This is a genomic window from Hallella colorans (genome assembly GCF_003096815.1).
GTDB classification, from domain to species: Bacteria; Bacteroidota; Bacteroidia; order Bacteroidales; family Bacteroidaceae; genus Prevotella; species Prevotella colorans.
The window spans coordinates 5,647-63,317 of record NZ_QENY01000014.1 but is presented as its reverse complement, the minus strand read 5'-3'; the positions used below and the strand labels follow the sequence as shown (position 1 = coordinate 63,317).

Sequence of the window (57,671 nt, the reverse complement as noted above, 5' to 3'; positions counted from 1 at the left end):
GATCATTCGCAGTTGCAAATATGTCGATGCGGCAGTCCCACAATACGATATGGACAAATTTGAAGCTTGCAAAAAATTAGGAGCGTCTATGCTCTTTGTTGGCGACGACTGGTATGCCACGCCTAAATGGCAGGAATATGAGAAGCAATTTGATGAGGCCGGTATTCGTATCATTTATTTTCCATATACTCAAGGCACTTCCTCCACACAGATTCGCAAAGCTCTCGATGCTATCAGAGGAGATAATTTAGAAGATTTAAAATAAAAAATTACTGTCTTTTACAAATTCCGAAAAATCGTAAGGTTCAAAGTATCAAAACCATTAGTATGAGGACAAGTGCTCTTGTCAAAGTTGCCCAAAGAGGCTTAGAAACAAAATATTAATGATTTTCGCCACATAAATTTACCCCACTTTAAGAGTGTTTATACAATACTTAATATAAAAAATATGATAAATAAAGACTTTTGTTTGAGTTCATACATAGCTTATAGATACATTTTCAAAGAAGGAATAAACTTCTATCAAGGTATGGAACACAAGCATTTCAAACCAATAAGCGACGACCAAAAAATTGGAGTAAAAACACCCGAGGATATAGACAGGGAGATACAAAAGCAATTCGACAACTTGTACTCTCGCCATTCCAATATCGGCATTCTGCTTTCCGGCGGCATGGACAGCGCAATTCTTGCTTCATACCTTCGTCCAGGAAGCCATGCCTATACATTTACAGCACATGGAACAGATGTGTTCAACCAAGATGCCGCGCGCTCGGACCATTATTGCGAGAAGTATGGACTAATTCATCATTACATAGACATTTCCCTTGAAGACTATCAACAGATAGTTCCTATCGTGATGAAACGTAAGTGCGCACCCGTACATTCCATCGAACCACAAATATATAAAGCCGCATTGGCAGCCAAATCCGATGGTGTGACGATGATGATTGTAGGCGAGAGCGCTGACCTCATCTTTGGCGGCATGGACCAATTGATATCACGCGATTGGACTTTTGACGCCTTTGCCAAGCGCTATACATTTCTCGAACCAGCGTCAGTGCTGACAAATCCTGACGAGAGCGTAAAAGATTTGTACGAAAGTTATCGCTTGCCTGATAACAAAATAGATTATCTCAAATTCATGGATGAGGTGTTCTCTATAGAGAGTTCCGGCTCTTACCTGAATGCATTTGGCGCAGCAGACTTGGATTATTACGACCCATACGCACGCCTTGTAATGACAGACCAATTAGACTTAAAACGTGTTAGGAACGGAGAACCCAAATATCTTATTCGTAATCTTTACGCTTTGAAATACCTCGAGACTCCTATTCCCAATAAAATTCCAATGCCAAGACCCGTAGATATGATTTTTAAAGATTGGAAAGGCCCAAAACGAAAAGAGTTCAAAAATAATATAGACATGAACGCTTTAACAGGTAATCAGAAGTGGCAACTGTGGTGCGCAGAGACCTTCCTAAACATTTACGAGTCTGAAAAAGACTGAAAAAGGCAAAGCATCACCAAGGCAAAGGCGACAAAACAAATACATAAATCCTCAAAAATGAATCGGATAGAAGTAAAAGGCGAATTGAGAGAGCAATGGTGCAAATGTATCACAGACATATTAAAATACTATATACAACTGTGTGAAAAATATCATCTACGCTATTTTATAGCCTACGGTTCTGCCATTGGAGCAGCTCGCCATCACGGTATAATACCATGGGACGACGATATTGACGTTGTAATGCCCCGTCCTGATTTTGAAAAGCTGCTCGAAATATGCAAGCATGAAGACATGGGGAAATATGAGATTGTGTCGCCTTTCAACACCCCCAATTATTACCTTCCGTTTTATAAAATGTGCAACAAGGAAACCACCTTGTTGGAAAACGAAGATTTTAAGTGTGTCATGGGTATGTATATAGATATCTTTGTCTATGACGGGATGGTCTCTGACAAAAGTATCTCTGACCATTTACGTCACAAATATGTCAAATATTGGAACCGCTTTACAGTAGCTTCTTCTTTTTATTCATGGGAGAGAATAATGGAAAAACTGAAGCGTGGACAAATCAAGGACCTCGTTCATTATTTTCTTTTGAGCCTCAATCGTAACGGATACCGCAAAAAGTTCCTAAAAAAGCTATACGATATAACTCACGCATACAATTATGATGACATGGAACTTATCGTGAAATATCCTCCGGGATATGGAGCAAGTGAGGTTATCCCCAAAGAGTGGATCGAGGAAAGCACGCTCCTACCCTATGAAGACTTGCAGGTTGCCATCCCCAAAGACTACACCCGCTGGCTCAACAACTATTTTAAAGACTACACGCAGTTGCCTCCCGAAAACGAGAGACACCCTCATCATAATATCGCATACGTAAACTTAAAGAAACGGGAGAGCTTGGAGGAAGTGTTGAAAAAAATCAAAAAGAGAAAGTAATCCTACCACGGCCAGCGTTCCCAATGCCCTCATTTACAATTGCGCATACTGTTTTAGAGTTTTACATGGCATTGACAATCCACTCGTCAAATCGCTCGTAAACACCGTTATTTAAAATCGCCAATATACCCCATACTTACGCCCACATACCGGTATCGTAAGACACGGTTCATTTTTATACGCGCGTCAATTTAATCATATTGATGGCAATATACCATATTACATAACATTTTAATACCTATTGTTTCGTTATTTTGAGCAGAATAGCTTAAATTTGCAATTGATTTAATATTAAGTGCAAGTTAATGTCAAATTTAAGATTAGCAGCCGTTACTGCGGCTTTTCATAAGCGACCCTTAGAAACGGTCGCGCCATTAGAGCGTCCTTCCGAATATTTTGCGCAAAAAGTGTTCAACCGACGCAAAATGTACAAGTACCTTCCTTCGGATGTTTACCACAAACTTGTCAATGTCATCGACAATCATGAGCGATTAGACAGGGGCATAGCCGACGCTGTGGCCAAAGGCATGAAACAATGGGCAGAGGAGAATGGCGTGACACATTACACCCATTGGTTCCAACCATTGACAGAGGGAACGGCCGAAAAACACGACGCTTTTGTGGAGCATGACGGTGAGGGGGGCATGATAGAAGAGTTTTCTGGCAAACTGCTCATGCAGCAAGAGCCAGACGCCTCGAGCTTTCCGTCAGGCGGTATTCGCAATACTTTCGAGGCGCGTGGCTATTCGGCATGGGACCCCACGTCGCCAGTCTTCATCATGGATGACACCCTTTGCATTCCCACTATTTTCATCTCATACACCGGCGAGGCCCTCGATTACAAAGCGCCGCTGCTACGTTCGTTGCGCGCCGTGAACAAGGCGGCCGCCAATGTGGCCCAACTGTTCTATCCGGAGGTAAAAGAAGTGCAAACCAATCTTGGTTGGGAACAAGAATATTTTTTAGTAGACGAAGACCTTTATCTCGCCCGCCCCGACCTCATGCTTACCGGACGCACACTCATGGGGCACGACTCGGCCAAAAACCAACAGATGGATGACCACTATTTCGGAGCCATACCCGAACGCGTGCAGGCCTTTATGAAAGACCTTGAGGTACAGGCTTTGGAATTGGGCATACCTTGCAAGACGCGCCACAACGAGGTAGCTCCCAACCAGTTTGAGCTGGCACCTATATTCGAGGAGTGCAACTTGGCCGTGGACCACAACATGGCACTCATGGGATTGATGAAAAAAGTAGCTCACAAGCACAGCTTCAGGGTGCTCCTCCATGAGAAACCTTTCAAAGGAATCAATGGCAGCGGCAAGCACAACAACTGGAGTTTGTCCACCGACAACGGTATACAGTTATACGCTCCGGGTAAAAATTCGGTGGACAACCTGCGCTTCGTAGTGTTCATTGTCGAGACGCTCATGGCTGTATACAAACACAACGGACTGCTCAAAGCGTCCATCATGTCGGCCACAAACTCCCATCGTCTGGGTGCCAATGAGGCTCCACCAGCCATCATTTCCTCGTTTCTCGGCAAGCAACTATCCGACCTTCTTGACCACATTGAGAAAGCGGACAAGGAGGATTTGTTCACCTTCTCGAGCAAAAAAGGCATGGTACTCGACATACCAGAGATACCAGAACTATTCATTGACAATACAGACCGCAATCGCACGTCGCCCTTTGCCTTTACGGGCAACCGTTTTGAGTTTCGTGCAGTGGGTTCGGAGGCCAACTGCGCATGTGCCCTCATCGTACTAAACACCACCGTAGCCGAAGCTCTAACCGACTTCAAAGCTCGAGTGGACGCCCTCATGGCCCAAGGAGAAGACTGCTCCAACGCCGTCATTGACGTAATACGCGAAGATATAAGAACGTGCAAACCCATCCACTTTGAGGGCAATGGCTACAGCGAGGAATGGATAGAAGAGGCAAAAAAACGTGGTCTCGACACCGAAAACTCATGCCCACTTACCTACGACCGTTATTTAGACCGAGCGTCTATCGCCATGTTTGAAAACATGAACGTGATGCAAGAGAACGAGTTGTACGCTCGAAACGAGGTGAAATGGGAAACTTATATCAAGAAAATACAAATTGAGGCACGTGTCATGGGCGACCTAAGCATGAACCACATCATACCTGTCGCCACGCATTACCAGAGCCAGTTGGCCGAGAACGTGCAGCACATGTTCGCCATTTTCGACCAAAACGAGGCCACGTCGCTCACCGCTCGCAACAAAGAATTGATACGCGAGATAGCCGAACGCACACAAAAAATAGAAACAGGAGTTGTCAATTTGATCAACGCCCGCAAAGTAGCCAACAAAATAGAAAATATGCGCGAGCGTGCCATCGCTTACCATGACACCGTGGAAACGAAAATGACGGAGATACGCTATCAGATTGACAAGTTGGAATTGATAGTCTCTGACGAGCTTTGGACACTACCCAAATATCGCGAACTACTTTTCATACGCTAAATGTCACAAACTATTTAACGGGAGAAGCCTTCTTTCTACGAAATGGCATCTCCCGTTATTTTTGTGTCGAATATACGCCAATGAGCGAACGTCAGGGTTGAGCCAGTTTAAAACTTAACCACCACAAACGCCTTGACAAGTATGTTAACGATGGCCCTACAACCTTGAGTTTCCATGGCTTGGTCATTGTTATTAACAATATTCACAATATAGCTCTTCCCATTTTTGTCGTACACAGCACTGCGTTTCCACACACGCCTTGATGACTATTGGGCGCTTAGCGGAGTGATGCGGAACTTGAACGTCATGTCTTTGTAGCCCAAACGGTGCTGTGGCAACGGCCATGCCCCCCAGCTATTCTCACCACCGAGACCAAATTGCGCAAGGTCAAAGCACAACTCTGTGTACTTGCTTTTACGCAACTCGGGCGCATGACGCTGCCCTTTGTCATCTCCCTCGTCCAACTCGGCTATGCCATAGTGCAACGCGCTGGCACTGAACAGGCCGTCGGCGGTAACGCAAAATCCCTTGCCCGAAGCCGCGCGCTGTTTCCACCAGCGTATGTCGCTCTTGGTTCCCGTTTCTTGCGGCCGTATGTAAGGATAAAATTGCTCGTCGGCTGTCTGCTCATAGATACCCACCATTTGGCTTTCCTTGCGGTCAACATAGTTTTCTATCGGTCCACGACCATAAAACTCCGACTTGTCCATTTCATAGGGCAGCTCCATCAACATGCCGTATCTCAATGGGGCCCCAACTTCCGCTCCCTTGGTGGTGACAAGCGATTGAACTACATCTATCACGCCATTGGCATGAACGGTATAGTCTATTTTTAACGTGGATTGCACCGATGGCATATCAAAGACGGTGCTCACGCGCACAACGTTATTACTCATTTTTTTAGAGGAGATGGCCTTAAGGCTCATATCCGGATTTCGCCAAGCCTTAAACTTACGATGCAACTGCGCACCCATGTCATTGTCGGTCACCGCTCTCCAGAAGTTAGGACGCATCTGTCCACCCTCGCCTAACAAGTCGACTCCTCCCACACGATACTTGCCCATCAAGCCCGTGGTCTTGCCAAACACCACTTCCAGGCCATCGTTGTCGGTTACTGTCAACGTGTTTTGCTTTCTGTCGGTTTTCACTTTCAAATTGCCCTCCATGGATTGGATGGGCTGCATCGTCGGTTTAACCTCCCTGACAGCCATCTGTCTATAGGCTACCGTTTGTCCCTTGGCCATCAGCGGCTCGGCCGTCTTGAGCTTAAACGCCACGTCAAGCATCAGCTCTCCCGTTGCCGGCACATGGTAAGGCAGTGTGAGCGCGCCCCTTTTTTGTGGTGCAACGTCAAGCTCCTTTACCTCGCCTTTCTGCACGGGCTTGCCATCATTCAGCAGTGTCCATTCCATGGTGTAATTGGAAAGGTCGCGGAAAAAATACTCATTGTAAACCGTTATCTTACCCTCATTCAGGTCGATTGGCTCAGCCCAAACATTCTGATACACGTACGCGAGGTCATAAGCATGCGGGTTCAATTGCCTGTCAGGGCCGATTAAGCCATTGCAATTGAAGTTGTTGTCAGAGCCATCTGTCTTGTTATAGTCGCCTCCGTATGTATAAAGCGGAGACATATTGCCCGTGCCAGCCTCGTATTTGGCGGCGATAGCCTCATAGTCGGCCACCGTTCGGCTGTACCTGAAGTCTGGATTTCGGTGCAAAGCTTGGTCCACAAAGTCCCAGTCGTAACCTCCTTGAAACTTCGGATACTTGCGCACCAAGTCCCAATACTCGAGCAATCCTCCTCCCGAGTTTCCCATGGTGTGGTTATATTCGCACTGAATGAGAGGCTTAGTGTATTTGGTGTCTTTGGCGTATCGCTCACAATCGGCGTGGCTGTAATACATAGGGCAGAATATATCAGTGTTCTTTCCGTCTATCCCCGCGCGCTCCCAGTGTATAGATCTGCTTTGGTCCACCGACTTAATCCATTCGTAGGCAGCCGTGAAGTTCGGCCCATCCACCGTCTCGTTGCCCAAGCTCCACACCACCACAGAAGGATGGTTGTAGTACATTTCCACGTTGTGCTGGTTGCGCTCAAGTATTTGTTTGGCAAAAACAGGTTTCTTGGTTTCCGAATCGTCCTCATAACCGAAGGCGTGTCCCTCTTGGTTTGCCTCGGCGGTGACATACAGTCCATACTCGTCGCAAAGATCATACCACACAGGGTCGTCTGGATAATGGCACGTGCGCACGGCATTGATGTTGAGCCGTTTCATCACCTTGATATCTTGTATCATGCGCTCACGGGTCACTACATAGCCTCCGTCAGGGTCCATCTCATGGCGATTGGCGCCCTTGATGAGCACCGGTTGGCCGTTGACGAGAAATTGTCCGTCCTTTATCTCCACCTTTCTGAAGCCCACTCGCTGCGGTATCACCTCTGTCACGTTGCCTCTGGCGTCTTTCACCACGGCCAATAGTGTGTACAAATAAGGTGTCTCCGCCGTCCACTTCTTCACGTTTCTCACAACAAATCGTGCCGTGCCGTTAGACATTTTACGGAAATTGCCCACCGTTTTACCCACGACAAGGTCATTGTGATTGAGCAGTTTGAACTCTATGACCGGATCGCCCGTCACATCCACATTGATTAACAGTTCGCCGTCCTCGTAGTTATTGCCAAGGTCGGGAGTAATACGGATGTTGCTTACCTGCACCTTGGGGTTGCGCGCATAGAGATAACTATCGCGCGCCACGCCCGATAGCCGCCAGAAATCTTGGTCTTCACTCATCGAGCCGTCACACCATCTGAAGGTCTGAAAGGCTATCAAGTTCTTGCCGGGCCTCACGTATCTCGTGATGTCAAACTCAGCGGCGACCTTGGAATCTTCCGTGTAGCCCACAAATTGACCATTGACGTATAGATACATGTTTGACGTTACCGAGCCAAAATGGGCTATAACCTGCTTGCCATTCCAGTTTTGCGGTATCTCCACCATCCGTCTGTAACTACCCACGTGGTTGTCTTTAATGGGCACGTCGAGCGGTTTTTCCCAATTCATCTGGTAACTCCATGCCAACCCGATGTTTTTATACAGTGGATCGCCAAAGCCATTTAGCTCCCACATGCCAGGTATCTGCATGGTCGTCCAGCCCGCCTCGTCCATATCAGTCTTATAGAAGTCCGTGGGCCGTTCATTGGCATGACGCACCCATTTAAATTTCCATGTACCATGTAACGACAAGAAATTTTTTGAGTTGGCTTTCTCGTCTTTCATGGCCAAAGCCTCGTTTTCGTAGGCAAAAAACTGTGTATGCAGTTTAAATCTGTTCACCGCGTTGACCTGTAAATCGTGCCACTCGTTCCATGTGGGACACGAGCCATCTGCCGGCGTCGTCTCATTTGTCTTTGTGGCAGCGTTCACATTCAGCAACAGGGCCATCAAGGCCATTGACATCAATATTTTTTTCATTGTTTTAGAGTATAATTATTTTTAATTTTTGTAGGTTTCTATCATATTCACAAGCATGTAAGAGAAGGTGATCTTGCGGCATGTCTAAACCCTAAACTCATCGCGTGGCGCGTCGACCTACGCTCGTCCATGCCCACGCCAAGCCAAATAGTCGGCACTCTGTGGGGCTACGACATTTTTATAGGCCTCCTACGCTCAACCGCGCAGTTGTTGTCGCAGCTTACCCTCTGGCGCATTGTCATAGGGCGGCGACAGACACGGAGCCATGCCAGCCATTGGTCGGCCGAAACATTCCTTACAGGCCACTTTCTTGTTGCGCCCGTCCCACGATGGGCTAACCTCTGTTTGCATGTTCTTTTGCAACTCCACCTTAGACATGTTTTCCTACACTGGGCGAGCCATCTCGCAAGCATGCCGGCACCAATAGGCACGGTCGGTTATGGCACATGCCTTTTAGTCGTTATGGCACATGCCGGGAGCGCACGCGCAAAAGCCACTGTCAAAACTTTGATTGACAATTTATTCATGATGTTTAGGTTTTGTGAAGTCTCTGTACGACAAGGGTGGATAGTCGGCTGAAATATCCATCCTTAACTACAAAGATACAACAATTTTGACTACTGGCTATGGATTAAACAATTTTTAAGGTGTAAAAAGTGACATTATAAACGGCAATGGCACTCCCCTTTGTTTGCGATATCCCCAAAAAACTGTCGCGAAAGGCATAAGAGAAACCAGAATATGTCAAAAAAATGGATGCAAAACAAACTGCGCAAAATCTTGGTTTTTAGAAGATGAAAAGATAAAATCAGGATGTTTTTTGGCCATCGCCTCGCCCCCAAACCAACTATCGGCGTGCCATTAGCACCTATTGGCACGGTGAATAAGGCCTCGACGCACGTCGAATGGGGTCTATTCGCCTTGTGCTTAAGCCTTAAAGGCAAACCGAATAAGCACTAAAGGCAGAGCCTCCGGAAAACTTTGTCAAGCCACATAGGTGCAAAAAGAGCGCAAACACGTGTCTATCAAACCATTGTGGAAAACTTGAAATAAGGCCGTATTTTCAGCCAATGGATTTTATTTTTCAAAAAAACGAAGCATGCGAGGGGTCTTGTCAAATGTTTTCAAGTACCAAACGCAAATAGTCAAGGTTAACACCCGCGAAAAGAACCCAATATTATCGCAGTTATAAAAAGCCGTTTTGCGTATAAATGTGTATCTTTGCAATAACAACAAAACACAGTTATTCATGGACAATCCATATATCAAACAATATCCAGACTTGATGGACGGCAAGACCATCATGTACAACCACGGCTTCGGCTCGTCGGCCGCGTCGGGCACCGTGGGCCGCATTCAGCAAACTTTTCCCAACGCTCGAGTGGTGGCTTTCGACATTCCGTTGCACCCCACCGAGGCCATGACATTCCTGAAAGAGAAAGTGGCGCAAGAAAAACCCGACCTCATCATCGGCACGTCGATGGGCGGCATGTACACGGAGATGCTCTACGGGTATGACCGTATATTGGTAAACCCGGCCTTTGAGATGGGTCAAACCATGAAAGAACATGGCATGACAGGCAAACAGACATGGCAAAACCCACGGCAAGATGGCGAGCGAACATTTCTCGTGACCAAGGCTCTGGAGAAAGAATACAAAGAAATGACCGAGCGATGCTTCGTTGAATTGGAGAGTATGCCAGCCAAGGGCAAAGCCGAAGAGCAGGCTCGTGTGTGGGGACTGTTCGGCGACGAGGACCCAATCGTGCACACGTTCGACCTATATCGCGACCATTACCCGCAAGCGGCCCGCTTTCATGGCGAGCACCGCATGGACGACAGGTCGTTCATGAACGGCGTGGTGCCGGTGATAAGATGGATTGACGACCGGCAAGAAAAGCGCGAGCGACCCGTCGCGCTCATAGACAGCAGCACACTGCGTGACGCTTACGGCAAACCCAAATCGAGCCTGAACAAAGCTTTCGACATGCTCATAGAGCGTTACGCAGTGTACATCGTGGCACCGGCGCCCACCAACGATCGCGAGGATTTAGCCGACATGGGCGCATGGGTAGAGCGACACCTGTCCACCCCCGCCCACGACAGAGTGATATATTGCAACCAAAAACAACAACTCTATGGCGACTATTACATAGACGCCAACCCTTGCGCCAACTTCATGGGCACCACCATCGCCTTTGGCAGCGACAAGTTCAAGACATGGGAAGAGGTGATAACCTTTTTCGAACGACTTGGTGGCCAATGAGGCACAAGGCTAATACTCGGTCTTGTCGGTCTTGTCGCGCCACATGTCAAAGGCTTTGGCCCCCTCTGTAGGCAGCAAGACGTCAATGGGAATGGATCGCTTATCGAGGTCTAACGGTATGTCGTTATAGATAAGGTCGTCGCTAAAGCCGATGGCGCCGGCAGCCTTGCGGTCGTTGGCAAAATAGATGTGGCCAAGGCGAGCCCAGTATATGGCGCCGAGACACATGGGGCACGGCTCGCACGAGCAATATATCTCGCAACCCGAGAGGTCAAAACTCCTGAGCCGCGCGCAAGCCGCGCGTATGGCGTTGACCTCGGCATGGGCCGTAGGGTCGTTGTCTATGGTGACACTGTTGGAAGCTTCGGCTATCACCACGCCGTCCTTGGCGATGACGGCTCCAAATGGGCCGCCACCGGTCCCCACACTCTCTTCGCTCAAGGCAATGGCCCTACGCATCAAAGACTCGTTATTCATTATATATATTTTTTTTAGTTTCGTGACAATAAACAAATAGTGACACAAAGGTAAACATTTTATCAAGGCATGCCGTGCCTTTACCAATCTTTTAACATCGAAAAAACTTTTTTCCTGTTTTTTGTCGCTACCATAGTGCCCACGCGCACTCACTTTTTCTGGCCATTGGTGCGATATATCAGGAAATTATACTTACATTTGCAACATCATGGGCACTATAACATACGGTTTCTGCGACACGCCATTTGGCGAAATTATTGTGGCCGCAACAAAGAAGGGCATTTGCGACTTGCAATTTTTGGAATATAACAAGTTGGAGACCATTCACGATTTGGGACAACGGTGGGGTGTCTACACTCCTATTACGCTTGATAACGAAATGGCTGAGATGGTAGCCAGCGTGGTGTTCGGGGGCAAACGGCGCAAAATTACCGTCGACCTGCGAGGCACCGACTTTCAGATAGCGGTGTGGAAAGCCGTGCGCGCTATTCCATTTGGGCAGACTGCCACCTATCAAGACATGGCCAGGGCAGCCGGTAACGAAAAGGCCGCGCGCGCAGCGGCAACGGCCGTGGCACAAAATCCGGTGTCGCTGCTCATACCGTGCCACAGGGTGGTGCGCAGCGATGGAGACACCGGCGACTACCGATGGGGACGGGATTTGAAACGAAAACTGTTGAAATGGGAAGCCGAGACCGTTACCGCCCAGCCAAAAAACGGCATGGCGACAAACCTAAACCAGCTGATAGACATACACTGCAGCAACGTGCCGTTGGTGGAAGAACTCTCGCAAGACATGTTTAAAGGAGATTTGGATGGATTGTTCTGAACTTTTTGACCGCGTGTCGCAACTGCTCACCACACAAGACCTTGAGCCGGCCATACAAAACAAGATTATGCACGAGACGTTGGTACAGACTTGTACCTACGGCCTGAAAAATTGCAAGTATGGGTTTGGAGACCTCAACGCACAAGTGGAACAACTGGTACAGCGACACCATATCTCTCAAACGATGGCCAACGCCATACATAAAATGCGGCGAGACAGCAACAGAAGCGACGCCTTGTTGCCAGAAGAGCTGCTACATGACGCACACGCCTTGGCCACGTTTATCGCGCAGGTGTTCGACGTTGACATACCCAAGGGGCTAACGTCAAAATTGCCGCGAAACATGAACGACACACGCGGCAGGAACCGAGCCAACTCCCCCGACAAGCGTTGCACGGTGATGGCATGGGATGACACGACCATCACGGTAAGAGTGGACGAGGACGACGCGAGGGAATGGAAAAAAGTTTTTTACACCAAAGAGACGCAATACGCCAACATGCAGTACCTGCGTGACATACTGCGAAAGCACATGCAGCTCAATTTGATAGGATGCCACGTGGATGGAGACGCCATCACGCCACAACTAATCGTGATGGAACCCGACTGCCTGATAGACATCAGCAGCATCGCGGCATGCTTTGAGGATTATGGACACCACCCATTGCTCTATCTGATAAACCGATTGAAACCACGCCTTGTCAGCCAACCCATCTTGTTGGGCAATTTTGCCAGCAACGCGCTTGACGACATTATCAGTAACCGAGAAGCTGACTTCGCCAGCACTTTGGTGAAAAATTTTACGAAAAACGCCGTGGAATACAGTATCTGCCAAGATTTTAAGGCCACAAAATTCAAACAGGACGCCATGACGCAAATGCGTAACCTAAAACAGATAGTGGCAGAGATAGAAAATAGACACAACCTCAAGAAAGCCATCCTTGAGCCTTCGCTTATCTGTGAAAAGTTTGGATTGCAAGGACGAGTGGACCTCATGACCACTGACCTGAAACTGTTGGTGGAGCAGAAGTCGGGGCGAAACATCTTTTTGGAACGTGGCACCAAAAACCAATACGGAGGTCAACATATTGAGAAACATTACGTACAGCTGCTACTCTACAACAGCATTCTCTATACCATATCTCCCAACTCGAAACGCGATATACAACTGCTTTACTCTAAATTTGAGTTGCCGAACGGGTTGATAAAAGTGAAAAACCTCATGGAACTGTTCTACAAGGCCGTACGCTTTCGCAATGAGGCCGTGGCACTGGAGTTTGACATCGCTCATAACGGCATGCGGCACATATTGCCAACGCTTAGCGTAGACAACCTGAACACAGCAGGCAGGCAAGACTTTTTCTATGACAGATACCTACGGCCACAACTTGAAAATACACTGTTGCCACTGCAACAAATGCAACCATTGGAACACGCTTATTTTTGCAGGATGATGCAATTTGTAATTCTCGAAAGCCTGTTATCCAAAGTGGGCGTATGTGAAGGCTCGGGCAACAGCGTGGCCAACTTGTGGAACATGCCACTCGCGGAGAAAAAAGAAACTGGAAATATCTATACCAACCTTACTGTTATAAACAAGGTGAAGAGTGGACAACCTAAAGGCAACGACAGCTACGACCTTATCACTTTGGCCATACCCGAACAAGACGAGGGCTTTCTGCCCAATTTTAGACGCGGTGATATGGTATGGCTCTATGCCTATCCACAAAACGAAGAGCCAGACATCCGGAAGGCATTGGTTTTCAAAGGTGGGCTGGCTGACATACATGCTAACAAGCTAACAGTAAAATTGAGCGACGGACAGCAGAACAAACACATCTTTAACCACCTGCCTTATTCCGACCTGACACTCTCCAACGAAGAGGATGCCCGGCCTGAACAACGCTTCGCATGGTGCATAGAGCATGGCAACAGCGACGTTGGCAGCAGCTCGGCCATACGCGCGCTATACGAGTTTGTAACCTCGGCCGACCACCGCAAGGCTTTGCTGTTGGGGCAACGCGAACCCCGACGCGACACCTCGCTGTCGCTGTCGCGTAGCTACGACCCTATACTCGACCCCCTATTGCTCAAAGTGAAGCAGGCGCAAGACTATTTTTTGTTGGTGGGCCCACCCGGCACAGGCAAGACAAGCAGAGCGTTAAGATTCATGGTTGAGGAGGAACTGGCCAACAAATCGAGCGCAGTGTTGCTACTTGCATATACAAATCGCGCCGTGGACGAGATTTGCGACATGCTTGTGGACGCAGGCATCGATTTTCTTCGCGTTGGCAGCGAGTTGAGCTGCGCGCCGCAATTCGAGGCTCACCTCATTCCCAATGCCGTGGGCGAGAAACCTCTATTAAACGAGATGAAGGCCACTTTGGTAAACGCGCGCGTGGTGGTGGGCACGACATCAACGCTTCAGGCCAGGCCGTTCATTTTCGGCTTGAAACATTTTACGCTGGCATTGGTAGACGAAAGCTCGCAGATTTTGGAACCAAACATCATCGGATTGTTAGCCGGGCACGGCGGGACGACCGGCAAAACGGCAAGCGACATTTGCGACATTGACAAATTTGTACTCGTCGGCGACTACAAACAGCTGCCGGCCGTGGTGCGGCAAAACGATGTACAAGCTACCGTAAGTGAACCGGAGCTGCATGAGATATGCCTGACAAACTGCAAGAACAGCCTATTCGAAAGGCTCATAAATATAGAGAAGAAGAGTGGGCGGACGGCATTTATGGGTGTGCTACAGTTGCAAGGGCGCATGCACCCGGACATAGCCGAGTTCCCAACCAAGGAGTTTTACTTTGACGAACAGCTGCGGCCTGTGCCTTTAAGGCATCAATTAGCCACAACAATCGATTATAAATTGCCATCCGAAGATAGCGTAGACGACATGCTGAAGCAGCATCGGGTGTTGTTCATTGCTTCTGGTTTTTGCAGGCGACCTGACATCTCCGACAAAGTGAACACAATAGAAGCGCACATCGTGGCCGACCTGCTAAGACGCATACACCGATTTGCGGATACAGGTTTTGACCCTGACAAGACGGTGGGCGTGATCGTTCCTTACCGCAACCAGATAGCGATGATACGCAGAGAGATAGAAAAAATGGGTATAGCCGATTTGGAAAAAATAAGCATTGACACCGTGGAACGCTACCAAGGCTCACAGCGAGATGTTATAATCTACTCTTTCACAATACAGCAACGTTATCAACTGGACTTTCTCACAGCTAATGTTTTTGAAGAAAACGGACATACCATAGACCGAAAGCTAAACGTGGCGCTGACGCGAGCGCGCAAACAATTGGTGCTTGTAGGCAATCCAAGCATCCTTGGCGAGAATGTAGTTTTTAAGCGAATAATAGACTATTCAAAACAAAAAAAATGTTATATAAGGGAGTATAAACCTACAATTTCGGAAAAAATTATTTAAAAATAAACGGCCATTGCGGAAAAACACTTACATTTGCAAGGAAAAATCATTAAGGTATTTTTAAACCGTTACATTATGAAAAAAATTATTTTATCAGCTGTAGTCATGCTCGCTTCTGTTGCAGGCTATGCTCAACATGAAGTAGGAACCGTTACCATTCAGCCTAAAGTGGGTTTGAATGTGGCCGCATTGACTAATTATGACAAAGCCGACCCACGTTATGGCGTGGCAGCTGGCGCAGAACTTGAGTATCAGCTCACAGACATTGTGTCACTTTCGGCTGGCGCTCTTTACTCTATGCAAGGCAACAAAACCACTGTAACACAAGGCAAAAATAGCATAACCAACACTAACAAGGTGGATTATGTGAACGTGCCTATTATGTGCAATGTATATGTAGTAAATGGTTTGGCCGTTAAATTAGGTGTGCAACCGGGTTTCAAAGTGAACAGCAAGAACGACTTCAAGGCAAATACCGTACTGGGCGACGCCTCTAAATCTTTTGACATGAAAGCCAAAAGCGTAGACGTCTCAATTCCGGTAGGTCTCTCTTATGAGTATAGCAACTTTGTTCTTGACGCTCGTTACAACTTCGGTGTAACCAAAGTGTTTGAAAACTCAGACACTAAAAACAGCGTATTCCAGTTCACATTGGGTTATAAATTTGAGCTATAAGTCCTACGAGACAAAGACAACAAACCGTTGTTAAACATATAGCGGAAAGCCTGAGACTGCATGTCAGTCTCAGGCTTTCTTATTTATTTGGTATCGTTTGGTATCAATAATTTACACATAAAAAAGAAAATCAGGACACGGTCATGATGCATCGGTGGCGCTATCACGGATTGATAGACGTTCTAATAATAGTTGGAACAAGCGTGAAATGGCATAGTTGTCAAGATTTTGCTCATCTATCCAAACATATTCTGCCGGCAAAACGGGGCGTCGTTCTGGCTCCCAAAGATAAAAATCGGACAGAATAATACGATGTGTCAGCACATGCTTGACAGACAGGGCAATGGGTTTCCAAGCGGAATTAAAACCCATTGAAGATATGGAAAACACCTTTTCTTTAGACAAGCATTTACGTTTTTTGTCGTCATCCCCATTGGCAGTCATAACGTCAGCATACAAATAGGGTTCCCACAATCCTTGCCATATATCGCCTTTGCCACGCTGACGAATGGCTGTTTGCCCATTGCAACGTATGTAAACATAGGTCATGCGGCGCGTTCTCACCTTTACCGTCTTGAGCTTCACGGGCAACTCGTCCACCCGTCCCTGCCGAACGGCATCGCATTGGTCTACAATTGGGCATGTAACGCAGTCCGGATTTTGTGGCGTGCATTGCATGGCACCAAAGTCCATGATAGCCGCGTTGACCTCGGGATGAGTGACAACCTGTTCAGCCAACGCCTTAAAAAGCTTTTTTCCAGCCGTGGAGTTGATAGGCGTATCTATGCCAAACACACGCGCCAACACACGATAGAAATTGCCATCGACGGCTGCCACAGGATTGTCAAACGCAAAAGCGGCAATGGCCGCAGCCGTATATTCGCCCACTCCCTTGAGTTTTCTTATCTCGTCTAACGATTTTGGGAAATAGCCCAAGTGTACTAACTGCTTGGCAGCATGGTGCAAATTGCGCGCCCTACTGTAATAACCCAAACCTTGCCACAACTTCAACACCTCGTCTTCAGACGCAGACGCTAACGCCTCGACCGTGGGATACTCGCTCATGAAACGTTCCCAATAAGCCGTACCTTGGCTAATACGCGTCTGTTGAAGAATGATTTCGCTCAGCCAAATGGCGTATGGGTCGCGCGTTTGACGCCACGGCAGGTCGCGACCGTGCCGTGAATACCAATCGAGCAACACTTGGGCAAATTGGGAAGGAGCCATCTACAAGCTATCCTCCTCACGCGCACAGGATGGGCAAACGCCCTTGACCATGTAGTTGATGGTTGCAACAGAGAAGCCATCGGGCAATTCGACGGCAGGAATAGGAATGTCGTGCAGGCAATATACTTGTCCGCAGCGCTCGCAAAAAAAATGTACATGCACATCGTCGTCCTCGTCTTCGTCGTGGCTTAAGCACAACTCGTACCTCACACCACCATTCCCATCCTCTAACGAATGTACCAAATGGCGCTCCTTGAAAAGCATGAGCGTACGAAAAATACCACTTTTATCAATCGTCAAAATGGTATTTTCCAATTCGGAAACAGACACGGGGCGTTCCTCATGGGCCAGTGCCTTGAGCACCACGATGCGGTTGCTGGTGGGCTTGATGGCATGTTTCTGTAATAGTTCAACGCATGCAGATTCGTTCATAACAAATGCAAAAATACGAATAAAAAAACTTTTTAGACCATTTCGTCACGTTAAAATAGCTATCTTTGCATTACAAACCTCTGAATAATCCATTCTATGAAAATAGAAAATCCATCTTTTGAGATATGGCTTCAAGACAGTGGAGCCGACGGTATATATCGTCAAATAGAGCGCGCGGGGCGTGTTTGCTACAAGAGTGAAAGCCATGCCAATGAGAAATCAGCTCGCCCATTTGTGGAAAAAATGATCAAAAGCAAACATACGGCCATGTTAGAGCATGGCACAGTATATCTGTTTTTTCAAGAATTTGACAATGAAATGCCACACGCCCGGCGGTCAACGAGCCCCAAACCTTGGCTTCGCTACGAAAAAAACGCATTTTCAAGGGTGGTGGCCAAAGATGGCAAATATTACGTGACAACCAATCTACGTGTGCTCTCGGAAAATGATTGGATGGGCGACCTTGAGTTCTTGAGTGAGCCGCAAACTTATCACGAACGTCGCGTGACAGTACATTTTACCACTCAAATTGGCACAACGAGAGAGTTTAACCGTCACAGAGCCAATTCGATGGCAGAACAAAGCACCCGCTATTGCAACTACGCCAAAGACAAATTTGGCAACGAAATCACTGTCAACATTCCAGTGTGGATAGCCGAACTCATCAAAGAACAAGATCTTTCCACACCGAATTGTTCGACGGAACAATTGCCTTCGCTCTTCGAGAAAGTTTACAGTGGCACCGCGACAAAACTTGAAAATTGGACTTTCGCTAACCTTGCCGCTGAAAAAGCATATATGAACCTGACCGCCGCAGGCTGTAAACCTCAGGAAGCAAGGGCCATATTGCCTCTTGACACCAACACCGAATTGGTGCACACGGCATTCGTATCAGACTGGAAACACTTCTTCGAGCTACGCTCTTTAGGTGTCACAGGCGTGCCGCATCCTGACGCAAAAGTATTAGCCCAGCCACTGATGGATGAGTTTATTCAACTTGGATTGATAGACGATGAATAGTCTTCGATGGAAATAAAAACACCTTTTATGGGCTTTTTAAGTCATACTTTCCAATTATTACCATATTACATTGAAAAACAATTCATTGTTACATCGTCTGCATTATGATGGTGAGGTGCCCAAATGCTTGAACAACCCTTTTTATTATCAGCCCGATCCATTAAGCCAAAAAGCGATAGATGAGTTGGCCGCCTATCTTTCAGATACCGAAAACCAACGCTTCGCGTCTCATCAGGTCAATCCTGATTTTAAGCAAGAAATAGCTCAAGGCAAGATGTTCGGCGTGCTTGTTGTCAAAAATTCCACTACCACAGCAACAACAAGCAACGTTCGCGGCGACAAAAAACTGTATTATCTTGCGGGATATAGCGGACAAATATGTGGGCGAAGCGATTGGGACGAATTTGTGCCGGCAGTGTTTGATTATCTTGAACCGGATGGATTTTTCAAGCGTGAAGAGGCTGAAATTGTAAGTTTAAGCCATGACATAGACGCGATGCCACGCCCCTTAAGTGGGAAGAAATGTTGGAGAATGCCCACCAGCCCGTATATTTCAAGGGGCGAAAGGCAGACGAGGATGAGGAGGCGTACATTCGTCGTCGTCAATTTGAGAACGCCGAGCTACATCGCTGGAAGCTGAAGATGCGACTAAAGCGTGAAAAGTTTGAGGCCTACGAAAGTCAAAAAGCTAAAAAAATAGCCTCATTGAAGACTTTACGCAGGCAAAAGAGCGACGCTTTGCAGACATGGTTGTTTCGCCAATTCGTAATGCAGAATGGAAGAGGAGAAAAGCAAGACTTGATAGAGATATTCCAAAAATGTCAGCTTTCGGGCACCATTGACAGCACATCAAATTCTAAAAACACCCTCCCACCTGCCGGAACCGGCGAGTGTTGCGAGCCCAAACTTTTACAATACGCTTTTAAGCACGGTCTGATCCCCATTAGCATGGCTATGTTTTGGTGGGGAAAGAGCCTACGTGGCGAGGTTCGCCATCATTTGGGATGCTATCCGGCATGTCATGGCAAGTGCAAACCCTTGCTACACTGGATGCTTCAAGGCATCGAGGTGGCACCTAACGCATTGGAAGAGGAAAGGCACCACAGCTTAGAAACAATTTATGATGATGAAGACATTTGCGTGGTAAACAAGCCGGCCGGCATGCTCGCCGTACCGGGAAAAAGCCAACAAGAGAATGTCTATAACTTGATAAGACAACGCTACCCTGACACCACTGGCCCTCTCATCGCACATAGATTGGATATGGCCACGAGCGGATTGATGGTGGTTGCCAAAAGCATGCAAGCCTATTTGAACCTTCAAGCGCAATTTGCCAAACGACAGATTAGTAAGCGATATGTAGCCATACTAAGCAAACCCTTGACCCAAGCCACAGGAAAAATAAGCCTTCCGCTGCGTCCCGACCTTATGGATCGTCCCAGACAAATAGTAGATTGGCAACACGGCAAGGCAGCCACAACCCATTTCGAACGCATCGACAGCTATCGTGTGGCCTTATATCCCCTAACCGGTCGAACCCATCAGCTTCGCGTGCACTGCGCCCATCGTGATGGATTGAACAATCCTATCAAGGGAGATGATCTTTATGGGCAACATGCAAATCGCCTGTACCTACATGCTGAGCGCCTTGTTTTCAAGCATCCAAGCACTGGAAGACGGATGGTATTTTCCATTCCGGCTCCATTCTAAACCAGAAAATCAAACAAAAAAAGTGACTAAAATTTGCGCCACGACTACACGGACAAACATGCCCAAAGGGTACACCGTAGCGTAAGATATACTCGGTGTGTCGCCCTCAATGCTGTCATTGGCATAGCTTAGCGCCATAGGATTGGCCATACTACCACACAAAATGCCACAAATGCTACCAAAATCGAGCTTCTTAGTCTTCAAGATGATGAGGCCTACAACAATTATTGGCACCACCGTAATGAGGAAACCAAGCCCTACCCAAAGCATTCCTTCTGGTCTGACCACTGTCTCGAGAAAGTCCTTGCCAGCGTCAAGCCCAAGACAAGCAAGATATAATGACAACCCGAGTTTGCGCAGCATCAAGCTCGCCGAGCGCGTGGTGTAAGATATGAAATGCATGCGAGGCCCCAGCGCACCAACAATGATGCCCATGATAATCGGACCTCCTGCTATACCCAAACGGATGGGCATACTCATGCCCGGGACAGCAATAGGAATGGTTCCGATGGCCAAACCGAGAATGATACCTATGAATATACTACCGATGTTAGGTTCCTCGAGCGTCTTGACAGAGTTTCCAAAGAAATGCTCCGCGTTATCCACGTCATCATGTTTGCCCACCACAGCGACACGATCACCATATTGCAGACGTAGGCTGTTGGTGGCAAGCAATTTAATATCACCACGTATCACCCTGCTGACATTAACGCCACACACCTGTCGCATATGCAATTCGCCCAACCGTTTGCCATTGAGACCACGACGTGTAACCACGCAAACCCTGCTCTCCACTTTCGAATCGATAGCATTCCAGTCTATTTGATCCTCATTCCAGTCTTTCTTTTCTTTCTGCCCAAAAAGCAAAACTATCGCATTTTCATCGTCTCTTTCCATGACCACGAGCAGCGAATCGTTCTTCTTGATCACCGTGTCTGCCAAAGGAACAATCACCTCTCCATTTCGCCATATGCGTGAGATGATAAATCGCAAGCGCGACATTTGCACAATTTGGAGTATTGTCATACCCTCAATAGCTGGATTAATAACGGTGAGTTGGGCTATATGGGTATGATTATCCTCATCTTGCGAGCAGACCTCAAGGTCTCGAGGTTTGACAAAAAACTTTCGCATGAACACCATCGCAAATATCACTCCCACTACACCGAGGGGATAAGTGACAGCCGTGGCCAACGCAGCGCTACCACTTGAAATGCCTATATGTTCCAAGGCTTGCGTCGCGGCACCCAGCGCCGGGGTATTGGTGGTGGCACCACAGAGCAATCCTATCATATTGGGTACACTCACATGAGTGAGTGGAACAAGCAGCATGGCAAACGCCGTACCCACGAAAATGACCAGCATGCTCCACATATTAAGCTCCATGCCCTCATGCCGAAGCGAGCCAATAAAGTTTGGACCGACCTGCAATCCCAAACAATACACAAACATGGCAAGCCCAAACGTCTCAATAAAATCGAGTGTTTCGAGGTTCACTGTCAATCCGATGTGACCTGCTAAAATACCTATAAAAAACACAAAGGCTATACCAAGCGATATGCCCATCACCTTAATTCGGCCCAAAGCCAGCCCCAAAGCGATAATCAGTGATATCACAATGACCGTCTGTACAGACGAGTGGGTGCTAAAAAGAGATGTAACCCAATCCATAATGTAAGGGTGCAAACTGAAAATTATATAGTGTTCAGAAAGTTCTCGAGTGGTATTCCGCGATTTTTGTCAGCGTTTTCCTTGTTGGCATCGATGAGGTTGAACACGGCGTTCATGGCCACCTGCGTGGCTTCACGCAGCGAGTCGCCCTCGAGTAGGTGCCCTATCAAGACAGCCGAGAAGATATCTCCCGTACCGGGAAAGTGCACAGGGATCTCCGTGTAACGCAACATGAAATATCCATTATCAAGATGATTATATCCCACCACGCTCGGATGCCCATCCACAGGTATAGATGTTATCAGTACAGACTTGCCGCACATATCATGCAGGGCGTCGAGCAGACGTTTGGATTCCGTCTCATTCACACCATCAGCACAGTAAGTTGTGCTTGTGAGATAGCACGCCTCGGTATAATTGGGGAATATCAAGTCGGCCACGCCTATCATTTCACGCATGCTGTGGATGGCTTCCTTGGTGACCCCATTATACAATTTTCCTTCATCGCCCATTATAGGGTCCACATAGATGATGGTGCCATTGGCAGCCTGCTCTCTACAAAAAGTGGAGACGATTTTAGCCTGACGGGTGCTCGCTATAAAGCCAGTGGCAATAGCATCAAACCTGAAGCCCAGCTCTTTCCAAACCGGAAAAACTCCCTCCATGTAATCCGTGGTGTCGAGAATATTGAATTTTCCGTAGTCCAACGTGTTGGATACCAAAGCCGTGGGAAGGTTGTATGTGGGGTGGCCCATATACGAAAGAATGGGCAGCATAGCCGCTGTGGCCACTTTGCCATATCCAGCTATATCATTTATCAGAAGTACCTGTTTCTTGCTCATTACCTTATGAAATCAGCTGCAAAGTTAGCAAAAAGAACAAAGGTAGGGAAGTAAAAAGAAAAAAAAACTTGGATATTTCATAAATAAGAGAAAAAGATACCAAAATAGTTTGTGAAATCATCGAATAATCGTAATTTTATTGTCAGTTTAAACCTTTATTGATACAACATGACAAACACCGAGAGTTTTTATTGTTTGATAATGGCAGGAGGCAAAGGACGACGCCTATGGCCTTTCAGCAGGGAGAAATATCCCAAGCAGTTCATAGACTTCTTTGGAAGTGGGCGCACGCTTCTGCAACAAACCTATGATCGCATGTCCAAGGTTGTGGCACCCGAGCACATTTTTGTCAATACAAACGTTAATTATGTAGACTTGGTAATGCAGCAACTTCCCAACCTTCCGCGCACGCATATCATGCCCGAGCCTATCCATCGCAACACCGCCCCAAGCATTGCTTGGGCTGCCCATCGATTCATGCACCTCAATCCTCATGCCGCGTTTGTTGCCGTACCGTCAGACCAGCTCATCATGAACGAGGAGGCGTTCAAGCAGAATATGCTCGAGGGGCTGCACTTTGTGAGTCATCACAACATGCTACTCACCATGGGCGTCAAACCCACTCGTCCCGAGCCGGGTTACGGTTACATTCAGATAGCCAACCGCTTGGAAGGCAATGTGTATATGGTCAAGACTTTCACCGAGAAACCTAACCGAGAGTTTGCGCGAACATTCATGGAGAGTGGAGAGTTTTATTGGAACACCGGCTTGTTTCTTTCCAATGTGAAAAACCTGCGCGAGCGTTTCACACGCATGTTTCCCGCTGTGCTTAAACATCTTGACGATACTAACTACTACGCCACTCCAGAGCAAGAAGAAGCTTATATACAAGAACATTTCCCGTCGTACCCCAACCTGTCAGTAGAGTCAGGATTGCTTGAGGGGGCCGATGGCGTGTGCGTGATGAAGTGTGGTTTTGGCTGGGCCGACATAGGCACGTGGCACGGCATATACGAGGCCATGCCCAAAGACAGTGAAGAAAACGTGGTGATACACTCAGACACGCTGATGGAAAACTGTCGTGACAATGTCATCAAGCTGCCCAAAGGCACGCTTGGTGTTATCAATGGCCTTGAAGGTTTTATCGTGGCCGAGAAAGACAATGTGCTGCTAATCTGTCCCAAGGAAGACTCGTCAGACCTCATCCGAAAATATGTCAATGAGGTAAGGCTCAAAAATGGCGACAAATTTGTGTGATGGAAATTCTAAATTCACCATTCAAAATACATAACATAGGTATGTGACAGCATATACAATTGATGTATTTTGAATGGTGAATTTAGAAATTATCTATTTCATTTTATTTTTTGAAACGCCTCGTATATACGTTCTGCCGTTTCCTTCATTTCTTCATCTGATAGCTTGACGTGTTTCTTAAAGTCCACGTCTCCCTCCGTGTTGATGGGCATGAGGTGTATATGAGCATGGTCAACCTCAAGTCCTAACACCACTTGCGCCACTTTTCTGCAGGGAAACGCGGTGCGAATGGCCTGCGCCACCCGCTTGGCAAACACCTCGAAAGCAGCCAAGTCATCATCGCTCATGTCGAAGATATAATCCACCTCCTTACGCGGCACAACGAGCGTATGTGCTTTCACCACTGGATTAATGTCGAGAAAAGCATAGAATTTCTCGTTTTCCGCGCATTTATAACTCGGTATATCGCCTGCAGCGATTTTAGAAAAAATAGTAGCCATAACGATTCTGTTATTCCAATGTAATGTTGTCAATACGCAGTTTCAGCATGCCGCGAGGTACCTCTATCTCGGCCACATCGCCCACTTTCTTGTTGAGCAAGCCTTGCGCGATGGGCGTATGTATGGATATTTTGTTCTCTTTCAGATTTGCCTCGCTCTCGCTCACAATGGTGTAAGTCATTTTTTTCTTGGTGATCATATTGGTCATTTCTACCTTCGACATGATCTGTACCTCATCGGTAGAAAGCCTGCTCATATCCACGATCTTGGCTTGACCAATGGTCATCTTCAGTTCGTTAATTTTATTTTCGAGATGCACTTGCGCTTCTTTGGCGGTGTCATACTCAGAATTTTCGCTCAAGTCTCCCTTATCAGCCGCCTCAGCTATAGCCGCAGAGGCTTTTGGGCGCTCTATCGCCTCCAATTGATGGAGTTGGGCCACGAGCTTGTCATAGCCTTCTTGTGACATGTATGCCATAGTTATTCTTATTAATTGTTTAAGTTTTTTATACATAAACTTCAAAAAACAAGACTCCAACATCTATCCAAATGTTGGAATCTTGTTTTCTAAAGCTTAATTATCAAATAGTATTTGCAAAGTTAGGGATTATAATTGATATATCCAATATTTTTAAATATTTTTTTAAACACCACCTTGACACAAGTCAATAAAAAGGTGAAAAAGAACAAGTTGCACATCATTGGCATGGTAGAAGCAAATAAATAGCCGTATCTTTGCAGCACGTTTTTCATAGTATTAGATTTAAGGTTAGTAACGTTTGGGACTCGGCGGAGCCCCATTTTTTTTTGCCTAAACGCTCACGGAGCCTGTCACTTATTGTGCGCGTAAAATGATAGCGCCAAGAACGCATGGCGTTCACATTCCTCAAGAATGGTTGCCAAACCCATACCCACGCGCATATTTTACCACCAAATCATTTGACAAAAGGTCGCGTAGATTTTGCGTACAGCAAAAAACAAAAACTTTTGTTCTAAATACGCAAAAAAAACGCGTATTTTTCAAAACGCTATATTTCAATCATTTACATCCCTTCTCATTAAAAATATGCTATCAACTGGTTTAGACCACTCCACGTTTAGATACTAATGGTCCAGCGAAAGCATTCGAATCGGCGAGCGTATAATATCAAATGGCCGGACCATTAAGGCCTAAACACAACCCCATTAGTGCCTATTTGGCCAGTCAGCACGCCATCAACCTGCAAAATTGAACTAAAACCGCAACTCTCACGCATCATGATCGCTGTAGAATGATGAGTGCAAAAACATCATTTTTTATGACTTTATTTTTACTTGTTGACATTTTGACGAATGTCGCATGCCAATGTCTTGAGCTAACAGTCTGTCTCAACCATCATCTATCACATATCCAAAATATTGGTCAATCAGCAAAGGCATAAAAAAAATCCATATACATATAGCCGGCAGCCACTCTCCATACGTCACGCTAACTTGCATATTTGACAACCTATAAAAAAGCGAAAAGACCACTATGGGCGTCGAGAGGAGAATATGAAATCAGAATTGGCCGAAAGTCGCTATAGGCAGGATCTATAAATCAAACATCGCAATTTGTGATTTTATACTTGTGGGCCATGTGTAAACAAACAAAAGGGCTCGATGACTTACACGACCGATCACGTTTAAGCTGTTTACCAAAAACATCGCACACCGAATGCAATACGACTTGTTCGAATTGCAGAGCTCTGCCTGTTTGTTTAAAACCAAGAAACCTTATGATGACAAGACGCAACCAACATAATACATATATGTAGTTGCAGCTGCCATTTACAGGACATGCCTAAACTTCAAAACATCCAAGTAAGAGTTTTGCAAACTTATTTCGTAAATTTGCACTTGGCACTGCCATTTGGCAAAAGTGGTAAAAATATGAAAGCCTTGCTGCTATTTATAAATTAGTTTTTGTAAATTTGCATCATACATACTAAATATCCCCAAAGATGGAAGAAAAAAAATATAAACGCACCACTGTCACCGCCGCCCTGCCCTACGCCAATGGCGGCGTGCACATCGGCCACTTGGCCGGTGTATATGTTCCCGCGGACATTTACGCACGCTATCTCAGGCTGAAAAAGCAAGAGGTGGCATTCATCGGCGGCAGTGACGAGCACGGTGTACCCATCACGATACGCGCCAAGAAAGAAGGATGTACGCCACAAGATGTGTGCGACAGGTACCACAAGATGATAAAAGACTCGTTTGCGGAGTTTGGCATCTCGTTTGACATATACAGTCGCACCACGTCAGACATTCATCACAAGTTTGCCTCCGATTTCTTCAAGAAATTGTACGATGATGGCAAGCTGGTGGAAAAAGAGAGCGAGCAACTCTATGACGATGAGGCGCACCAGTTTTTAGCTGATCGTTACATCATGGGCACCTGCCCCCACTGTGGCAACACGGGAGCATACGGCGACCAATGCGAGAAATGCGGTACCGCCCTCAGTCCCGAAGAACTGATAAACCCTCACTCCACCATCTCCGGCTCCAAACCTATTAAGAAAGCCACCAAAAACTGGTATCTGCCCCTGAACAATTATCAGGAATGGCTCAAACAGTGGATTCTTGAGGGGCATAAAGAATGGCGCCCTAATGTTTATGGACAGTGCAAGAGCTGGTTAGACTTGGACCTTCAACCGCGCGCCATGACACGCGACTTGGACTGGGGCATACCCGTGCCAGTGAAGGGAGCCGAAGGCAAGGTGCTATACGTGTGGTTTGACGCGCCGATAGGCTATATATCCAACACCAAAGAGATGTGCGACAACCATCCTGAAAAATGGGGCACATGGCAGAAATGGTGGCAAGACCCTGAGACGCGCTTGGTGCACTTCATCGGCAAGGACAATATCGTGTTCCACTGCCTCATTTTCCCCACTATGCTCAAGGCTCACGGCGACTACATCCTACCAGACAACGTGCCGGCCAATGAGTTCCTGAACTTGGAGAATGACAAGATTTCGACCAGCAAGAACTGGGCCGTATGGCTGCATGAATATCTTAAGGACTTCCCCGGCAAACAAGACGTGCTGCGCTATGTGCTAACGGCCAACGCCCCTGAGACCAAAGACAACAACTTCACGTGGAAAGATTTTCAAGAGCGCAACAACTCTGAGTTGGTGGCCATCTATGGCAATTTTGTAAACCGCGCGCTCCAACTGACCAAGAAATATTGGGACGGCATAGTACCCGTGTGCGGCGAACTGCAAGAGGTGGACAAACAAGCTATAGACGAATTTAAAGACGTGAAAGAAAAGTTGGAAAACTGTCTCGATGTCTTCAAGTTTCGCGAGGCACAAAAAGAAGCCATGAACCTGGCTCGCATCGGCAACAAATATATCACCGAATGTGAACCTTGGAAGGTTTGGAAGACTGACCACCAACGCGTGGAAACCATTCTTTACATCTCGTTGCAACTTGTTGCCAACCTCTCCATAGCCTTTGAGCCGTTCCTGCCATTCTCCAGCAAGAAACTGCGCGACATGATTGGATTGGAGCGTTTTGACTGGACAGAGTTGGGCAGCATCGAGCTGTTGAAGGCAGGAGAGCGCATCAACGAGCCCCAGCTGCTCTTTGAGAAGATTGAAGACGACGCCATCCAGGCACAGTTAGACAAGTTAGCCGCCACCAAAGCCAGCAACGAGGCCGCCAAAGCCAGCGCCGAATACAAGGCCAAGCCTGTCAAGCCCAATGTCGAGTTTGACCAATGGGAACAATTGGACATCAGGGTGGGACACATCAAAGCCTGCGAAAAGGTGAAGAAGAGCAACAAACTGCTCAAATTTACAATCGATGATGGCAGCGGACAAGACCGCACCATACTCTCGGGCATAGCCAAATTTTACCAGCCCGAACAGCTCAAGGGCAAAGACGTGCTGTTCATAGCCAATCTCGCGCCACGCAAGATGATGGGCATGGAGAGTCAAGGCATGATACTCTCGGCCGTGGACCATGACGACACGTTGGCCGTGACAACCATAGAGCGCGGCGTGAAACCCGGCTCGCAAGTGCAATAAGCCATAACAAGGGGATACCCTCGCAAACGGGAGTATCTCCTTGATTTTTCTCAATTACAAACAAGAGCACTAAATTACAGACTACATTGGACAAATCAGATTAATCATGAAAAAACTGTTTTTAACCATACTGACGCTTGTATCGGCCACCATCGTCATGGCCCAGAACGACGCTATCAAGTTTACTTCTGAAATCGTCACCACCCCATGCGGCAAGACCGCCATCGTCTTTAAAGGCTCCATTGCGCCCGGCTGGCACGTCTACTCCACCGATCTGAAGGAGGGAGGACCGGTGTCGGCATCTTTTAAAGCCACCAAGTTGGACGGTGTGGAATTAGTGGGCAAACTTAAGGCCGTGGGCCATGAGATTGACAAATTTGACAACATGTTTGAGATGCAAGTACGCTATTTTGAGAATGAGGTTAAATTTGTACAGGTGATACGCTTTACCAAGCCTACCTATAGCATTGAGGCCAACCTCAATTATGGCAGCTGCAATGACAAGACATGCCTGCCACCGGCACAAGTGATTTTCAAGCAGCAGGGCAACGCACCCAAGATAACTGGCAAAACATGCCACAAGGAAGGGTGCAATGACAAACAGCGTTGCAAGCAAAAAGAAGACAGCAAATGTGGCAAGTGCAAAAACAAATAAGTCACGCCTATGAAACTTCGGCCCAAACACAAAAGTTGAGAGCCGTTGCCTAACGAGCATGTATAGCGACGGTTTGGCTCGACATGACGCCATAAAGATGAGCCTAAGTTAAAAAACAATAACTAAGCGCACAAGAAGTAACCAGCAACGCTATTCAGACGTATTGGAAATAAAAACCTATATATAGTATCTTCTCGCAAAAAAGTTTTAAAGAAAAGAAGAAATGAAAAAACTAATAACACTAACGTTAACACTGCTTGTGGCTCTCATAGCCAATGGGCAAATGCTAAATCCGGTAAAATTCAGTTCGCAGCTCAAGACCAACAACACGGCAGAGGCCGAGATTGTGTTCTCAGGCAAAATTGACAAAGGCTGGCATGTCTACTCTACCGGATTGGGCAGCGGAGGCCCCACATCGGCTACATTCAACAAAGTGAAATTGGATGGCGTGGAGCTTGTAGGCAGGCTGAAGCCCGTGGGGCGCGAGATTTCTAACTATGACAAGCTTTTCGAAATGACGCTGCGCTATTTTGAAAACAGCGTTCAGTTTGTCCAAAAGATAAGGTTCACCAAACCCACCTATACCATCGACGCTTATCTGGAATATGGCGCATGCAACGATAACAACTGTCTGCCACCATCAGAGGTAAGCATTAAGAAATCGGGCAAAAGTCCGGCAGTGGCCAACGCAAAAACAGATGCCAAGTCGGCCAATGGCATGAGCGAAGAAAACAAGATGGACGCAGCAGCCAACACGCAAGTGAGCGCCACCGCCGCGAATATGGACTCAACGGCCTCGCTCCAAGCAGACTCATTGGCCGAGCCCAACGCCAATGCCACCGCACAGCTTTCCGGCACGGAAGCCCAAGCCCTGTGGCTACCAGTGGTGAAACAATTGCAGCAGTTTGACGGTAACAACAATATTGCCAACCACTCCTTGTTATATATATTCCTTATGGGTATCGTGGGCGGATTGCTCGCCCTGGTCATGCCCTGCATATGGCCTATTATCCCAATGACGGTAAGCTTCTTTTTGAAACGTTCCAAGGATGACCGACAAAAGGGCGTGCGTGACGCCATCACCTATGGCATTTCCATTATCGTTATATATCTCGCTTTGGGTATCGGGGTAACGGCAATATTTGGCCCGAGCACGCTCAACTCCCTCTCTACCAACGCAGTGTTTAATATCTTCTTGTTCTTGCTGTTAGTGATTTTTGCGGTGAGCTTCTTTGGATGGTTCGAGATAAAACTACCAGACAGCTGGGCTAACAGCGTGGATAACAAGGCATCGCAGACCACTGGCCTGCTCTCTATATTCCTGATGGCGTTCACGCTGGTATTGGTGAGCTTCTCGTGCACGGCACCAATCATCGGCCTACTGTTAGTACAGACTGTAACCTCGGGCAACTGGATAGGGCCGGCCATCGGCATGTTAGGTTTCGCCTTGGCCTTAGCCGTACCGTTCACACTATTTGCCCTATTCCCCACATTGATGAAAAAGAGCCCCAAAAGTGGCTCATGGATGACACAAATCAAGGTGGTTCTGGGCTTCGTTGAATTAGCCTTTGCCCTGAAATTCTTTAGCGTGGCCGATTTAGCTTATGGTTGGCACCTGCTTGACCGTGAGGTTTTCCTCTCGCTGTGGATTGTCATCTTTATGGGCTTGGGCTGCTATCTTGTGGGCTGGCTCAAGTTTCCGGAAGACGAGGTGGGTGGCGATATCAATAAACCCATGCCGGTGCCCGCCATTATGCTCGGACTGTGCTCGTTGGCTTTTGCCATCTACATGGTGCCCGGGCTTTGGGGCGCGCCATGCAAGGCGGTCTCCGCATTCGCCCCTCCAATGAATACGCAAGACTTTAATCTCAACACTAAGACTGTGGAGGCCACTTACAAGGACTACGAGGCTGGCATGGCCGCGGCCAAAGCTCAAGGCAAACCCGTGCTGATAGACTTCACCGGGTTTGGTTGTGTGAACTGTCGCAAGATGGAAGCAGCCGTGTGGACCGATCCTATCGTAGCCTCAAAGCTGGAAAAAGACTATGTGCTCATATCGCTATACGTGGATGACAAGACACCATTGGCTGAGCCTATGGAGGTACAACTGAATGGGCAACCGCGCACTCTGCGCACCGTGGGCGACAAGTGGAGCTACTTGCAAAGCCATAAGTTTGGTGCCAATGCGCAACCATTCTACGTTACTCTTGACAACAATGGCCAGCCTCTGACAGGCTCATACGGCTACAAGGAGGACGTTCCAGCCTACCTCGATTTCTTAAACAAGGGTTTGGACGCCTACAAGCGGCACTGACACAACAGTCGGATTAACAACATTTAATCGAACAAAGGTGGGGCTGGTACGCCTGCCTGCCCCACCTTACCCCTCTGATAGATTTACCTAATGATACAAAAACCTATTTTGAATACTATGTTAGAAAAGCAAACGAGACAACAAATCATTGACCTTATCAACAAGGAAGTGGTGCCAGCCGTTGGCTGCACCGAGCCAATGGCTGTGGCATTGTGTACGGCACGCGCCACCGAACTATTGGGGCGCAGGCCTGAAAAAATAACCGTGCTGCTCAGCGCGAACATGTTGAAAAACGCGATGGGAGTGGGCATACCCGGCACAGGCATGATAGGGCTGCCCATAGCCATAGCCCTCGGAGCTATCATAGGCAAGAGCGAGTACAAATTGGAGGTAATCAAGGATCTCAACGAAAATTCGCTAAACGAGGCTAAGAGCTACATACAAGACCCCAACCACATTACCATCAAGCTCAAGGAGAATATTACCGAGAAACTCTACATCGAGGTGATATGCGAGGATGGCAACGACAAGGCATCTGCCATCATTGCCAACGCACACACCAATTTTGTTTATGAACAACGCAACGGAGAGACGCTCCTCGAAAAAAGAACGGCCGCCACTGACAGTGAGCGGGCGGGCGACATACAGCTCAACATGTATATGGTGTGGGACTTTGCCACCACCACGCCAGTGGAGGAACTGGCCTTTATCATCAAAACACGCGACTACAACATACGTGCAGCCGAGGAAAGCCGTAAGGGCAATTACGGACACAACCTCGGAAAGACTATGGGGCGCCCCCTAAGTAGCGGAATATTTGGCAAGACGATATATTCGCGCATCATATCAGAAACCGCTTTGGCATGCGATGCGCGCATGGGCGGCGCAATGATACCAGTGATGTCAAACTCTGGGTCGGGCAATCAGGGCATTTGCGCGACTAACCCCGTGGCTGTCTACGCCAAGGAAAATGATAACACAGAGGAGGAATTGATACGGGCACTCACGCTCTCACACCTGACAGCCATCTATATCAAACAAAGTCTTGGCAAACTTAGCGCGCTATGCGGATGTGTGGTGGCCAGCATCGGGTCAAGTTGTGGTATCGTGTATCTCATGGGAGGCGACTACACACGCGTGTGCCATGCCGTGAAAAACATGATAGCGAACCTCACGGGCATGATTTGCGACGGAGCCAAACCAAGCTGCTCTATCAAGATTTGCTCAGGTGTCTCGTCGGCCCTGCTATCGGCTTTGCTAAGCATGGAGGGCGAGCATGTCACCGCCGCGGAGGGCATCATAGACGATGACGTGGACAAAAGCATTCGCAACCTCACCAACATTGGCAAGGAAGCCATGTGCCCAACAGATGACATGGTGCTAAAAATTATGACACATAAAGGGTGTTAGCAATTCACAAAGCACAATTTTTCGCTCTGTTTTCAATTACCTCATAGACGTCGTCGATGCTACCATCGAAAGGGCCGCTGTGCTCTAATTTGAGCGTACACATAGCTGCGGCGAACTTGCCAGACTCTTCATACCCCATGCCTTGAAGACGGCAATACAAGTAACCCGTGGAATAGGTATCGCCACAACCTGTGGCATCGACAAGTTCCTTAGGCTTGTAGGCTGGTATATTATAAAACTGTCCTTCAGCGTAAATGATTGAACCAAAACGATCTAAAGTGACAATAACCTCCTTGACACCATACCCTGCAAGACACTTGGCTACCGTGCGGGGATCCTTGGAATGGGTGATAACCTCCATCTCGTGCTCGTTGAGCTTGAGAATATCGGTGCAAGAAAGAATTTTTTCTTTGTCTTTCCATTCTACGGCACGCACCTCTTGCCCGACCACCTCGCGCAAATAGCCTTGGGCGTCGATGGATACACGCCCCTTGGTGGCAAGATATTGCACCACATCAGAAGAAAAATCATCGCTCAAAAGACTACCTAAATGAAACACCTTGGCTTGCAAAGGACGCATCTCCTCGATAGTGAACGGATCAGCTTTGGCCAAGACACGCTGAGTGCGACGGTTGCCATCCGCATGATATTTGTTTTCAAAATATACACTTTGTGCGGAGGGATAGCACACCACATCAGAACAGATTTGTCGTAATTTATTCACTTGAAGCATCTCTTCTTGCCCCACTTTGGTGACCAACTGAAAATCTACCTTGTGCGGCAGACGACTAATGCCATGCGTCATATAGAAAGATGTGCCACCGGCCATATAGATAGTGTGTCGCGGTGTTATCACCTTATCTCGAGTGATATGCCCGATGCTACAAATATCTGTCATATTATTGTGATTGTTAGATTACAAAGTTAACAAAAATATTAGACAATATTCGTGTTGGTTGTACTTTTTATTGGTACCAAAGACCCTGCGATACATTCGCTTAAAGCCACGCCTTATACATTGATAGTGTAATGGGACGGATTTGGTGGTAATAAAAATGAAATAACAGTTGGGAGCTTAAGAAAATGCACTAAAAAAATGATGATTAGCGATAAAAAGTATAAATTTGCAAAATCGAAACATGTATAATCTCAAACATGAGATAAAAGCGTGATACTGTCATGCACTTATCTCAAAAGCTAATGACACTAAACCTTGGCAAATGACAAAACAATGACAAGTCCGACACAACACCCACGTTGCTTATTTAAATCGGAAATATTGACATTTGTCAGTATGAACCCCTCGCATGTGTTAGGGAACATCGTGAAATCGTTTCATGGTGTAGACCAAACTACCACTTTGGAGGCTTGGGAAAGCGAAATAAAGATAATGCAGCAAGTGTTGCAGCCATGGGCCACAGACAACGAAGCGTATGTGTGTTTCGAATATGACATACCGAGATTGGGAAAACGAATAGATGTGGTAGTACTGTTAGGGGGCATGGTATTTTGCTTAGAATTTAAGGTAGGTAAACGCGATGCGTTACAAATGGATGTTGAACAAGTGCTGGACTATGCGCTCGATTTGAAGAACTTTCACCTTTACAGCGCTGACAGACCTATTGTTCCAATCCTTATCCCAACAGAATATTCTAAAGAGTCGTTGTTTATCCAATTATCACCATACAATGATGAGATTTACAATCCTATCATCACCAGCAAAGACTCTCTTCAAAAGGTCATGGCCAAAGTGCTTGAACATGGGTCAAAAAAATACGATTTGAAAAAATGGGGCGCTAATTGGTTGATAAGTCCATATAGTCCGACTCCGACAATTATTGAAGCCGCGCGGTCGCTCTACGAAAATCACTCTGTAGAAGAAATAACACGACACGAAGCCGATAAGGTGTCGACCGATGAGACCATAGATTATCTCTTGCACGTAATAGACCTAAGCAAACGTCAAGGAGAAAAAAGCATATGCTTTGTGACAGGCGTACCGGGAGCAGGAAAAACGCTCGTGGGATTAGATGTGGCTATCAAACAATCATACAAAGAGGACAATAAAAACAAAGAGAGTGGTGCTGTGTACCTGTCTGGAAATGGACCTTTGGTAGCGGTTCTTACAGAAGCATTGGCTCAAAACAACAAAAAGAAATGTGATGAGCGAGGTGAAAAGAAAAAACTTTCAGACTCGCGCAGAGAGGTTAGCGAATTTTTGCAAATCATACACCGTTATCGCGACAATATGCTTGCGAAGATTAAGAACCCCGTAGAGAACGGACGGTTAGAAATAGACCCTGCCAAAGCTGTGAAAATGAAACAAGCAGGATATGCAGAGGTGGAACATGTGGCTATCTTTGACGAAGCACAACGGTCGTGGACTCATAAACGTCTGGCTAACTATTTGAAACGGGGAGGAACATATGGAAACAAACTGAAGGTACCAAACTTTCCTGTTTCCGAGGCCTCTTTCCTAATATGGTCTATAGATCAGCGCCAAGACTGGGCGGTGATAATCTGTCTCGTGGGTGGAGGACAAGAGATAAACACGGGCGAAGCAGGAATTTCCGAATGGATTAAAGCGTTGAACAGTGAATATAAGCATTGGAAAGTGTACATCTCTGATAGACTAACAGAACGTGAATACGCCGAGGGAAAAGTAAATGAATTATTAAAAGCAAACCAACATGTTACCTATTCGAAAAGCCTACATTTGGCTGTTAGCCTCCGATCGTTTAGGGCAGAGACGTTGTCAGCGTTTGTTCATGCACTGCTCGCCATTGATGATAAAGCGCATAAGCTGTTTCAAGACGTGCAACAAAAAGGATATCCCATACTTCTGACACGAAATATTGACAAGGCTCGGCAATGGCTTCGCTCAAAAGCAAGAGGCTCTCAGCAAACGGGCATACTCGTTTCGAAAGTAGCCGCACGATACAAACCACAAGCCGTAAATGTTTTGGCATCGGGCGATGAAAACGCCGTGCATTGGTTCTTAGAAGACAAGGGCGACGTGCGCTCATCTAATTATCTCGAAGAAGCTGCTACCGAGATACAAGTGCAAGGATTGGAACTCGATTATGCTTGTATCTTATGGGATGCTGACGTACGCTTTGAAAACGGGAAATGGCAATATTATAAATTTAATGGGAAAACAAAATGGATAGCTGAAACCAATGAGGAAAACAGGCATTACATGTTAAACGCTTATCGCGTGCTATTGACACGAGCTCGACAAGGCATCATCATTTGTGTGCCCGAAGGCAATGATAGAAAAAACCCTGAAGGCTTTCCCGAAGATGCTACTCGCTTACCCATATACTATGATGGTACCTACGAATATTTCAAACAACTGGGATTGAAAGAAATATTTTAATAAATAACACAACAACAAATAAAATGATTCGCACAAAACGAAACGGAGCGCAAACCTCCACACATGGAGAAGAGCAACAACAACAGACCGAATGCAATGTCTGTCAAAAATCTAAAAACCGAATGTCACAAGGCATTATATGCTTGCTTGTTGTCGTAGGACTGTTCGGAAGCATTGCGAGTGTTATGGGAGTGGCCAACATGCTCAACACCATTATGCACACAGCTCACGACTTGTTGCTCAATACGTGCTTTTATTTAATGGCTATTTGCGTGCTAACAGGAGCTTTGGGCAAGCTTTTTGTTGAGTTTGGAGTGGTGGATTTGATAGAACGAGGGTTAAGACCACTGATGAAACCCGTGTTCAGATTACCGGGAGTAGCGTCTCTCGGAGCAGTACTTACATTCCTATCAGACAATCCTGCCATCATCACGTTGGCCCAAGACAAACACTTCGGAAGCTATTTCAAGAAGTTTCAATATATTTCTCTAACCAATTTTGGTACCGCATTTGGTATGGGACTTATTGTAATCGTTTTCATGCTGGGAAATGGTTATTTCGCAGAGCCAGCCATAGGGTTTATAGGAGCCTGCCTTGGATGTGTGGTGTCTACAAGACTAATGCAACACTTTGTGCTCAAAGCCTACCCACAATACCGCACAGAAGAGGCATTGGACGGAGAGAAATTCCGTCAACAACCCACCCGAGAGCTACATCGTGAAGAAAAGTCTGTGTTTCTGCGCATGCTCAATTCGCTGTTAGATGGTGGCAAATCTGGCGTTGAGGTTGGCGTTTCTATCATTCCCGGCGTACTCATTATATCCACTTTGGTAATGATACTCACTTTCGGACCAAATACACAAGGCCTATTCACAGGGAAAGCTTATGAGGGAATTGCCATCTTACCTGCCATAGCCAACAAATTAGATTGGTTGCTCAATCCTCTTTTTGGTTTTTCGGACCCACACCAAATAGCCTTCCCTATCACGGCATTAGGAGCTGTAGGAGCAGCCTTGAGCCTGGTGCCCAATTTTATATCCCAAGGATGGATGGACGGCAATGCCATTGCCGTATTTACAGGTATCGGAATGTGTTGGAGTGGATTTCTTAGCACCCATACTGCCATGCTCGATACAATTGGCTATCGAGAGCTTACCTCTAAAGCTATACTTTCGCATACTATCGGAGGCATTGCAGCTGCGCTTGTGGCCCATTGGGGATACATGTTATACGCTGCGTTATTGACATAGCATTGATTTTGCGGAAAAAAATAAAATAAAATCAAGAAAATCAAGGAAATGAACATAGAGAAGAACAGTCTGTTTAGCCTTTTCTTCCATTCTTTTCAAGAGCCATTACATTTCGGAATTGAACCTTTCGCAAAATATTTTGCGAAAAAAGTTTGTGCTTTTCGACTTTAAATCGTACCTTTGCACTCACATTTCTATAACGAAATGCACATGCGCCCAGATGGCGGAATCGGTAGACGCGCTGGTCTCAAACACCAGTGGAGCAATCCATCCCGGTTCGATCCCGGGTCTGGGTACCACAAATCCCTTGTAAATTGTTGATTTACAAGGGGTTTTTCTTTCTTAAAGCGTACTAAAAGTGTACTTTGTAACAAAACAATGCGAAAGGTGTACTTTTGTAATTTTTCATCTCTTAGTTTTATATTTAATTAACGACAACTCTTCCCTTTTATTCTGTTTCCTTCCCTTCTTTGGCTTTTTCTCCACCGAATGCTTTATCTTTGCAAATAGATACCCACCTTAAAATATAGCAAAGGGAAGATAATAGTCTAAAAATACAGCTTGATAGTATTCAGCAGATATTGAGCTACTGCATTACTCAAACTTACAATGTCCTCGTAGGAAATGTTCTGAGGAAGAAAGGCTGCATAAATAATATGCAGCTCAAAGAGATTTTGCAGAAAGAATATATCCGAATAACCGATGAACTTTCTTCTATTTATCTGAATTATCCTGCCCTCGCATGTGTAGAGGAGTACTACAATGAATGCGACTTTTTATGGGAAAGCACTTTCTTTGAATCGCTAACCAAAGAACAAAAACAGAAATATACCTCTTTCTCCGTATCTTCATTTGAATATGCAAGGTACATTGAGGCACATACCTACTATAATGATGCCCTGCCAATGTTCTCGTACCTTGTCGATGCTATTTTGTATGAACGCTACGCAAAATATCTTATGGAAGAAATAGAACGAATTGAATTGACAGAGATGCAAACCGTCCAGCTTCACCCTTCAATTTTAGTAAACGATGAACCATGTGGACAGAAAAAGAAACCTGTCATTGTTGGCAAAGAAACAAATCCATTTCAATCCTCTTTTACAGAAGAGCAAATTGTACTTCTAACTACTTGTATCAACGAAATCCAATTATTCACGACTTGCATATCTTCCAAGATACTCAAAGACTTTTTTGCTTGTAAACTAAAAGGTGTCTTGAAATCAAACAACAACCGCCAACTGGCATATCTTATGCAAAGTCTTAATCTAAAAGGGTTTATTACAGATGAATGGCAATCGGCCATTGCTCGCAATGAACTTGTATTAGGAAAAACAAAAGATACACCACTGACACGCACCGACCTTTCCACAGCAACAGATCAAATCAATATGAAGCAGCCGAAAGGATGGGAAATCATTGATAAATACATCAAACAACTGAAAAAAGGTTGAGCATAGGTTGATACCTCAAACATCGCTCAACGCCAATTACTTTTATCATTTTTAATTTTGCCCTCGTTAACGAATAATTAGCGAAGGTGCACCTTCATATTGTTTAATTCAAAATGTTTTCAATATGAACAAGACATTAGAAACGCGAGTTGAAGAACTCGAACAAATGGTATTCATGAATAAGAACGTGCTGAGTTTTGAAGAAGCCAGCAGGTTCTTAAACCTCTCAAAGAGTTATCTCTACAAACTCACATCGGGAAATCTGATACCTCATTACAAGCCACAAGGTAAAATGCTTTATTTTGAGAAGGCAGAACTTGAAGCGTGGCTACGGCAGAACCCTATTAAGACCACAGTACAGATAAATCAAGAGGCTCAAAGGTATATCATGGGCAACAAACCCTTAATGCAGAAATAGCTCATGGCACACGAAGATTTTATCCGTGTTGGCACAACCTTATATAAGATTGTGAACCAACCACGCATCAATGGCGGTTTTGTCAAGAAGCGTATCGTGTGGAACAATGAGACGCTACGGCAGGACTATGGTAAGAACTTCATTGCCACTGTCCCGAAGTACGATGGTTTCTGTACCGTACCTAACCACGTGAACTATCAACCAGTGGTTGACAAGTTTCTGAATCTCTACGAGCCGATAGGACACCAGCCAAAAGAAGGAGAGTTCCTACACATCGAATCCCTGATAAGGCATATCTTCGGGGAACAATACGAGTTGGGCATGGATTACTTGCAATTGCTCTATCTCCAACCCGTGCAGAAACTCCCCATTCTCCTGATGGTGTCAGAAGAACGCAACACAGGCAAGAGTACGTTCCTTAACTTTCTTAAAGCTGTTTTCCAAAACAATGTTACTTTCAACACCAACGAGGATTTTCGCAGCCAATTCAATGCTGATTGGGCAGGAAAACTGCTTATCGTTGTGGACGAAGTATTGCTCAACCGTAGAGAGGATAGTGAGAGGTTGAAAAATCTCAGCACAACACTTTCTTATAAGGTGGAAGCAAAAGGTAAAGACAGAGACGAAATCTCCTTCTTTGCCAAGTTCGTGCTCTGTTCCAATAACGAGTTACTCCCAGTTATCATTGATGTGGGAGAAACTCGATATTGGGTAAGAAAAATAAATAGGCTTGATAGAGACGACACCGACTTCCTGCAAAAGCTGAAAGTCGAGATTCCTGCCTTTCTTTATTTCCTGCAGCATCGCACGCTATCTACCCAAAAAGAAAGTCGTATGTGGTTTGCACCCAAGCTGACTTTTACACCCGCTCTACAGCGTATAATACGCAGCAATAGAAACAAGATAGAGTTGGAAATGTCTGAACTCTGCTTAGAGGTAATGGAGCAGATGGTGGTTACCGAGTATTCTTTCTGTATCAATGATATGGTGTGCCTGCTAAACAACACAGGCTGCAAGGCTGACAAAAGCCAAGTCCGAAGGATTGTGCAGGACATTTGGAAGCTCTCGCCTGCTCCCAATAGTCTTACTTATCTTACCTATCAGATTGACTACAATAGCTTCAGAAACTATTCGCCTATCAAACGAACAGGTAGATACTACACCGTGACCAAAGAACTACTCACAAACATTTAATCATTTATTTTGATGAAATGATGAAAGAAGCATATAAGATTCTGATTGGCAACATCTTTATCATTTATCCTTTTGCTCATCAGTATAAAGAAATGATGAAAGAAGTATTCTATACTATCCAAAAGAGAAATACATCAAATTTCTCTTTTGGCTGGCTCCCTTGTGTGAGTTGCGACCCCATTTCCCGATTTCGCGAAATCGGGAACACTTTTGTCCGCACAAAAGTACAACTTGCTAAACAAAGGCAGATATGCAACAACGGAGAAATCTTTGTATTTTGGGAAGATGTTAAAAAACGAGATTGGGAAATAACGAAGTCATGAAATCGAGATTTTGGCACTTTCATGAAGCATAAAAGTATATTCTACTTTGGTAAGCATTGTGATGAAGTTACGATGAGTATATAAGCCATTTATAACGAGCATATTATGTCTTATTTCATCAAATCATCAATTTTTCAAACCATTCAACTTCACTGTAATATGAACATTCAAAAAATTAAAACAATAAAGCTGCAAGATTTTCTTGCAAGTCTGGGGCATACACCTATAAAACAACAAGGTAACAAGTTGTGGTATCTCTCTCCCTTTCGTACTGAACGCCAAGCTTCATTCAAGGTAAATACAGAAATCAACCAATGGTATGACTTCGGGGTAGGAAAAGGTGGAAACATCATTGCTCTGGCAGAGGAACTATATAAGTCCTCCGATATTTCCTATCTTATTAGACAGATAGAACGCAATGTTCCAAGCTGTGTACATTCCTTGCCTATTCCTTACACTAAGAAGGAATCGCAACAACATGCACAATCTTTTGAGAACTTAAAAATTCTACCTTTGACACATCCTGCCCTTATCAGATATTTACATGAAAGATGTATTGACATGGAGGTAGTCACAGCTGTGTGTAACGAACTCCATTACGACTCTAATGGTAAGCACTATTTCTGGATAGGTTTTCCCAATAGTGCAGGTGGGTATGAAATACGCAACCCATTCTTCAAAGGCTGCATTGCTCCAAAGGATATTAGTGTTTTCTATGCCAATGAGCCGAAGAAGATTTGCTTTCTTTTCGAGGGTTTTATGGACTTTTTGTCTTTTATGACACTAAGAAAATTGAAGAATCCGCAGCGAACAGGGCTAAACCAACAAGATTACATAGTCCTCAATACTGTATCAAATATTCATAAGGTTACAGAGAAGTTGTCGCATTACGACAGCATCCAATGCTACTTGGATAATGACGATGCAGGCAGGAATGCTTATAAACAATTATCGAAAGAATTGAGTCGTTCAGTCTTAGATTCATCTTCTTTGTATAGTGATTTCAAGGATCTAAACGACTATTTATGTGCTGAATTCAAGCATTCAGAGAAAGCAGAAAATAAGAAGACCAAAGGGATTAAGCTATGATTACAAGAATAGTTTTACATAATCTGTTTACTGGGGGAGCAAGTTTATGTTTTGGGCATACCAAAACCACTTGCCCACTCCTGACAGTCGTTGCAGAGAATCATCCCGCTGGTCTCCATCAATCAATTAAAGAAACAATTATGACTAAATCAGAATACAACAAAGGCGGTCGTCCAACCAAAGGCGCAGCCGAGAAAAAGAAATACCGCATCACGGTAAAACTTACTACTGAGGATTACTATACCCTCAAAGGCAAAGCTAAGAGTGCAGGAATATCCATGAGTGAATTTGTAAGAAAAGTTCTCGATAAAGGGAATGTGATTGAACGTTTGACCATTGAGCAGGCTGACTTCATCCGCAAGCTGTGTGGTATGGCAAACAATCTCAATCAGTTGGCACATCGTGCCAATGCGGACGGCTTCTATGCTATTGCGCCCTTCCATAAACTTATCCTTGCCAAGATTGATGAAATCCTAAATTTGATACGAAGATGATAGCTAAGCTTATGAAAGGTTCAGGCTTCAAGGGTGTTATTAACTACATCCTCGATCCGAAGAAGGGAACGGAACTTATAGATAGTTCGGGTGTAAGGACAGATGATATTAGCCACATCATTCAGAGCTTCATCGACCAAACAAATCTAAACCCAAGAGTGAGTAAGGTCGTCGGACATATCTCCTTGAGTTTCTCCACACAGGATTTTCTCAAATTAAGCAACGAGTTCATGACACAAGTCGCTCGTGAGTATATGGAGAAAATGGGGATAAAAGATACGCAGTATATCATAGGTCGCCATTTTGACAAGGATCATCCGCATATCCATATTGCTTTCAATAGGATAGACAATAACGGCAAAATCATTTCTGACAAGAACGACAGATTCAGAAGTGAGAAGATTTGTAAGGAACTGACCGCCAAATATGATTTATACTTTGCCAGTGGCAAGGAGAAAATCAAGGAGCACCGCTTGAAAGAACCCGACAAGACCAAGTATGAGATTTATCTGGCTTTGAGGGAAAAGATTCCCAGAAGCATGGATTGGAAAACGTTACTTGCCTACCTGAGAAAAGAAGAGATTGATGTACGATTTAAGTATAAAGGCAATACACAAGAAGTACAAGGCATTATCTTTGAGAAGAACGGCTATCATTTCAATGGCTCAAAGGTGGACAGGAGTTGCAGCTATTTCAAGATTGATTTTGCCTTGAAGCAGAATAACAAAGAAAACTGTCAACAGGCACAAGGAACCATCAATCTTATATCAGATGTTACAGATGTTACGAGCACACTTGTCAATGATTTCATTGAGGGAGGATTAGACCTGTTTCAGTCTCACAGCACAGTCCCTGCGGAAGTTTATAATACACTTGATAAAAAGAAGAAAAAGAAAAAACGTAAAATACATTTATAACTATGGCAGATAATAATACATTTGTCCTCTTTGAGGAAATCAAGAACAAGTTGGAAATAATTTACAAGGAAGTAAGGGAACTTAAAGAAAAGGACATCAGTTCTGTTTCTCTTCCTACACCTACTATTCCAGCGCAAAGTAATGAACAGCATGATCAAGAACTGCTCAAACAATATGAGCAGAAAACGAAGGAGATACTCAATAAGTATATAGCCATACAAATGCGTATCAAGGATGAGGAAGCCAAATCCATTGATAAGTTGGTGGCAAGCGTATTGACTATGTTACATGAGTGGAAGGAGCAGAAAGAGCAGCCACAACTGCAAGAACATATCCACAAGCATAGATTTGACATCAAATCGTCTAAAGTCTTTACCTATGTGGTTATAACAGCAGTTGTGTGTCTCGCTTCTTTGGTTGGCAACTTCTGGTTGTGGCAAAGCAAACAGCAATATAATGACGATGCTTTAAAGTTCCGAATTATCAGAGTATGGCGAGGTTGCAGCCCGAAGGAAATACTATGGCTCAACGATGTGTTTGACATTCATCGTAACGAAACCACAATCGGAAAAATCAAGAAGAAAGCTGATGGGTACGACTTGGAATTGAAGCAGAAGGCAGACAGTCTGATGCAAAGAAAATTGAAGTAACTCTATACGGAACAAGTCCAACCAAACGGGAAACTTGGTTGGGCTTGCTATAATGCCATATTATTCTATGATTTCCCAGAAGCCACCATTATCTGGTCCAACACGGCGAAGGTACTTATTACGCATATATTCGATATTACACATAATAGAAGTCGCACTAAAACCAACAGCAGAAGCAAGTTCCATCTTGGTTATATAGGAATTTTCTGTCATTAGCTGCAAAATGGTAATACGATTTTGCGTTAATTTATCACCATTTTCTAATGCTTTAGCCACTGCTTTTTCTACTATCATCTCTCGCTTATCAGTAACCTTAGTTTGTTTATCAGTAACCCTATCAGATACCTTTGCCTGCTCATCAGTAACCTTTTTATGTACCTTCGAGAGGGTATCAGCTACCTTATCTGTATTCTCTTTCACAGACATTTCTTGTTCTGACATAACTTTTGGAACTATGATTTTCAAAATAAAATCATCAAGGTGGAAGGATATATTTTATCAATAGTATCATTGGGACTTACAGTTGCATTTTCTACATTTACAGTTGCATTTACAGTTGCATTTTTATTGATAGCTGGTTGGACAAAGAACCTTATAACCTCTTGACTGTTTGTGAGTATTTCCCCCTTTTATTGTCAAACTCATATCTTTCTCTCTTATTACATACCATTGAAAACATGTAATAGCTTAATTCTTCTTATATGCACCATTATGAGCAGGATGTGCCGTTTGAAGTGCCACGGGGGTGGGTGTGGACAACATTGGAAAATTGTACGATAAATCGTGATAATGAACGAATACCTATTGCATCTGCAATTAGAAATAAACAACAAAACAAAAAATACGACTATTATGGTGCTGCTGGAATTATAGATAAAGTTGATAACTATATCTTTAATGAGCGATTGCTATTAGTCGGCGAAGATGGAGCTAATTTATTATCTCGTGCAAAGAATAATGCATTCTTTGCAGAAGGAAAATTTTGGGTTAATAACCATGCTCATATTTTAGATTCTTATCCTAAGAAAGTATTAGATTTTGTAGCTATTGTAATAAATTCTATGAATTTAGAAATGTACATTACAGGATCCGCACAACCCAAATTATCTCAGGATAATCTCAATCGAATCCCCATTCCTCTTCCTCCTTTTGCAGAACAACAACGTATAGTAGCAGAGATAGAGCGTTGGTTCGCTTTGATAGATACAATCGAGAAAAGTAAAGAGGGCTTAGAAACTGCTATTAAGCAAGCAAAAAACAAAATCCTCGACCTCGCTATTCATGGCAAACTCGTACCACAAGACCCGAATGATGAGCCAGCATCAGAACTACTCAAGCGTATCAATCCGAAGGCACAGATACCTTGTGATAACGAGCATTATGCGCAGTTGCCGAGAGGATGGAGTGTTTGTTTACTTGAAAATATTATAGAATATGAGCAGCCAACAGACTATATTGTTAGTTCTACGAACTATGATGATAGTTACCTAACTCCAGTCCTAACAGCTGGTAAATCATTTATAATAGGTTACACCGATGAAGAAGAAGGTCTATATTCTAAATTACCTTGTATTATCTTCGATGATTTTACAACTGCCTCAAAATTAGTAACTTTTCCTTTTAAGGTTAAATCTTCTGCAATGAAGATTTTGCAGGTAAACCAAAACATATCAATCAAATATGTTGCTGCATTTATGAGCATCACACAACTAATTGGTGATACTCATAAACGTTATTGGATTTCAGAATACTCTAAACTACCAATTCCTATCCCTCCGAAGGAAGAACAGAAGCGTATTGTTACAGCAATCGATAATTTATTTAATGTGTTAGATGCAATCATGGAGAACTTATAAATTCTCCTTGATTGCATCAAGTATATTGAATGTCGATTTAATCGCTTCTACTATTCTTATCTGCTCATTATATGGTGGCAAAGGGACGGCAATAGCCTTGAATAACTTTTTATTCAAGTGAGGTATTGCAGACCCCACTTTATTCTCTCTTAATGCCTTTCGATGTAGGTTTATTACATTGAGAATATATTTCTCATTGACATTTTGGTCTATATCTAACTGCTTAAATGTACTTCCTTGATAACCATCTATCGGGGTTCTAAATACTTCGCCTGAATTCTCACCATCTACTAAAATCATATAGGAATTAGCTGTTACAAACTTACCACTGTTAATGGCTTTTCCTGCTGAAATCCCTCTTAAATACTTTACATCCAAATTTACCAAAGGAGTACTGTCCAGCTTTATTCCATCTTTTAGTTTACAAACATCTTGCATTGATATTACACTCCATCCTTTTGGCAACTGCGCATAATGCTCGTTATACTTTATTATATTGTTACTTTATTCATTATAAATCAATGTAATATGGTAACAACATTTCAGAAACATCTTGCCAAGACCAACTTAGCACCAAACACCATCACATCGTATGTGTGGACAGTAAACTACTTCTTTGAACATTACAAAGAAGTGAACAAAAAGAATCTTTTAGCATACAAAGGATTTCTTGTAGAGAATTTTAAGCCCCAAACGGTCAATCTACGCTTGCAAGCTATTAACAAATTCTTGGAGTACTCAAAGCAAGACAAACTAAAAGTGAAGTTTGTTAAGGTACAGCAAAAGAACTTCTTGGAAAATGTGATAAGTGATGCCGACTACAAGTTCTTGAAGACCAAGCTAAAGGCTGATGGCTTTGATGAGTGGTACTTCACAATATGGTTTATGGCAGCAACGGGTGCACGTGTTAGTGAATTGTTGCAAATTAAAGCAGAGCATGTACAAGTAGGGTATCTCGATCTTTATAGTAAAGGTGGCAAGATAAGGCGTTTATATATTCCTAAGAATTTACGGACAGAAGCAAATAAGTGGATTAAAGAGAGGGGATTAAGTTCGGGGTATATATTCCTCAATCGTTTTGGCAATCGAATCACAACACGTGGTATTGCCCAACAGCTCAAACATTTTGCTGAAAAGTATGGCATCAATCGTGATGTGGTTTATCCACATTCTTTCCGCCACCGCTTTGCAAAGAATTTCCTTGACCGTTTCAACGACCTTGCGCTATTAGCCGACCTTATGGGGCATGAAAGCATAGAGACCACTCGCATCTATCTACGCAGGACAGCGAGTGAGCAACAAAAGATAGTGGATAAAGTGGTGAATTGGTAATCGCTTTGCAGGCATAACCCGACAAGGCTATGCTTGCAAAGTCTGTTCTATACAATCAAGTAATGGAAACAATTCTTCTATTTTCTGAACTATACGCTTTTGTTCTGCGAAGGGAGGTACGGGAAACAATATCTTATGTAACTCTTTAGATGATAAGCCTAAAAGTCCAATGCCTTTACCGCCGATTATGTTATGGGCTTTATATGATTTTAGAACATAATAATAGAAAGGTGTGTATACTCCTTCCTTGCTTCTTAATCTATGAATATGGTTTTGTATGCAAATGTTATAATCATAAGTCCATATTGCAGAACGTCCAACATCTCCGCCTTCGCATACCAACAAATCTCCCTTGGCTACGGTGCATTTATCAAGTTCATTTTCTTTAAATGGCATTTGTTTAACTACAGAGAAGTCAAATCTATTCCAATAGACATTAGATGTGGTTAGATAGTCTTTTAGCTTACCTTCTTTATTAGCCGAATTGAGTGCCTTGCCTGTATTGTGTGTAAATAAATCGCCTAACATAGCGATATGCCACATACTTGGATAATGCTCGTTATCACAAGTGATTTGTGCCTTGGGATTGATGCGTTTGAGCAATTCCGACGCGGGTTCATCGCTTGCATCCTGTGGTACGAGTTTGCCATGAATGGCAAGGTCAAGGATTTTGCCCTTGGCTTGTTTGATTGATGTTTCCAAATTTTCCTTGCCCTGTTCAATTGTATCAACAAGAGTAAACCATCGCTCTATTTCAGCAACAATGCGATGCTGCTCGGCAAGAGGAGGTAGTTGAATAATTTGATTTAGAATGATAGAACGGTCAATACCAGGAATCAAACCGTTATCCATTTGTTTTATGGCGCTTATTCTTTCCTCTAAACAATAGAAAAGATATTTGCTTACTAAAGGCTCAATAAATTGAAGTGACATAAGTTGACGTGCGATATGTAAATCCCCAACCGAATTGAACGCTAATTTCCCTATTGTGCCTTTACATGTAATTAATAAATCACCTTTATGTGAAATAGTAATAGGAGCTGTAGTCCACCTGTTAATAATGATGGTATTGTTATCAATGTTAGATGCTCCCGTAATATAAGGTATTCCCTTTTCAAAAGAATTGTATTGAGTCGGCTGTAAATCCCTACCAGAAAGTAAAGTTATTATCTCTGATAAGGCGGTTTTGCACCAGCCATTCGGCACATCCTGCTCATAATGGTGCGTATCGGAAGTTTTCACGGTCTTTCGACTACGCTTTATTTTTCCTTCTGAGATTAAGCGTTCTTTTTCTGCACGGATGCGCTCAAGAAGAACTGATGCTGGCTCATCGTTAGAGTCTTGTGGTACAAGTTTGCCGTGAATGGCAAGGTCTAATATCTTTTGTCTTAATTTCTTCGTGTCCATTATCTACCAAATTAATCATTTGTGTTGTTTTGCTCTTCCAAGAATAGGTTACAATATTCATTGAGCTGCTCTTGCATACGCTCTTGCGGAATAAGAATACGTTTGTATTCTGTTATCAAAGTTGGGCTCATACTACGGCTCATGGCGTATTCTACCACCATTTTATCTGCATCAGGACATAACAGAATACCAATAGAAGGGTTTTCGTTGCTTCGCTTTACATCACGATCAAGGGCTTCGAGATAAAACTCCAACTGTCCGAGATCACGAGGATGAAACTTTGTCTTTTTCAGTTCTACCGCAACAAGTGCTTGTAACCCACGATGGAAAAACAATAAGTCAGCTTTGAAAGTTGATGCACCCACATTGAGATTATACTCTTGATCCATAAAGATAAAATCTTTACCCAACTCAAGGATAAATTGCTTCATGTGCTCTATCAGCCCTTTTTTGAGCTTTGTTTCACTATGTTTTTGAGGTAATCCGAGGAAATCAACAAACAAAGTGTCCTTAAATACAATAGGAGCATTAGGATAAGTCTGTAATAAGCCTTTTGACATATTCTTTTTATCGCCTAACAATGTTGTGTAGGTCTGGTTGGTAATGCTACGCTGAAGCTCTCTTTTTACCAAATGTTCTTTGTGCGCATACAGAATATAGAACAACCGTTCTTCACTACTTTTACAACGACATAATATCTCTATATGATTCGTTAAAGTGGTAAGTGTGAGGAGTTTGGGAAATTGTCCAATTCGTGGCTGGACAACTTGCATAGGAAAGGTGTCAATCCCTGGATAATCTTGTATCAAAGGCTTATCATTAGTTTGTGCAATTTTTGGCTGCACAAATTCTTTAGATAGGTATTGTGATGCCATAGATAAGAAGTTTTCTGAAGAATACTCTTCGTAGAACTGCACCATATTATATATACTTCTTCTACTATATCCTCTCAGCTTTGGTTGTTTGGTACGGATATATTCAGAAAGTTGAGTAACAACTTTGCTACCCCATTCTTCCGATTTCAATTTGTGGGAAACATAACCGCCCACATTCCAAGCCATAAGCAATGTTTCTTCGTTCACCGCCCTTGAAGCACGGCTCTGATGCTGCAAAATGATGTTGATTACCTCATCAAATTGCTGCTCTTGACTTAATACCATATTACTACCCATTCCGTTTACTCTTTAATTCCGTCCATTAACTTCTGCAATTCAGCTACTGCCTTACTGATGTTACTGGCTTGGGTGGTGATGATGGTCATCAATTCTTCAAGCGTGAAATGTTCTTCCTCTCCACCAGCCTTAATCCACGTAATATCAAGACTTGTTTTGTCGTGAGCCATAATGTCCTCTACCGTATATTTGCGCCATCTACCAGCACGAGCAGTATCTTCGTTATAGGTTTCGGCACGAGGATTAGCATTGTAGCAGGCTACAAAATCATCAAGATGATGACGTTGCAACTTATTTGTTGCCAATGTATGCTTCACAGCTGTGCGATAATCATAGAACCAAATATCCTTAGTTGGTTGTCCCTTCGTGAAGAACAACACGTTGGCTTTAACGCCTTGTGCATAGAAAATGCCAGTGGGCAAGCGTAAAATGGTGTGCAAATTGAAGTCGCTCAATAGCTTCTTGCGGATCGTTTCGCCTGCACCACCTTCAAACAGCACATTGTCAGGAAGTACCACTGCAGCACGCCCACCTGTTTTCAGCATCAACATCATGTGTTGCAAGAAATTGAGCTGATTGTTTTTAGTCTCTACATAGAAATCGGGACGATTGATGTCCACCGAACCAGCGGGGCGTGTCCCAAAAGGAGGATTGGCAAGAATTACATCTACCAACGTGTCAGGCTCTTTTTCTAAACTATCTTCGCACGCAATAGGGCTACGGTCTGTCCCAATGCCATGCAAATATAGGTTCATCGAAGCCAAAGTTACAACTAATGGAGTGTTATCAATGCCATGAAGTGTCTTATTATTTAAGAATTCACGTTTGTCCTTATCTTGTGATTGCTGTTTCATACTATCGTATGCAGCCAACAAGAAACCTCCTGTGCCACATGCCGGATCGCAAACGGTTTCGCCAATCTTGGGTTTGATACAATCTACCATTGCCTGGATAAGAGGACGAGGCGTAAAATACTGCCCTGCACCACTTTTCTTATCTTGACCATTCTTCTCCAAGATTCCTTCATAGATAGCACCTTTTACATCGCCATCCATGACAAGCCACTGCTCTTCGTCTATCATCGAAATCACTTTCTTCAGATAAACAGGCTTATCAATCTTATTTTGTGCCTTAGTAAAGATTGTACCTATCAGATTGTCTTGCTCGCTAAGAATTTTCAGTGTCTTCTCATATTGCTCTATCAAGTCTAAACCATCAAGTTCTATCAGATTACGCCAACGATAGCCTTCAGGAATAGAAGATATTTCCTCAAACAATTCCTCATTCTCCGCATCCATTTTGAGAAAGAGAAGATAGGTCAGTTGAGTAACATAGTCGGTGTAGCCAATACCCTGTCCTGATAGTGTGGTCGCTAAATTCCAAACCTTTTTGGTAAGTGTTTGCTCTGTTGATATATTTGTTGCCATTTGTTAAGCTATTTTTCTGTAAATGATAAATTGTGATAATGAAGCCAAAGCTTCGTTTGCTATATTTTTCCCACCAAAGGCACGGATAAGTTGCGCCGCTTGTGTCTTATCATTGTCTTTAATCTCTGTAATTGTACAATAACCATTCGATGCAATATAGCTAAATACTTGTTGCATCACTCCAATCTGCTCTTCTGTAAGAGGTCGTTGATTTTGTCCACACCACAGATTAAAACGTTGGTTGGCAGATGGATACAAGCTTTCGAGCCTTTCTATCTGGTGAAAAGTATAACGCACTAACTGGATAATGTTTGTAAGAGCTTCTTTTTCCTCTTTTGTAGAACTATGTTTTACCATTGGGGGATTGATTATGGCATAAGAGTTCCAAAGTAATGAAGTATTAAACTTACTATTTGCAAATTTCAATTTATTCTCCAAATCTTTTAGTATCGCATAAGTAAGAGGCTCGCCTTGATTATTGTAGATGATGCGCAATGCTTCTATTTCATCCTTATGCTCCTCACAATAGGCTTCAAAAGCAGAAGTAGTTGCCTGCGCTTCTTCCTGTGAGAATCCTTTTGATATAAGCATATCCTCGCCTGGCATCAAAGTTTCAATAAAACCTGCATTGAGAATCAACAGGAATTCTCTTGCTTCCGGGTGATTTGCAATATTACGCACTAAGGCTTTGCGCTCTAAGTTTGGCGCATTGACATCAATATACTCGGGAAGCGAGTCGTTTTCAAATGCTGCAAAGATGTCAGATGCAATATCCATCATGCTTTGATGAGCCAAACCAAGAAATTTTTCACGGTCTGTTTCTTCACATTTATGACTGATACGAGATAAGCGACTTGCTAATAATCTCAAATTGTTATCATTTACATTACCATGCGTTATTTTCTCCAAAAGTTCTTTCAAGGACATTAGTTTGGAGGTTGCACTGTCAGAGGGAGAAGTAATAGACTTTTCATGCTCTGTAACACCTACGGCATCTACTAAAAAGAAACAATCCTTACTGTAAGCATTGGGCGTTACATTTCGTAGTTGCTCGTCTCCTATGGTACGCACACCTCGTCCTTTCATCTGAATATATAACGGTTCTGATGCCACATCACGCATAAACATGACCACTTCAAGGGGTTTAATGTCAGTACCTGTTGCCACCAATGTGCAAGTTACGGCGATGCGGAAATCCTTATCGTTGCGGAACTGTCGTATCAGCTCATTGCTATCACCTGCCGAATAAGTGATTTTTTGTACGAAACGATTATCGTTGTGTCCAAACACTTCTTTTGCTATTTGCACGATATTAGTTGCATGATTTTCATTGAGTGCAAATATAAGTGTTTTGGGCAAATAATCTAAATTAGCTTTTCGCTTCGGGTCGGTAAACATTTCAGTATATACCGCATCACGATAGGTTTCCAATATCAGCTTAATCTGTGCAGGGTTGATAATACTACGATTAAGTTCCTCACGAGTATAATTTTTCGTTTCTTGGTTGTTAATAGTCTGAACTTGCCCCGTATAGCATGTTTCTCTTTTTACTTTATCACCTTCGAGAATAGCACCGCCATTCTCTGTTGCTTGCGTTTTGATACGATAAACACGACAATCAACATTTACGCCATCAACGATAGACTTCTCCAACGTATAGTTTACGATGATATTGCCTTTGAAGAAAGCCTTAGTCCCAGGAACAGGTGTTGCTGTTAATCCTATCAACTTTGCTTTTGAGAAATAATTGAGGACTTTCTGCCAATTACCATAAATGGAACGGTGGCACTCATCGATAATTATCATATCAAAGAAATCTGAAGGAAGATTAGGATTCTCTGGGAGTATCATTTCCTTATCTTCTATTTCTTCATCGTCCTCATCATTATCGGTAATTTCGTCACCCTTTAACAATGAAAAAAGTCGTTGTATAGTGGATATTACCACATTGCTATCCGTTGGTACACTTGAAGACTTCAAGCGATTAACCGTAAAAATAGTATTGAATGGATCGCCATTCTCTGTCAAACGGAATGTACCAAATTCGGTTTCAGCCTGCTTACCCAAATTATTCCTATCCACCAAAAACAAAATGCGCTTCATTGGCGTGAAAGCTAACATACGATAGGCTGCCAAACAAGCAGTATAAGTTTTCCCCGCACCTGTTGCTAAAACCATCAAAGCACGATTTTCACCATTACGAAACGATTGCTCTAATTGAGTGATTGCCTCATATTGGCACGCACGCAATCCTTTGGGGTTCAATGTGGGCAAGCCAACATAATCATCCTCCAAGCCTAATAACTTTTTAACTTCTTTGGGGGTATGAATTTTCTTACAATACTCAAATTCAGAATTACTCTTTCGAGTATCATAAAACATCAGGTCTCTACTATTAGCAACATAGGCAAGGGGTAAAGGTATATTAGGAAACCATGCTTGACACCACTTAGGACAACTACGTGTATATAAGCGAGCTTGTTCTTGCACAATATCAGAATTTATATCTGTTTCAATGCGCTTAGCTTCCAATACCCCTACTGCTTTTCCATTGAGAAACAATAAATAATCGGCTTCCCTATTGCCAACCATCAATCCTTCCCTGATAGCCACAGCCGTCATATTTGGAGCATACTTATCCCTATCAACGACTTTCCAGCCTGCTTCTTCAAACATGCTGTCTATGATAACTCGTGCCTTTTCTTCTGGGTTCATATTTTCTATAGTTCTTATAAGTCTATATTATCAGAAGTTAAAAATATGATTCTTTCATATAAAACAAACGATATGCTATTTAGGTATTTGTCTTCTGTTAAACCTCTCCGTTTGCCATTAGAACAAGTAATAGGAACTGCTTGGGAGGACAAATAGCATTGCAAATGCGACGATGGGGATAGCCAATGCCTTCAGATCTATTTGAATGCTTTTGGGATCAAATGTCTGGCCTTCCTTGCGGGGTGTTACTTCTTGTATTGTCATAAATCAATTATACCATGGCACTACGTAGTGCTTCTATTATCTTCTTCCCTATATTAAAATCATTAATACATTCGTCATAATCAAGGTTTATTCGGTTTGCATGAACATACGAATGCCTACTTTGAATCAAGTTTTGATAACAGGATCTCACGGATGGCTCAACTCGTTCTACTTCTGTAATTTTTTCTTCCCAATTCGCAGCTAAAGCATTATCGATTTTTTTTATTTCCTTTTTTAAGTCAGATATTTCTATTCTACCATTTAACCTAGAAAGGTAATTTTGAACAAAACAGCCAAATAAATTATGCTTACTATGAGCATAATCTATAAGTATCTCTTTTATAGCAAGTTCATATGAAGTTACGGCACTTACCGATATTGCGCCTGTAAACTTAGGTAAAGCTACTTGCGAAATATGAGGTTTTAATGTATTAATCTCATTAATTAACTCATCTGTAGGCAGAAACTTATCGGTGTATGCCATCGCTAAACAAAAAGGATTCTACATAGCTAAATCTCTCTTTAAGGATTTTTTCATCAGTAGTTGCTAATGTTGTTAAATCCGTAAACTTTTGATCTAAAAGAAGATCTTCATATCTCTGAGACAGATTTGTTGGTAAATTATCTATATGCAATAAGATATTGCAAAATACAGAATCAAATAAAGACACATTGAAAGGACCGCGCACATTAAAAGGTTTAACTCGGAGCTCAGAGTTTATGTAGTCAGCAGTCCTTTCAAAAGCACTAGCAAAATGATCAATATTTGAGTAGCCTTTCATCTCCTTCTTGGCTACTTTGTTGAGAAATTCTTTCATAGGCTTTTCATATTTACTTAAATAGTAAGCAAGTCCATAAACCCTTAAAATCAACTCTACATCTGATTGATTTTTAACTAGTTCTTTTTTGTTTATCACTATGCGCCACGATGGATGCCTATTTAGCTCTTTCAACTTGTTTAAGAAGTCGCTCCTAAACACGCAATTTCTAATCTCTTGTGATTTAAGTGGTGTCCCCCCAGTATTAAGTCGTTCAAAAATATGATATACACATGTACTTTCTTCTGCTGGTGAAAGTTGTCTTATATTAATTGCTCTCAGAACAGAAGAAGTTAATTTCCTTTTATCTTTATCATCTAAATCATTATAAGTACAATTATAAAACTTGTTTTGGGGATTTAATCCAGACAATTTAAAAACCTGTCGTTTCCCAGTTTGGGATTCTTTACCAAAGTATCCTTCAAAGAAATAAACAATGCTTAATAGACGTTGTTGACCGTCAATAACCAAATTTTTATTCTCATCGTCAATATAAAGAAAAATAGGGGGAACTGGTAGTCCAATTAAAAATGACTCTATTAGCAGTGACGCTTGCTGAATTTTCCAAACATAACCACGCTGATAGTCAGGAATCATGATATCCCCATTTTTAAACATTTCGACAAGTCCCATCAATGTATAATCAGATGGATAAGATGTAATATCGTATTCTATATTAACAACCTCTTCCGCCTCGTTCTCTGAAAAATTAAAGTCTTCCATTTTTATAAGTTTAAAGATTCCTTGCAAATATAACATTATTTTCTTACATAGTAGTCAATTCTGGCAAACTATTGATAGCCTCTGACTTCAATTTATCCACAGCACGAGTGTATTTCTCGGTATGCTTCAATCCGCTATGCCCTAAAAGACTTGCGACGGTCTTGATATTGGCACCATTATTGAGTATGTTCACGGCAAAGCTATGGCGGGCACAATGCCAACTTATGTGTTTATTGATGCCTGCACGCTTTACCCACCGTTTTACAGATTTGCAACAACTCTCGTATGTGGGTAAGTTAAAAATGGAGGTCTCTAAGTCTTCGGGAGCTTCTCCTATCAATGAAAGCAAACCATCGTTCAAAGGGATAACGACACCACTATTGGCAGAATGTCCTTTGGTTTTATTCTGCTCAAACTTCAATAGGCGATTGGTGTAATCAATGTTCTTATAGGTTAGATCTTTCACATCGCAGAAGCGCAGACCGCAATATAGACATAGAATAAATGCTCGTCTAACATTCGGATTCTCGTTGTCGTAATGGCATTGAATCAGAGATTGGATTTCATCCATTGACAGCACATTCTTGCGCAAGATCTGCTCATCGACCTTGCACACCACACCCTTACATGGGTCTTTCAACATCACTTCATGGTCAATAGCGTAGCGCACCACTTTCTTGAAACGCTGGTAGATACTCTTTGCACCTTCACCAACACTTCGTGATTGCAGATACTCCACAAATCGTTCCATCATTTCCTTTGTTATCAAATCGGGCTTGATACTAAACTCATAGAGCGGATAATGCTCTTTCAGAAAGTCCTTAAAACGATTCAAGGCAATCTTAATCATTCGTAGGTCTTTCTTCGTGTAGCTATCTATGTAAGCCTGATAGTAGTCTAAGAAGTTGATACTTCTATCTTTTTTCAAACGATAGCCAAGCATACTCTCCTTAAACTGCTGTTCACGCTCCGCACGAATTTTGGCAGCCAATTCAAGCGTTTCTTTATTTTGCTGTCGCTCGGCAGGAGTGCGTGGCTTGGCTATTAAATACAACTGCAAGTTTTCTTTTCGTCTGTTGTGTTTGATGTGAACTTTGGGTTTGCCTATCATCTTACCTGTTTCATACAAAACAGGATTACCATTATCGTCCAAAATAGGCGTTTCTTCTCTACCGAGATAATACTCCAAATAGAGACTAACCCGACCATCAGCAAGCATATTTTATTCCAATTTCGGGTTTTCCTTTGCTTTATTCTCTAACTTTGCCATAATTGATAGTTATGTACCTAAATGCGTATCAAACCGAGTAAAATCATTAACTCGTTTATTTTCAAATGTTTTCTTATTTTGCAAAGACACTAAAAAGTTTCGAATATCAAAGCGCACTAAAAGTGTACTATGTAACAATACTATGCGAAAGGTGTACTTTTGTAATTTTTCATCTCTTAGTTTTATATTTAATTAACGACAACTCTTCCCTTTTATTCTGTTTCCTTCCCTTCTTTGGCTTTTTCTCCACCGAATGCTTTATCTTTGCAAATAGATACCCACCTTAAAATATAGCAAAT

At 43.9% G+C, this 57,671-nt stretch carries 46 protein-coding genes, 1 tRNA gene and 1 pseudogene (1 of these 48 running past the window's edge); 29 read left to right on the top strand and 19 right to left on the bottom strand.

Annotation, left to right across the window (positions count from 1 at the left end; genetic code table 11):
* The 4 genes from C7379_RS08025 to C7379_RS08010 all read left to right on the top strand — a co-directional run.
* Positions 1-265 carry the 3' portion of an FAD synthase family protein gene (locus C7379_RS08025; protein ID WP_116616836.1) on the top strand. 170 nt of this gene lie to the left of the window's left edge, so 265 of the gene's 435 nt are visible here — the last part of the coding sequence; the start codon falls outside the window, past its left edge; its stop codon occupies positions 263-265.
* Between the two features lie 204 nt (positions 266-469).
* Positions 470-1,510 (top strand): asparagine synthase C-terminal domain-containing protein, encoded by a 1,041-nt coding sequence (locus C7379_RS08020; protein WP_207773412.1) that lies wholly within the window; start codon positions 470-472, stop codon positions 1,508-1,510.
* A gap of 57 nt (positions 1,511-1,567) precedes the next feature.
* A complete protein-coding gene (locus tag C7379_RS08015; RefSeq protein WP_116616834.1) occupies positions 1,568-2,458 on the top strand; it encodes a LicD family protein in 891 nt (296 codons plus the stop codon).
* A gap of 305 nt (positions 2,459-2,763) precedes the next feature.
* Positions 2,764-4,953 carry a glutamine synthetase III family protein gene (locus C7379_RS08010; protein ID WP_116616833.1) on the top strand — a complete coding sequence of 730 codons (2,190 nt, stop codon included), beginning with the start codon at positions 2,764-2,766 and terminating at the stop codon, positions 4,951-4,953.
* A gap of 266 nt (positions 4,954-5,219) precedes the next feature.
* Here the strand turns inward: C7379_RS08010 and C7379_RS08005 are convergent, their stop codons facing one another.
* Together C7379_RS08005 and C7379_RS12745 are read right to left on the bottom strand one after the other, a co-directional pair.
* Entirely contained in the window at positions 5,220-8,429 is a 3,210-nt protein-coding gene (locus tag C7379_RS08005) for a glycoside hydrolase family 2 TIM barrel-domain containing protein (protein ID WP_116616832.1), read from the bottom strand.
* A gap of 195 nt (positions 8,430-8,624) precedes the next feature.
* The gene (locus C7379_RS12745; RefSeq protein ID WP_207773411.1) at positions 8,625-8,780 is read right to left on the bottom strand and encodes a hypothetical protein; all 156 of its coding nucleotides are present in this window, start codon (positions 8,778-8,780) and stop codon (positions 8,625-8,627) included.
* Positions 8,781-9,678: 898 nt separating this feature from the next.
* Here C7379_RS12745 and C7379_RS07995 point away from each other — a divergent pair.
* Positions 9,679-10,695 carry a YqiA/YcfP family alpha/beta fold hydrolase gene (locus tag C7379_RS07995; protein WP_116616830.1) on the top strand — a complete coding sequence of 339 codons (1,017 nt, stop codon included), beginning with the start codon at positions 9,679-9,681 and terminating at the stop codon, positions 10,693-10,695.
* A 9-nt stretch (positions 10,696-10,704) separates the two neighbouring features.
* On the opposite strand, the gene C7379_RS07990 is transcribed toward C7379_RS07995, so the two are convergent.
* The gene (locus C7379_RS07990) at positions 10,705-11,172 is read right to left on the bottom strand and encodes a nucleoside deaminase (protein WP_116616829.1); all 468 of its coding nucleotides are present in this window, start codon (positions 11,170-11,172) and stop codon (positions 10,705-10,707) included.
* A 208-nt stretch (positions 11,173-11,380) separates the two neighbouring features.
* Between C7379_RS07990 and C7379_RS07985 the strand changes: the two genes are divergently transcribed.
* From C7379_RS07985 to C7379_RS07975, 3 genes are all read left to right on the top strand, one after another.
* The gene (locus tag C7379_RS07985) at positions 11,381-12,001 is read left to right on the top strand and encodes a methylated-DNA--[protein]-cysteine S-methyltransferase (protein ID WP_243406757.1); all 621 of its coding nucleotides are present in this window, start codon (positions 11,381-11,383) and stop codon (positions 11,999-12,001) included.
* Positions 11,988-15,449 carry a DEAD/DEAH box helicase gene (locus C7379_RS07980; RefSeq protein ID WP_116616827.1) on the top strand — a complete coding sequence of 1,154 codons (3,462 nt, stop codon included), beginning with the start codon at positions 11,988-11,990 and terminating at the stop codon, positions 15,447-15,449. The genes C7379_RS07985 and C7379_RS07980 overlap by 14 nt, the downstream gene beginning before the upstream one ends.
* Before the next feature lie 75 nt (positions 15,450-15,524).
* Positions 15,525-16,124 carry a porin family protein gene (locus tag C7379_RS07975; protein WP_116616826.1) on the top strand — a complete coding sequence of 200 codons (600 nt, stop codon included), beginning with the start codon at positions 15,525-15,527 and terminating at the stop codon, positions 16,122-16,124.
* Positions 16,125-16,265: 141 nt separating this feature from the next.
* On the opposite strand, the gene mutY is transcribed toward C7379_RS07975, so the two are convergent.
* Entirely contained in the window at positions 16,266-17,351 is a 1,086-nt protein-coding gene (gene mutY / locus C7379_RS07970) for an A/G-specific adenine glycosylase (protein WP_116616825.1), read from the bottom strand.
* Positions 17,352-17,783, bottom strand: a complete 432-nt coding sequence (locus tag C7379_RS07965; RefSeq protein WP_116616824.1) for a Fur family transcriptional regulator — start codon at positions 17,781-17,783, stop codon at positions 17,352-17,354. It lies immediately after the preceding gene.
* Positions 17,784-17,879: 96 nt separating this feature from the next.
* On the opposite strand from C7379_RS07965, the gene C7379_RS07960 reads away from it, so the two are divergent.
* The 3 genes from C7379_RS07960 (at position 17,880) to C7379_RS07955 (ending at position 20,513) form a co-directional block, all read left to right on the top strand.
* Positions 17,880-18,803 carry an FAD-dependent thymidylate synthase gene (locus tag C7379_RS07960; protein ID WP_116616823.1) on the top strand — a complete coding sequence of 308 codons (924 nt, stop codon included), beginning with the start codon at positions 17,880-17,882 and terminating at the stop codon, positions 18,801-18,803.
* A gap of 70 nt (positions 18,804-18,873) precedes the next feature.
* Positions 18,874-19,443 (top strand): hypothetical protein, encoded by a 570-nt coding sequence (locus C7379_RS13125; protein WP_336469922.1) that lies wholly within the window; start codon positions 18,874-18,876, stop codon positions 19,441-19,443.
* Complete coding sequence (locus C7379_RS07955; RefSeq protein WP_336469921.1) at positions 19,326-20,513, top strand: RluA family pseudouridine synthase; 1,188 nt, start codon at positions 19,326-19,328, stop codon at positions 20,511-20,513. The genes C7379_RS13125 and C7379_RS07955 overlap by 118 nt, the downstream gene beginning before the upstream one ends.
* A 9-nt stretch (positions 20,514-20,522) precedes the next feature.
* Here C7379_RS07955 and C7379_RS07950 read toward each other — a convergent pair whose 3' ends face one another.
* Both C7379_RS07950 and C7379_RS07945 read right to left on the bottom strand, forming a co-directional pair.
* Positions 20,523-22,184 (bottom strand): putative transporter, encoded by a 1,662-nt coding sequence (locus C7379_RS07950; protein WP_116616822.1) that lies wholly within the window; start codon positions 22,182-22,184, stop codon positions 20,523-20,525.
* 23 nt (positions 22,185-22,207) lie between these two features.
* Positions 22,208-23,026 carry a pyridoxamine kinase gene (locus C7379_RS07945; protein WP_116616821.1) on the bottom strand — a complete coding sequence of 273 codons (819 nt, stop codon included), beginning with the start codon at positions 23,024-23,026 and terminating at the stop codon, positions 22,208-22,210.
* A 168-nt stretch (positions 23,027-23,194) separates the two neighbouring features.
* Here C7379_RS07945 and C7379_RS07940 point away from each other — a divergent pair, with 168 nt between their 5' ends.
* On the top strand, positions 23,195-24,283 hold the full coding sequence (locus C7379_RS07940) for a mannose-1-phosphate guanylyltransferase (RefSeq protein ID WP_116616820.1): 1,089 nt from the start codon (positions 23,195-23,197) through the stop codon (positions 24,281-24,283).
* Between the two features lie 98 nt (positions 24,284-24,381).
* On the opposite strand, the gene C7379_RS07935 is transcribed toward C7379_RS07940, so the two are convergent.
* Positions 24,382-24,783 carry an HIT family protein gene (locus C7379_RS07935; protein WP_116616819.1) on the bottom strand — a complete coding sequence of 134 codons (402 nt, stop codon included), beginning with the start codon at positions 24,781-24,783 and terminating at the stop codon, positions 24,382-24,384.
* A 10-nt stretch (positions 24,784-24,793) separates the two neighbouring features.
* Entirely contained in the window at positions 24,794-25,261 is a 468-nt protein-coding gene (gene greA, locus C7379_RS07930) for a transcription elongation factor GreA (RefSeq protein ID WP_116616818.1), read from the bottom strand.
* Positions 25,262-26,765: 1,504 nt separating this feature from the next.
* Between greA and metG the strand changes: the two genes are divergently transcribed.
* The 4 genes from metG (at position 26,766) to C7379_RS07910 (ending at position 33,220) form a co-directional block, all read left to right on the top strand.
* On the top strand, positions 26,766-28,841 hold the full coding sequence (gene metG, locus C7379_RS07925) for a methionine--tRNA ligase (protein ID WP_116616817.1): 2,076 nt from the start codon (positions 26,766-26,768) through the stop codon (positions 28,839-28,841).
* A 106-nt stretch (positions 28,842-28,947) separates the two neighbouring features.
* Complete coding sequence (locus C7379_RS07920; RefSeq protein ID WP_116616816.1) at positions 28,948-29,496, top strand: protein-disulfide reductase DsbD domain-containing protein; 549 nt, start codon at positions 28,948-28,950, stop codon at positions 29,494-29,496.
* A 223-nt stretch (positions 29,497-29,719) separates the two neighbouring features.
* The gene (locus C7379_RS07915) at positions 29,720-31,810 is read left to right on the top strand and encodes a protein-disulfide reductase DsbD family protein (protein WP_116616815.1); all 2,091 of its coding nucleotides are present in this window, start codon (positions 29,720-29,722) and stop codon (positions 31,808-31,810) included.
* A 117-nt stretch (positions 31,811-31,927) separates the two neighbouring features.
* Positions 31,928-33,220: an L-cysteine desulfidase family protein gene (locus C7379_RS07910; protein ID WP_116616860.1), complete on the top strand. Its 1,293-nt coding sequence runs from the start codon at positions 31,928-31,930 to the stop codon at positions 33,218-33,220.
* Positions 33,221-33,224: 4 nt separating this feature from the next.
* Here C7379_RS07910 and C7379_RS07905 read toward each other — a convergent pair whose 3' ends face one another.
* Entirely contained in the window at positions 33,225-34,118 is an 894-nt protein-coding gene (locus C7379_RS07905) for a PfkB family carbohydrate kinase (protein WP_116616814.1), read from the bottom strand.
* A 381-nt stretch (positions 34,119-34,499) separates the two neighbouring features.
* On the opposite strand from C7379_RS07905, the gene C7379_RS07900 reads away from it, so the two are divergent.
* The 11 genes from C7379_RS07900 to C7379_RS07850 all read left to right on the top strand — a co-directional run bounded on the left by C7379_RS07900 (position 34,500) and on the right by C7379_RS07850 (position 44,388).
* Complete coding sequence (locus tag C7379_RS07900) at positions 34,500-36,599, top strand: DNA/RNA helicase domain-containing protein (RefSeq protein ID WP_243406756.1); 2,100 nt, start codon at positions 34,500-34,502, stop codon at positions 36,597-36,599.
* 122 nt (positions 36,600-36,721) lie between these two features.
* Entirely contained in the window at positions 36,722-37,849 is a 1,128-nt protein-coding gene (locus C7379_RS07895) for a nucleoside recognition domain-containing protein (protein ID WP_116616859.1), read from the top strand.
* 214 nt (positions 37,850-38,063) lie between these two features.
* Positions 38,064-38,148: transfer RNA gene (locus tag C7379_RS07890), tRNA-Leu, on the top strand.
* Positions 38,149-38,403: 255 nt separating this feature from the next.
* Positions 38,404-39,303: a hypothetical protein gene (locus C7379_RS07885; RefSeq protein WP_116616812.1), complete on the top strand. Its 900-nt coding sequence runs from the start codon at positions 38,404-38,406 to the stop codon at positions 39,301-39,303.
* Positions 39,304-39,427: 124 nt separating this feature from the next.
* Positions 39,428-39,721, top strand: coding sequence for a helix-turn-helix domain-containing protein (locus C7379_RS07880; protein WP_116616811.1), 294 nt, complete (start codon positions 39,428-39,430; stop codon positions 39,719-39,721).
* Between the two features lie 3 nt (positions 39,722-39,724).
* Positions 39,725-40,915: a primase-helicase family protein gene (locus tag C7379_RS07875; RefSeq protein ID WP_116616810.1), complete on the top strand. Its 1,191-nt coding sequence runs from the start codon at positions 39,725-39,727 to the stop codon at positions 40,913-40,915.
* A 17-nt stretch (positions 40,916-40,932) separates the two neighbouring features.
* Complete coding sequence (locus C7379_RS07870) at positions 40,933-41,238, top strand: hypothetical protein (RefSeq protein ID WP_116616809.1); 306 nt, start codon at positions 40,933-40,935, stop codon at positions 41,236-41,238.
* Positions 41,239-41,397: 159 nt separating this feature from the next.
* A complete protein-coding gene (locus C7379_RS07865) occupies positions 41,398-42,327 on the top strand; it encodes a toprim domain-containing protein (RefSeq protein ID WP_116616808.1) in 930 nt (309 codons plus the stop codon).
* A 140-nt stretch (positions 42,328-42,467) separates the two neighbouring features.
* Entirely contained in the window at positions 42,468-42,821 is a 354-nt protein-coding gene (locus C7379_RS07860; RefSeq protein WP_116616858.1) for a MobC family plasmid mobilization relaxosome protein, read from the top strand.
* Positions 42,818-43,738 (top strand): relaxase/mobilization nuclease domain-containing protein, encoded by a 921-nt coding sequence (locus C7379_RS07855; protein ID WP_116616807.1) that lies wholly within the window; start codon positions 42,818-42,820, stop codon positions 43,736-43,738. Before C7379_RS07860 ends, C7379_RS07855 begins: the two co-directional genes overlap by 4 nt.
* Before the next feature lie 2 nt (positions 43,739-43,740).
* On the top strand, positions 43,741-44,388 hold the full coding sequence (locus C7379_RS07850) for a hypothetical protein (RefSeq protein ID WP_116616806.1): 648 nt from the start codon (positions 43,741-43,743) through the stop codon (positions 44,386-44,388).
* A gap of 60 nt (positions 44,389-44,448) precedes the next feature.
* Here C7379_RS07850 and C7379_RS07845 read toward each other — a convergent pair.
* Positions 44,449-44,883, bottom strand: a pseudogene (locus C7379_RS07845) (ATP-dependent DNA helicase RecG); the annotation flags it as partial.
* A gap of 206 nt (positions 44,884-45,089) precedes the next feature.
* Here C7379_RS07845 and C7379_RS07840 point away from each other — a divergent pair.
* Positions 45,090-46,244 (top strand): restriction endonuclease subunit S, encoded by a 1,155-nt coding sequence (locus tag C7379_RS07840; protein ID WP_116616804.1) that lies wholly within the window; start codon positions 45,090-45,092, stop codon positions 46,242-46,244.
* On the opposite strand, the gene C7379_RS07835 is transcribed toward C7379_RS07840, so the two are convergent.
* Positions 46,239-46,709, bottom strand: a complete 471-nt coding sequence (locus C7379_RS07835; protein WP_262500763.1) for a restriction endonuclease subunit S — start codon at positions 46,707-46,709, stop codon at positions 46,239-46,241. The genes C7379_RS07840 and C7379_RS07835 overlap by 6 nt on opposite strands.
* Before the next feature lie 63 nt (positions 46,710-46,772).
* On the opposite strand from C7379_RS07835, the gene C7379_RS07830 reads away from it, so the two are divergent.
* A complete protein-coding gene (locus C7379_RS07830; protein WP_116616803.1) occupies positions 46,773-47,576 on the top strand; it encodes a tyrosine-type recombinase/integrase in 804 nt (267 codons plus the stop codon).
* Between the two features lie 27 nt (positions 47,577-47,603).
* Here C7379_RS07830 and C7379_RS07825 read toward each other — a convergent pair whose 3' ends face one another.
* From C7379_RS07825 to C7379_RS07795, 7 genes are all read right to left on the bottom strand, one after another.
* Positions 47,604-48,983 carry a restriction endonuclease subunit S gene (locus C7379_RS07825; RefSeq protein WP_116616802.1) on the bottom strand — a complete coding sequence of 460 codons (1,380 nt, stop codon included), beginning with the start codon at positions 48,981-48,983 and terminating at the stop codon, positions 47,604-47,606.
* Between the two features lie 11 nt (positions 48,984-48,994).
* Entirely contained in the window at positions 48,995-50,155 is a 1,161-nt protein-coding gene (locus C7379_RS07820) for a PDDEXK nuclease domain-containing protein (protein WP_116616801.1), read from the bottom strand.
* 5 nt (positions 50,156-50,160) lie between these two features.
* Positions 50,161-51,582, bottom strand: a complete 1,422-nt coding sequence (locus C7379_RS07815; protein WP_116616800.1) for a type I restriction-modification system subunit M — start codon at positions 51,580-51,582, stop codon at positions 50,161-50,163.
* A 3-nt stretch (positions 51,583-51,585) separates the two neighbouring features.
* On the bottom strand, positions 51,586-54,297 hold the full coding sequence (locus C7379_RS07810) for a type I restriction endonuclease subunit R (protein WP_116616799.1): 2,712 nt from the start codon (positions 54,295-54,297) through the stop codon (positions 51,586-51,588).
* Positions 54,298-54,568: 271 nt separating this feature from the next.
* On the bottom strand, positions 54,569-55,045 hold the full coding sequence (locus C7379_RS07805; RefSeq protein WP_116616798.1) for a HEPN domain-containing protein: 477 nt from the start codon (positions 55,043-55,045) through the stop codon (positions 54,569-54,571).
* Positions 55,029-56,102, bottom strand: a complete 1,074-nt coding sequence (locus C7379_RS07800) for a DUF262 domain-containing protein (RefSeq protein WP_116616857.1) — start codon at positions 56,100-56,102, stop codon at positions 55,029-55,031. Before C7379_RS07800 ends, C7379_RS07805 begins: the two co-directional genes overlap by 17 nt.
* Positions 56,103-56,145: 43 nt before the next feature.
* Positions 56,146-57,321 carry a site-specific integrase gene (locus tag C7379_RS07795; RefSeq protein ID WP_243406754.1) on the bottom strand — a complete coding sequence of 392 codons (1,176 nt, stop codon included), beginning with the start codon at positions 57,319-57,321 and terminating at the stop codon, positions 56,146-56,148.
* Between the last annotated feature and the right edge of the window lie 350 nt (positions 57,322-57,671).

Excerpts from the sequence above, each read along its gene's own strand:
- C7379_RS07880 (WP_116616811.1), top strand. The coding sequence starts at position 39,428 with ATGAACAAGACATTAGAAACGCGAGTTGAAGAACTCGAACAAATGGTA.
- C7379_RS07990 (WP_116616829.1), bottom strand. The coding sequence starts at position 11,172 with ATGAATAACGAGTCTTTGATGCGTAGGGCCATTGCCTTGAGCGAAGAG.
- C7379_RS07810 (WP_116616799.1), bottom strand. The coding sequence starts at position 54,297 with ATGAACCCAGAAGAAAAGGCACGAGTTATCATAGACAGCATGTTTGAA.
- C7379_RS07965 (WP_116616824.1), bottom strand. The coding sequence starts at position 17,783 with ATGAACGAATCTGCATGCGTTGAACTATTACAGAAACATGCCATCAAG.
- metG (WP_116616817.1), top strand. The coding sequence starts at position 26,766 with ATGGAAGAAAAAAAATATAAACGCACCACTGTCACCGCCGCCCTGCCC.
- C7379_RS08010 (WP_116616833.1), top strand. The coding sequence starts at position 2,764 with ATGTCAAATTTAAGATTAGCAGCCGTTACTGCGGCTTTTCATAAGCGA.
- mutY (WP_116616825.1), bottom strand. The coding sequence starts at position 17,351 with ATGGCTCCTTCCCAATTTGCCCAAGTGTTGCTCGATTGGTATTCACGG.
- C7379_RS07825 (WP_116616802.1), bottom strand. The coding sequence starts at position 48,983 with ATGGACACGAAGAAATTAAGACAAAAGATATTAGACCTTGCCATTCAC.
- C7379_RS07840 (WP_116616804.1), top strand. The coding sequence starts at position 45,090 with ATGCACCATTATGAGCAGGATGTGCCGTTTGAAGTGCCACGGGGGTGG.
- C7379_RS07935 (WP_116616819.1), bottom strand. The coding sequence starts at position 24,783 with ATGGCTACTATTTTTTCTAAAATCGCTGCAGGCGATATACCGAGTTAT.
- C7379_RS07915 (WP_116616815.1), top strand. The coding sequence starts at position 29,720 with ATGAAAAAACTAATAACACTAACGTTAACACTGCTTGTGGCTCTCATA.
- C7379_RS07850 (WP_116616806.1), top strand. The coding sequence starts at position 43,741 with ATGGCAGATAATAATACATTTGTCCTCTTTGAGGAAATCAAGAACAAG.
- C7379_RS07895 (WP_116616859.1), top strand. The coding sequence starts at position 36,722 with ATGTCACAAGGCATTATATGCTTGCTTGTTGTCGTAGGACTGTTCGGA.
- C7379_RS07815 (WP_116616800.1), bottom strand. The coding sequence starts at position 51,582 with ATGGCAACAAATATATCAACAGAGCAAACACTTACCAAAAAGGTTTGG.
- C7379_RS07960 (WP_116616823.1), top strand. The coding sequence starts at position 17,880 with ATGAAAATAGAAAATCCATCTTTTGAGATATGGCTTCAAGACAGTGGA.
- C7379_RS07955 (WP_336469921.1), top strand. The coding sequence starts at position 19,326 with ATGTTGGAGAATGCCCACCAGCCCGTATATTTCAAGGGGCGAAAGGCA.
- C7379_RS07920 (WP_116616816.1), top strand. The coding sequence starts at position 28,948 with ATGAAAAAACTGTTTTTAACCATACTGACGCTTGTATCGGCCACCATC.
- C7379_RS07950 (WP_116616822.1), bottom strand. The coding sequence starts at position 22,184 with ATGGATTGGGTTACATCTCTTTTTAGCACCCACTCGTCTGTACAGACG.
- C7379_RS07995 (WP_116616830.1), top strand. The coding sequence starts at position 9,679 with ATGGACAATCCATATATCAAACAATATCCAGACTTGATGGACGGCAAG.
- C7379_RS07795 (WP_243406754.1), bottom strand. The coding sequence starts at position 57,321 with ATGCTTGCTGATGGTCGGGTTAGTCTCTATTTGGAGTATTATCTCGGT.
- C7379_RS07945 (WP_116616821.1), bottom strand. The coding sequence starts at position 23,026 with ATGAGCAAGAAACAGGTACTTCTGATAAATGATATAGCTGGATATGGC.
- C7379_RS07865 (WP_116616808.1), top strand. The coding sequence starts at position 41,398 with ATGAACATTCAAAAAATTAAAACAATAAAGCTGCAAGATTTTCTTGCA.
- greA (WP_116616818.1), bottom strand. The coding sequence starts at position 25,261 with ATGGCATACATGTCACAAGAAGGCTATGACAAGCTCGTGGCCCAACTC.
- C7379_RS07800 (WP_116616857.1), bottom strand. The coding sequence starts at position 56,102 with ATGGAAGACTTTAATTTTTCAGAGAACGAGGCGGAAGAGGTTGTTAAT.
- C7379_RS07975 (WP_116616826.1), top strand. The coding sequence starts at position 15,525 with ATGAAAAAAATTATTTTATCAGCTGTAGTCATGCTCGCTTCTGTTGCA.
- C7379_RS07980 (WP_116616827.1), top strand. The coding sequence starts at position 11,988 with ATGGATTGTTCTGAACTTTTTGACCGCGTGTCGCAACTGCTCACCACA.
- C7379_RS07940 (WP_116616820.1), top strand. The coding sequence starts at position 23,195 with ATGACAAACACCGAGAGTTTTTATTGTTTGATAATGGCAGGAGGCAAA.
- C7379_RS07910 (WP_116616860.1), top strand. The coding sequence starts at position 31,928 with ATGTTAGAAAAGCAAACGAGACAACAAATCATTGACCTTATCAACAAG.
- C7379_RS12745 (WP_207773411.1), bottom strand. The coding sequence starts at position 8,780 with ATGCAAACAGAGGTTAGCCCATCGTGGGACGGGCGCAACAAGAAAGTG.
- C7379_RS07905 (WP_116616814.1), bottom strand. The coding sequence starts at position 34,118 with ATGACAGATATTTGTAGCATCGGGCATATCACTCGAGATAAGGTGATA.
- C7379_RS07875 (WP_116616810.1), top strand. The coding sequence starts at position 39,725 with ATGGCACACGAAGATTTTATCCGTGTTGGCACAACCTTATATAAGATT.
- C7379_RS07805 (WP_116616798.1), bottom strand. The coding sequence starts at position 55,045 with ATGGCATACACCGATAAGTTTCTGCCTACAGATGAGTTAATTAATGAG.
- C7379_RS08015 (WP_116616834.1), top strand. The coding sequence starts at position 1,568 with ATGAATCGGATAGAAGTAAAAGGCGAATTGAGAGAGCAATGGTGCAAA.
- C7379_RS07830 (WP_116616803.1), top strand. The coding sequence starts at position 46,773 with ATGGTAACAACATTTCAGAAACATCTTGCCAAGACCAACTTAGCACCA.
- C7379_RS07820 (WP_116616801.1), bottom strand. The coding sequence starts at position 50,155 with ATGGGTAGTAATATGGTATTAAGTCAAGAGCAGCAATTTGATGAGGTA.
- C7379_RS07855 (WP_116616807.1), top strand. The coding sequence starts at position 42,818 with ATGATAGCTAAGCTTATGAAAGGTTCAGGCTTCAAGGGTGTTATTAAC.
- C7379_RS07860 (WP_116616858.1), top strand. The coding sequence starts at position 42,468 with ATGACTAAATCAGAATACAACAAAGGCGGTCGTCCAACCAAAGGCGCA.
- C7379_RS07985 (WP_243406757.1), top strand. The coding sequence starts at position 11,381 with ATGGGCACTATAACATACGGTTTCTGCGACACGCCATTTGGCGAAATT.
- C7379_RS08005 (WP_116616832.1), bottom strand. The coding sequence starts at position 8,429 with ATGAAAAAAATATTGATGTCAATGGCCTTGATGGCCCTGTTGCTGAAT.
- C7379_RS07870 (WP_116616809.1), top strand. The coding sequence starts at position 40,933 with ATGATGAAAGAAGCATATAAGATTCTGATTGGCAACATCTTTATCATT.